This window comes from Micromonospora sp. NPDC048835 (assembly GCF_040649995.1).
GTDB lineage: Bacteria > Actinomycetota > Actinomycetes > Mycobacteriales > Micromonosporaceae > Micromonospora.
On record NZ_JBEZGM010000029.1, the window covers coordinates 1 to 57,366 of the forward strand.

The following is a 57,366-nucleotide window of genomic DNA, read 5'->3' on the forward strand; positions in this document are numbered from 1 at the left end:
CACCCGCTGCCTCAAGCGCTACATCGCCCGACAGCTCTACCGCACCATCACCACCCACCACCGCACCCCTTGACAACCTCACTCACAGATCGGCGAGGTGGGAGGCGCAGCGCGGGGCTCGGGCGCGGCTCGGGGCGCGGGGGGTGACTATGTCGCGACTCGCCGGGTTGGGGCGAGTGGGGCGGCGGTGGGGCGGGCACGACATGATTGGTGGCGCGGGGAACGGCCGTAGCCCGCATCATGGAGGTCGGCCGACGAACGACAGGAGTGAGGTAGCCGGTGGACCCGCTCGATCGCATCGACGAACTGATCGCCATCCTGGAGCAGGCCCGCTCCGTCCCGATGTCGCGCAACAACTGCATGGTCGACCGGGGCGAGATGATCGCCGCCCTCGATGAGATGCGCGCCGATCTGCCCGCGGACCTGCGGCGCGCCGCCGCGCTCCTGGAGGAGCGCGACAAGATCATGGACGCCGGCAAGCGCGAGGCGGACCGGATCATCAGCGAGGGTGAGGCAGAACACGCCCGCCTGGTCTCGGTGAACGAGATCACCGTGTCGGCCGAGCACGAGGGCGCCCGGATCATCGGCGAGGCCCGGGCCGAGGCGCAGCGCCTTCGTGAGGAGGTCGACGACTATGTCGACACCGCGCTCGCCAACTTCGAGCAGTTCCTCACCCGGGCGCTGGCCTCGATAGAGCGCGGCCGGGACAAGATGCACGCACTGCGGGAGATCGGCACCTTCGCTGGGGATGAGGCCGAACGCCCGCTACCCTTCTGAGCGGCACCTCACCAGCCGACTTCTCAGGCGGGCGTCGCCCCCGGTTCGACGGTCCGGCGGTCGCCCAGGTAACCTTTTTTGTCGGCCTCTCACCGGCCGGAGTCTAACTATGCCCAAGCACTCGCCATCGACACTCAACCCCAGGTCGCCGCTGGTCCTCGACACGAGGGAACTGCCGCGTCGTCCTGGCGCGTTGCGTGAGGTCCAGCGGGTCGTGTCGGCACCGGCGGACCTCGGTGTGGAGATGATCGGCGTGCCGGAGGGCGCAGACCTCGACCTCGATCTGAGGTTGCAGTCGGTGTCTGAGGGCGTGCTCGTCACCGGGACCATCACCGGTCCCGTCCGGGGCGAGTGCGGCCGCTGCCTGCGCGAGATCAACGACTCGATGGGCGTGACGATCCAGGAGCTGTACGCGTACGAGGACAGCACCACGGACGCCACGACCGACGAGGACGAGGTGGGCCGGATGCAGGGCGATCTGATCGACCTGGAGCCGGCGCTGCGGGACGCGTTGGTGCTCACGCTGCCGACCAACCCGCTCTGCCGGGAGGACTGCCCAGGACTGTGTCCCGAATGCGGGGCGCACTGGGACGATCTGCCGGCCGACCACAGTCACCAGCAGATCGACCCGCGTTGGGCGGGCCTGTCGCAACTGACCGTTACAGAGGAGTAAGAACCGTGGCCGTCCCGAAGCGCAAGATGTCGCGCAGCAACACCCGGTCCCGCCGGGCGAACTGGAAGGCGACCGTGGTCGCGACCGTTGCGTGCCCGCAGTGCAAGTCCCCGAAGCTGCCGCACGCCGCCTGCTCCGTCTGCGGCACCTACAACGGCCGCCAGGTTCTCGAGGTCTGACCTGGACGCCGAGTGACGCCCCCGACCTCGGGTCGGGCGGCACGCGCATCCTGGCATTCGCCCGGTGCCCCGGCTCCCTCCGACGCCGGCCGGCCCACTCCGGCCGGCGTTCCAGCGGAGCCGGGCACCGCGCGGATCGCCGTTGACCTCCTCGGCGGGGACGACGCTCCCGCCGTCGTGGTTGACGGCGCTCTGCGGGCCATGCGCGCCGACCCTGACCTGCATCTGCTGCTCGTCGGTCCGACCGAGGTCGCCGACGGGTTGATTGCCGCCCTCGATCCGGCGCAGCGTTCCCGGATCACGGTGCGGCCGGTCCGCGATGTCGTCGGCATGGCCGACCATCCCAGCGCCGCCCGCGCCGAGAGCACCGTCCGGGCCGCGGTCACCGCCGTCCGGGACGGCACGGCCGACGCCCTGGTCTCCGCCGGTGCCACCGGTGCCACCGTCACCGCCGCCGTGCTCGGCCTCGGCCGTTCACCGGAGATCCGCCAACCCGCCCTGGCCGCCACCCTGCCCGCCGTCGCCGGGCCGGTGGTGTTGCTCGACGTCGGCGGCTCCCTGGAACCCCGCCCGGCCACCCTCGCCCGGCACGCCGTGCTCGGTGCCGCGTACGCGGCGGTGGCCCACTCGATCGCCGCGCCGCGGGTCGGGCTGCTCTCGGTCGGCACCGAGGCCGGCAAGGGCGACCGGGTCCGCCGCGCCACCGACCCACTGCTCGCCGTCGAACCGCTGCCCGGCGGGGCACGCTACGTCGGTCTGGTCGAGGGGTACGACGTGGCCCTCGGCGCGCGCGCCGATGTGGTCGTCACCGACGGCTTCACCGGTAACGTGCTGCTCAAGGCCATTGAGGGCGCGTACGCGATGGCCGGCGGCCCACCTGCCCAGGGCGGCGCACCCCGCGCGGCCGCCCTGTTGGGCGTCGCGGGGACGGTGGTCGTCTGTCACGGGTCCGCCCGCGCCGACGACGTCGCCTCCGGCATAGCTCTCGCCGCTCACCTGTGGCGGCGGCGCGCCACCGATCTGGTCACCGCGTTGCTCGACCGCGGCGCCGCGACCGATCGCACCGATCGCTCCACCGACACCGAGGTACGCACATGAGCAACGACAAGCGGCGGCGGGTGTCCGTCGGCCATCTGGAAGCCGCCTTCGGAGTGAGCCTGGAGCCCGAACTGCTCCAGCGCGCGTTGACCCACCGCTCGTACGCGTACGAGAACGGCGGGCTGCCCACGAACGAACGGCTGGAGTTCCTCGGCGACTCGGTGCTCGGCGTGGTGATCACCACTGCGCTCTTCCACAACCACCCGGACCTGCCCGAGGGGCAGTTGGCCAAGTTGCGGGCCAGCGTGGTCAACATGCGGGCGCTCGCCGACGTGGCCCGCGGTCTGGGCCCGGACGGGCTCGGCGCGTACCTGCTGCTCGGTAAGGGTGAGGAGACCACCGGCGGCCGGGACAAGGCGAGCATCCTCGCCGACACGCTGGAGGCGCTGCTCGGCGCGATCTACCTCCAGTACGGCCTGGACACCACGGGGATCGTCATCCACCGGCTCTTCGACCCGCTGATGGCCGAGTCGGCCGGTCGCGGGGCCGCCCTGGACTGGAAGACCAGCCTCCAGGAGTTGACGGCGGCGCTCGGGCTCGGCGTGCCGGAGTACCGCATCGAGGGCACCGGCCCGGACCACCTCAAGACGTTCACCGCCTGGGTGGTGGTGGCCGGCAACCGGTACGGCGGCGCCGAGGGGCGCAGCAAGAAGGAGGCTGAGCAGCGGGCCGCCGAGGCCGCCTGGCGGACGCTCGCCGAGCAGGACGGTCGAAACGGCGACGACGGCCAGACCGGCGGGGCCAGCCAGAACAGCCAGGAGCAGCCGGTCGACCGGGACGCGGCCGACCCGGACGAGCCGTTCGGGCCGCTGGAGCGCGCCGAGCGGGCGGCCGAGGCCGAGCAGGCCGACCACCTGGCGCAGGCGTTGCCGGCCGGGGGTGCCGACGGTCACGAGACGGGGCGGCGGCGTGCCTGAGCTGCCCGAGGTGGAGACCGTCCGGCAGGGGTTGGCCCAGTGGGTCGTCGGCCGGCGGATCGCCTCGGTCGAGGTCCGCCACCCGCGAGCGGTCCGTCGGCATGTCCCAGGCGACGTGCACTTCGCCGACGTGCTGGCCGGCCGGACGGTGCTGGACGCCCGCCGCCGCGGCAAGTACCTGTGGCTGCCACTGGACAGCGGTGACGCGATCGTCGGGCACCTCGGCATGTCGGGTCAAATGCTGCTCCAGCCGATCGGCACGACTGACGAGACCCACCTTCGGGTCCGCTTCCGGTTCAGTGACGACGGTCCGGAGCTGCGCTTCGTCGACCAGCGCACGTTCGGCGGGCTGGCGGTGAGCGAGGGCGGCGCCGAGCTGCCCGACGAGATCGCGCACATCGCCCGCGACCCGATGGACCCGGAGTTCTCCGACGCGGCGTTCGTCGCGGCGCTGCGTCGCCGGCACACCGAGGTGAAGCGGGCACTGCTCGACCAGACCCTGATCTCCGGGGTGGGCAACATCTACGCCGACGAGGCGCTCTGGCGCGCCAAGCTGCACGGCGGACGACCCACCGACGCGCTGACCGGCCCGGCCGCGCAGCGCCTGCTCGGCCACGTCCGCGACGTGCTGGCCGAGGCGATCAGCGAGGGCGGCACCAGCTTCGACGCCCTCTACGTGAACGTCAACGGCGAGAGCGGCTACTTCGACCGGGCGCTCAACGCCTACGGCCGCGAGGGCGAGCCGTGCCGCCGGTGCGGCGCGGCGATCCGCCGGGAGGCGTTCATGAACCGGTCCTCGTACAGCTGCCCGCACTGTCAGCCGCGGCCCCGGGGTTCCCTTCGGGGATGACCCGGAGCCGGCTCGGGGGCGACGCCGGCGGGTCGCGGCCTGCCGGTCCGGGCGGAACCCCCGGTGTACGCCCGGAACGCGGCCGACCCCCGACGAAGGCACCCTCCTTGCGGGTCTGCTGGTTCCAGGGTGGGCACGGGTCGATCCCCGATGTGAGCGCCTCGTCACGCACCTAGCGTCAGCACCGTTGACAGGGGGTTGACGTGACAGGGGGACCCGAGATGGGCAGAAGACCGGTGACGGTGCGGCTGGCGCGGTGGAGCGCCGAGCACCCGTGGCGTGCGATCGCACTGTGGGCGGTGTTCGTCGCGGTGTGCTTCGTCGGCGGCAACGCCGCCGGACTCAACGAGGCCACCAGCGGCGACCAGGCGATCGGCGAGGCGGGGCGGGCCAGCCTGATCGTCAGCGCCGGCGACTTCGACGACCCGGCCGTGGACAACGTCCTCATCACCTCCCGGGCTGGCGCGCTGAACCAGACGGCGGCGAAGGTGGCGGCCGACGACGCGGCAGCCCGGTTGCGTACGGTCGCCGGGGTGGCCGGGGTGGGTCAGCCGATGCCCGCGCGGGACGGCTCGGCGCTGCTGCTGCCGATCACCATGTCGGGCGACCCGGAGACCGCCTCGGAGCGGGTGCAGCCGCTGCGGGACGCCACCGCCGCCGTGCAGGCCGCGCATCCCGAGCTGCGCGTCGAGCAGGTCGGCGGGCCGTCGATCGGTCAGGCCCTCGACGACACGCTCGGCAAGGACTTCAAGCGCGCCGAACTGCTCAGCCTGCCGGTCACCCTGGCGATCCTGATCATCGCGTTCGGCGCGCTGATCGCGGCGAGCGTGCCGGTGCTGCTGGCACTCTCCTCGGTTGCCGCCGCGATGGGTCTGTCCACCCTCGCCTCGCACCTGGTGCCGGCGACCGACACCACGGCGCCGGTGATCCTGCTGATCGGCATGGCGGTCGGCGTCGACTACTCGCTGTTCTACATCCGCCGGGAGCGGGAGGAACGCGCCAAGGGCCGGTCCGGTCTGGACGCGGTGGAGATCGCCGCGGAGACCTCCGGGCACGCCGTGGTGGTCTCCGGCTTCGCGGTGATCATCTCGATGGCCGGGCTGCTGCTCGCCGGCGACGTGGTCTTCTCGTCCCTCGCCATCGGCTCGATCCTCGTGGTGGCCGTCGCGGTGATCGGCTCGCTGACTGTCCTGCCCGCCCTGCTGGCCCGGCTCGGCCGCTGGGTGGACCGGCCCCGGGTGCCGTTGCTCTGGCGACTGACCGCACCGCGTACCGGTCGGCACGGCCAGCCCCGCGCACCCCGGCTGTGGCCGGCGGTGCTCCGGCCGGCGCTGCGCGCGCCGGTGGTGACGCTCGTCATCTCGGTCGGGCTGCTGCTCGCACTTGCCGCGCCGGCGCTCGGGATGAAGCTCAAGTTCCCCGGCATGGAGGACCTGCCCCGCACGACACCGGCGATGCAGGCGTACGACCGGCTCACCGCCGCCTTCCCGAGCGCGGGCACCAATCACGTGGTGGCCGTCCGGGCGCCCGCCGACCAGGCCGACCGGGTACGCGCCGCCCTCACCGACCTCTCCACCCGGGCGTCCGGCGATCCGCTGTTCGCCCCGGCCGAGGCGGACGGTCCGAAGATCGAGGTGTCGGCCGACCGGCGGGTCTCGGTACTTGACGTGCCCACCCCGTACGCCAGTCGGGACGACCGGTCGGTCCAGTCGTTGGAGAAGCTGCGTGGGGACCTGGTCCCGGCCGAGCTGCGCGACATCCCCGGCATCGAGTACGCGGTGGGCGGGGGCGTGGCCGACAGCGAGGACTACGCACAGCACGTGCGGGACAAGTTGCCACTGGTCATGGGCTTCGTGCTGGTGCTGACCTTCCTGGTCATGGCGTTCACCTTCCGGTCGGTGGTGATCGCGGCAAGCTCGATCGCGCTTAACCTGCTCTCCGCCGGTGCCGCGTACGGCCTGCTGGTGTTGATCTTCCAGGGCGAGTGGGCGCAGGGGCTGCTCGGCTTCACGTCGATGGGCGCCATCGTGTCCTGGCTGCCGCTGTTCCTGTTCGTGGTGCTGTTCGGCCTGTCGATGGACTACCACGTCTTCGTGGTCAGTCGGATCCGCGAGGGCGTCCGGTCCGGCATGGCCAACCGCGACGCAGTGTCGTACGGGATCACCTCGTCGGCCGGGGTGGTGACCAGCGCGGCGATCGTGATGGTCGGCGTCTTCTCGATCTTCGCCACGCTGAGCACGATCGACATGAAGCAGCTCGGCATCGGCCTGGCGGCGGCGATCCTCCTGGACGCCACGATCATCCGGGGAGTGGTGCTGCCGGCGTTGATGACCATGCTGGGCGACGCCAACTGGTGGACCCCGCGCTTCCTGCGCCCCCGCCCGGCCCCCGCCCCCACCGATCCGCCGGCCCCCACCCCCAACCTGGTCCCAGTGCCCTAACCCGGAAGTAGACCTACTTCCTCCCGATTAGGGCCGCATCGCGCAGCGGAGCGACAAGGACCAACCCGCGCCCCTGCCCCCGCCCTGAACCCCCGCCCCGCCCCGCCCCCGCCCCCGCCCCGCCCCCGCCCCGCCGATCTTGCACTTTCTGTCGCGACGAATCGGAATGAAACCGGCAAATCGAGGACAGGAAACGCAAGATCGCGGGGGCGAGGGGCGAGGGGCGAGGGGCGAGGGGCGGGGGTAGGAGCGAGGGCAGGGCGGGTCGGGGTGGGTCGTCAGGGGAGTGGGCAGGCTTCTCTTGACGCGTCCAGGGTGCGGTCTTTCCGGATCGACGCGAAGCCGTAGCCGACGGTGGTGACGCAGAAGTCGTCGGTCGAGCCGGTGTACTCGACGTGGAAGACCGGCTTGCCGGCGTCGCTGAACGGCAGCAGCTTGGCGCACTGGCCCAGGCGGACGCACTCCTCGTTGACCGCGAAGTCGAAGTCCGGTGCCAGCGCGGCGAGCTGCGGCACGTCGTTGACCAGCCCGGGGGAGAGGCTCAGCGAGCGGGCCAGCTCGGCCAACCGACGGTTGAACAGCAGTTGGTCGTCGAAGTCGAGTGGAAAGCCGCTGCGGGCCGCGTACCCGTCGGCGTCGAAGAGCGCCACCGCGCCGAAGCCCTTGCCCCGGCAGAGCCGGAACCGGTCGGCGAGCACCGGCCGGAGCGCGTCCCAACTCCGGACGTCGAGCCACCGGCTGTCGGGGAGGCGCCCGGGCGCGCCCCGGACGATCTCCGGAAACCGGCTGGCGTCCGGGTCCGTGGAGCGGACCGAGCCGACGTGCACCTGGCAGACCAACCGTCGGTCCCGGGAGCGCAGCTCGGCGGTCTGCGCGGCGGTGGTGGCCACCGGGTCGAGCAGGAAGACGTCGGCGTCCACCGCGGCGTCGAGCGGGCCGCTGAGCTGCCACTGCCACTGCCAGTGTCGAGCCTGGGCCGCCGGCCACGCGGTGGGCGCGCCGGGTGGGGTGAGCGCGGGTCGGCACCCGTACGCCGGTGCCACCAGCAGGAGCGCGACGCCGGCGGACAGGACGCGACACAGCGGGCGTACGGCGAGGCATCGCCGCGGCCGGATCCGCATCGGCAGCTCCCGGGTCCAGGGCGACCCGTCGCCGCCCGTGCCGGTACGCGGCCCCCACGCTCCGGCCCGACGTACCTCACCGGGTCAAACGAGCGCGGGGGCGGGAACGACGCGCGGTCAGCGGGGCGCCGCGAAGACCTGCGTCCAGTACGGTCCGTTGCTGTTGGCGATGCCGACGCCGATCTCGGTGAACGCGCAGTTCAGGATGTTCGCCTTGTGGCCGGAGCTGTTCATCCAGGCGTCCATCACCGCGGCCGGGGTCTGCTGGTTCCAGGCCACGTTCTCGCCGTACGTGCGCCAGGTGTAGCCGACCCGGTCCAGGCGGGTGCCGGCGTTGCTGCCGTCGCTGCCGGTGTGCGACATGTTCTTGTTGTCGGCCTGGTCCTGGCTGTGCCGCTGGGCGGCCGTCATCAGCTTGGTGTTGATGCTCAGCGCCTTGCAGCCAGCCTTCGCCCGTTCGGCGTTGACCAGGTCCACCACCTCGCGTGCCTGTGCGCTGACGGAACCGCTGGAACCGCCGGAGCCGGTGGAGCTGCCCCCGGTGCTGCTCGGCGCGCTGCTGCGGGGGACGCTGCGCCGCGAGGCGGCGGTGCTGCGCGACGCCGCCGGCGTGGGCTTGACGACCTTGCTCGGCGACGGGCTCGGAGACGCCGGGCTGGGGATGGTGGACGGGGAGGGCGCGACGAGGGTGTCCAGCGTCGGTTCCTCGGTCGGCGCGGCCGAGCTGGCGAAGGTGTCGTCGACGGCCGTCGGCTGGGCGGCCCCGTCGTCACCCCCGGGCAGCGTGAGCGCGCCGACGCCGAAGCTCACCACGAGGGTGGCCGCCGCGGCGGCGCCGCCGATCATCAGCGGCCGGCGCCACCGTCGGGGAGAGCGGTGCCGTCCCTCGCCGGGCCGCCCGGGTTCGGTCGCGCCGCGCCAACCGTCGGTGGTCTCCGGGTCTGTGTCGGTGTGCCAACCGCCGGGCGTCTCAGTGCGCCAGCCGTCGGGCGTCTCGGTGCGCCAGCCGTCGGGCGTCTCGGTGCGCCAGCCGTCGGGCGTCTCGGTGCGCCAGCCGTCGGGCGTCTCGGTGCGCCAGCCGTCGGTGGTGCCCTGCGGCGTGCGGCCGTCGTCCCAGCCGTCGGCCCCGCTCTCCGGCGTCTGGGCCGGCCAGGCGGCGGTGTGCGCGTCGGTCGGCCCGGCGGGGGCTGCCGGCTCCGACCGGGGGCCGCCGGTGGGCTGCTCGCGGTGCCACTCGTCCTGCGGCTGGCCGGGTTCGTCGCCGAACAGGTAGGCCGAGCGGGGCTCCGGGCGGTCGTGCAGCCAGGCCGGCTCGTCGGTCGGTCCCCCGGCGCGCCGGGGGGCGCCGTTCGGGTCCATCGGATCGGTCCAGCCGTACACGCCTATGCCTCCAGGGGTTGGTTGCGGGCCGGGCTGACGCTACGGCGCGCCTACGACCTGCGGCAACGTGGCTAAGAAAGAGTTAAGGGGAAGTCGGACGCCAGGGTGCGGACTTCCGCGTATCCGGGCGTACAGTAAAGGTGTCCGGACAGAGAGTGTCCGTGCCTTGCGGCAGCCCCCCCGACAAGTGGACAGGTCGACGTGGAGATGATCTACGGCCTGCGAGAACTTGACGAAGGAGGGGTTTGCGGCTCAATATATAGGTGTCGCCAGTCGCGCCCGGTCATGCCCAGATACAGCCTGGAATGACAGCCGCGTACAAATGGGCGCGCGTTTGGCCGGCCTTTCCGGCAGCGCATATCAAGGAGTCAGCATGGCGAAGGCCCTCTACGGCCACGTAGGTGCAGCGCCCGACCGGCGTCTGCTCGACGAGGTCACCCGACTGCGTTCCAGGGTTCAGGCGCTGGAGTTCGAGATCACGCGTCTGCGTGCCGACAATGATCGGCTCGCGGCGGCTGCGGCGGAGGCGGACGATCTGCTTCGTCTGGCCGAGCCGGCGCTGACCTGATCTTCACGTCGCACAAAACTGAATCGCACCACCGCAAAAATGCGCGCCGACACCTTCTGTGCCGGCGCGCAACACTGTCCGGCACCTTTTCGTCCCCGACGATTTATGATCTTGCGGTGGGTCGCCCGGGAAGCGCGCCTCGCAGTTAGCGAAAAGCGTGTCGGCGGATAAGCCGATCATGAAAGGCGCTTGTCTTTCTCGTGGCTGACGGAACAACGGCGCGCCCCCGGTCGACGCGACGCCGGGGCGGGTCGCGTGCCGGCCCGCTTCCACCGCCGGGTTAGTCTGCGAGTTCACCCAGGTCCCCACAGCCGGCGACGGTTCGGCGGCCACCGGACGAGGATCGAGTAGGTGTATCTCAAGAGCCTGACCGTGAAGGGCTTCAAGTCCTTCGCCTCCGCCACGACGTTGAAGCTGGAGCCCGGGATCACCTGTGTGGTGGGCCCGAACGGCTCGGGCAAGTCCAACGTCGTCGACGCCATCGCCTGGGTCCTTGGCGAGCAGGGCGCCAAGGCGCTGCGTGGCGGCAAGATGGAGGACGTCATCTTCGCCGGCACCGCCGGCCGGGCGCCCCTGGGCCGCGCCGAGGTCACCCTCACCATCGACAACACCGACGGCGCGCTGCCGATCGAGTACACCGAGGTCTCCATCACCCGCCGGATGTTCCGCTCGGGTGAGAGCGAGTACGAGATCAACGGCAACTCCTGCCGGTTGCTCGACATCCAGGAGCTGCTGTCGGACTCCGGCATCGGCCGGGAGATGCACATCATCGTCGGGCAGGGCCGACTCGACGGCATGCTGCACGCCAAGCCGGAGGACCGTCGCGCGTTCATCGAGGAGGCGGCCGGCGTCCTCAAGCACCGCAAGCGCAAGGAAAAGGCCCTACGCAAGCTCGACGCGATGCAGACCAACCTGAACCGCTTGACCGACCTCACCGCCGAACTGCGCCGTCAGCTCAAGCCGCTGGGCCGGCAGGCCGAGGTCGCCCGGCGTGCCGCCGCCATCCAGGCCAACCTGCGCGACGCCCGGTTGCGCCTGCTCGCCGACGACCTGGCGACCCTGCGGACCACCCTGGACCGGGAGATCGCCGACGAGACCGCGCTGCGCGAGCGGCGCGAGCAGATCGAGGGTGAGCACGCCGAGGTGCAGGGCCGGCTCGGTGAGTTGGAGGCCGCCCTCGCGGAGGACGCGCCGCTGCTCGCCGCCGCCCAGGACACCTGGTACAAGCTCTCCGCCCTGCAGGAACGCTTCCGCTCCATCGAGCAGTTGGCCCGGGAACGGCTGCGACACCTCAGTGCCACCGGCGACGACGAACGGCCCGGCCGCGACCCGGACCAACTGGAGGCCGAGGCGGAACGCGTCCGCGAGCAGGAGGAGGACCTGCGCGCGGCGCTCACCGACGACCAGATCCGGCTTGCCGAGGCGGTCGAGCACCGTCAGGAGCTGGAACGGCAGCTCGCCGCGGCTGAGCGCGAGCTGGTCGCCGCGGCCAAGGCCATCGCCGACCGGCGGGAGGGGATGGCCCGGCTGACCGGCCAGGTCAACTCGGCCCGGGCCCGGACCACGAGCGCCAGCGAGGAGATCGAGCGCCTCGCGATCGCGCACGCCGACGCGCTGGGCCGCGCCGAGCAGGCCCAGGCCGATCTGGACGCGGTGGCCGCCGAGTCCACCGAGGCCGACCGGGACAACGCGGACCTGGACGCCCGGCATGCCGAGGCGGTCGCCGTGCAGGAGCGGGCGCAGGCGAACGTCCGGTCGCTCAACGACGCCGAGCGGGCGGCGGAGAAGGACGCCGCCACCTGGAAGGCCCGGGAGGAGGCGCTCGCCCTGGGGCTGCGGCGCAAGGACGGCGCCGGGGCGCTGCTCGCCCGCGCCGGGGACGTGCCCGGCCTGCTCGGCAGCCTCGCCGGGCTGCTCACCGTCGCACCGGGCCACGAGGCCGCGCTTGCCGCCGCGCTCGGCGGCCTCGCCGACGCGGTCGCCGTCAGCGGGGTGGACGAGGCCGTCGAGGCGATGCGACTGCTGAAGATCTCCGACGCCGGCCGGGCCGGGCTGCTGGTCGGCAGCCCGGCGGGCCCGGGCATGACCGGTTCCGCCGACGCGCTACGCCCGAAACTGCCCGACGACGCCCGGTGGGCACCCGACCTGGTGGAGTGCAGCGCCGAGCTGCGACCGGCGGTGCACCGGGCCCTGCGGGACGTGGCGCTCGTCGACGATCTCGCCGCCGCCGCCGAGCTGGTCGCCAGCAACCCCGAACTGCGGGCGGTCACCCCGGACGGTGACGTGGTCGGGGCGTACGCGGCGGCCGGCGGGTCGGCCAAGGCCCCCAGCTACATCGAGGTGCAGGCCGCCGTCGAGGAGGCCCGGGCCAACCGGCTCACCGCCGAACGCGCCGGCCTGGAGCTTCGTGACCAGTTGGTCGAGGCGCGCGCCGAGGTGGCCACCGCCAAGGAGGCCGTGCAACACGCCGCGGCCGAGAAGCGCGAGGCGGAGAGCCACCGCAACGCCGCCGCTCGTCGCCTGGCCGAGCTGGGCGCGGCGGCCCGGTCGGCGAAGGCCGAGACCGACCGGCTCGGCGACTCCCGCTCCCGCGCCGAGGCGGCCCGGCAGCGGGACCTCACCGCCCTCGCCGAGTTGGAGGAGAGGCTGCGGCTGGCCGAGGAGACCCCGGTCGACGCCGAGCCCACCACCGAGGAGCGCGATCAACTGGCGGCCATGGTGCCGCAGGCCCGGCAGAACGAGATGGAGGTCCGGCTCGCCGTGCGTACCGCCGAGGAGCGGGTCTCCTCGATCGCCGGCCGGGCCGACTCGCTCGCCCGGCAGGCCACCGCGGAGCGGGCCGCCCGGGAGCGCGCGGCGGCCCGGCGGGCCGCCCGCGCCCGGGGCGCGGGCATCGCGAGGTCCGTCGCCGGTGGCGCCCGGGAGGCGTTGACCCGGCTGACCACCTCGATCGCGACCGCCGAGGAGCACCGCGACGCGGTCGCCCTGGAGCGCGCCGCGAGGGAGGCGGAGCTTCAGGAGGTACGCGGGGCGGCCAAGCGTCTCGGCTCGGAGCTGGAACGGCTGACCAGCCAGGTGCACCGCGACGAGGTGGCCCGCGCGGAGCAGCGGCTGCGCATCGAGCAGTTGGAGGCGAAGGCCGCCGAGGACTTCGGGCTGGACGTGGAGACGCTCGTCGCCGAGTACGGCCCCACCCAGCCGGTTCCGCCGACCGCTGTCGACGTGGCGGCGGCCGAACGCGACGGTCTGCCGGTGCCCGAGCCGGTGCGCTACGAGCGGCCGGTGCAGGAGAAGCGGGCCGCCAAGGCGGAACGCGAACTCGCCCTGCTCGGCAAGGTCAACCCGCTCGCGCTGGAGGAGTTCGCCGCGCTTGAGGAGCGTTTCAAGTTCCTCTCCGAGCAGTTGGAGGACCTGAAGGCCACGCGTCGGGACCTGCTCACCGTCGTCAAGGACGTGGACGAGCGGATCCTCGAGGTCTTCGCCAGTGCCTTCGAGGACACCGCCCGCGAGTTCGAGCAGGTGTTCACCGTGCTCTTCCCCGGCGGCGAGGGGCGGTTGATCCTCACCGAACCGGACGACCTGCTCACCACCGGCGTCGAGGTGGAGGCCCGCCCGCCGGGTAAGAAGATCAAACGGTTGTCGCTGCTCTCCGGTGGCGAGCGGTCGCTGACCGCGGTGGCCATGCTGGTGGCGATCTTCCGCGCCCGGCCCAGCCCGTTCTACATCATGGACGAGGTGGAGGCGGCCCTGGACGACGTGAACCTGGGCCGGTTGATCACGTTGATGGCACAGTTGCGGGAGAAGAGTCAGCTGATCGTCATCACCCACCAGAAGCGGACGATGGAGATCGCCGACGCGCTCTACGGCGTGACCATGCGCAGCGGGGTCACCCAGGTGATCAGCCAACGGCTCAACCGGGCCGACGAGGACGACAGGCGGCACGGCCGCGGCGAGGAGAACGGGTAGTGGCTCGGGAACGCGCGACGGCGCTCCTGCTGGATCTGGATGGCGTGCTGCGCCGGTTCGACCCGGCGGTCGCCGCCGGGGTGGAGCGGGAGTACGGCCTCGCCGACGGGGTGCTCACCGAGATCGCCATGCAGTGGGGTCGGCTTCAGCCGGTCCTCACCGGCCAGCTCAGCCACGCCGACTGGATGAGCAGTGTGGCGGACGCCCTCGCCGAGCCGGCCGGCGGCCCGGACCGGGCCCGTGCCGCGGTGGAGCAGTGGCAGCGCTACCGGGGTGAGGTGGACACCGAGGTGCTCGCCTTCGTCCGTGAGGTGCGCGCCGCCGGGGTCACCGTCGGCCTGGCCACCAACGCCACCGACCTGCTCGACTCCGACCTGGAAGCGCTCGGCCTGGTCGGCGAGCTGGACGCGGTCGTCAACTCGTCGGTCGTGGGTGTGCACAAGCCGGCCCCCGAGTACTTCCAGGCCGCCTGCGTGGCCCTGGCCACCCCACCGGCCCGGGTCCTCTTCGTCGACGACGAGGACTGGGCCGTGCGGGGTGCCCGCGCAGCCAAGCTGTCGGCGCACCGCTGGGGCGGCCACGCCGACCTGCGCTACCTGCGGGCGGCCCTGGACCACTGACCGCCTGTCACTCGCCGGTGACGCCGTCGATGCGTTCCCGGATCAGGTCCGCGTGGCCGTTGTGCCGGGCGTACTCCTCGATCATGTGCACGTACACCCAGCGCAGGTTGAAGGTGCGCTTCTTCGCGCTGACCTCGGTGAACGTCTCGTCGAGCGAGTGGCCGGCGGCGGCCTCCCGGGCCAACGCCACCTCGCGGTGGAAGATGGCGAAGTCGGCCGGCGCGTCGGCCGCGCTCACGTCGTGGTCGGCGTCCGGGTTCTCCGGGGTGAAGTACGGGTAGTCGACATGCTCGCCGGCGAAGTTCTCCCGGAACCACCAGGCCTCGACCTCGGCGAGGTGCCGGACCAGGCCGAGCAGCGTCAGCCCGGAGGGCTCCACGCTCGGGGTGCGCAACTGCTCCTCGGTCAGGCCGGAACACTTGAGCAGCAGTGTCTGTCGGTGGTAGTCGAGCCAGCCGTCGAGCATGGTGCGCTCGTCGCCGACGTACGGTTCGGGGGTCCGGGTGATCTCCGGTGCGGTCCAGGTCATGCGCGCATCCTGCCGGGCACCCCGGACACTTCGCGACGGGTTATCAGGGCACCACGACGACGGGCCAGCGGCCGGCGCGGACCAGCCGGGTGGCGACCGAGCCGACCAGGCGGTGCCCGGCCTGCTCGGACGCGCCGACCACGAGCATGTCGGCCTGGAACTCGTCGGCCGCCGCGCGCAGCTCGCCGTACGCGTCGCCGCGCCGCACCAGCAGGGTCACCGGGATGCCCCACTGCTCGGCCCCGCGCCGGCACTCCCGGCGCAGCTCGTCGGCCAGCTCGTCGTGGGTGCGCTGGACCGCGCCGGCGTCCATGCCGGGCACCAGGGAGGTCAGCCCGCTCGGCGAGCTGACGAAGACCACCACCAGGGCTGCGCCCTGGCGACGGGCCAGGCCGGCGGCGTAGGCACCGGCCCGCTCGGAGGTGCGGGTGCCGTCGACACCCGCCATGATCACCCGGGGCCCGTCCGTGCCGCGCTCGAAGGGCAGCGGTCGGGTTCGGGGGCCGTACTCCTCGCGGTCCGGTGCTCCCACGCCCATGGCTCTACCTCACCTCTGCTCGCCGGTACGGATCACGGGTGCGCCAGCGCCGGCGGCGACTGTCGATTCCCGCCCGACCTCGGCGGAAACCGGGCTGTCGTTGTGCTGACGCAGCGGCACCTCCTTGATGCAGAGCACCGCGATGAAGGCGATCAACGCGAACGGGGCGGCCACCAGGAAGATGTCACCGGCACCGTGGCCGTACGCGCTCTCGACGACAGCCCGCAGCGGGCCGGGCAGGGTGTGCACGTCGGGCAGGGTGCCGCCGCTGCCGGAGCTGGAGGCGGGGATGCCGAGCTGCGCCAGCCCGTCGGCGGTGTAGTCCTTGACCTTGTGGGCCAGCACCGCGCCGAGGGCGGAGACGCCGATCGCGCCTCCGAGGCTGCGGAAGAACGCGACCACCGAGCTGGCCGCGCCGAGCTCGTGGACGCTGACGGTGTTCTGCACGGCGAGGACCAGGTTCTGCATGGTCATGCCCAGGCCGAGGCCGATCAGCGCCATGTACACGCTGAGCAGGGTGAAGCTGGTGTCCGCGCGGAGCGTGCCCATCAGGGCGAAGCCGATGGTGAGCAGCGCTGTGCCGATCACCAGGTACCGCTTCCACCGGCCGGTCTTCGAGATGACCCGCCCGATCACCGTGGAGGCGAGCAGCAGGCCGAGGATCATCGGCAGGGTCATCAGGCCGGACATGGTCGGGCTCTGGCCACGGCTGATCTGGAAGTACTGACCGAGGAAGATCGACGCGCCGAACAGAGCCACACCAACCGCGACGCTGGCAACCACGGCGAGGGTGATCGTGCGGCTGCGGAACAGCCGCGGCGGGATCACCGGCTCGGCGGCCCGGGTCTCGACCCGGATTGCCAGCGCACCGAGGAGCACGGCACCGACGACCATCGCGGCGGTCTGCCAGGACGCCCAGGCGAACTGGTCGCCGGCGAGCGAGACCCAGATCAGCAGCAGCGAGACGGCCGCGGTGATCAGCGTGGCACCCCACCAGTCGATCTGCGCCTTCCGCTTGACCACGGGCAGGTGCAGGGTCTTCTGGAGCACGATCAGCGCGATGATGGCGAACGGAACGCCGACGTAGAAGCACCAGCGCCAGCCGAGCCAGGAGGTGTCCACGATCACGCCGCCGATCAGCGGGCCGCCGATGGTGCCGACGGCCATCACCGCGCCGAGGTAGCCGCTGTAGCGGCCCCGCTCGCGCGGCGCGATCATCGTGGCCATGATCACCTGGGCCAGTGCGGTGAGGCCGCCCGCGCCGACGCCCTGGAGCACCCGGCAGGCGATCAGCTCACCGGTGCCCTGGGCGAGGCCGGCAAGCACCGAGCCCAGCACGTAGATCCCCAGCGCGAGCTGGACGAGTGTCTTCTTGTTGGTCAGATCGGCCATTTTGCCCCAGATGGGGGTGGTCGCGGTGGTCGCGAGCAGGGCCGAGGTCACCACCCAGGTGTACGCGGACTGGCCGCCGTGCAGTTCGGTGATGATCCGCGGCAGCGCGTTCGAGATGACCGTGGACGAGAGGATCGCGACGAACAGGCCCAGCAGCAGGCCGGAGAGTGCTTCCAGGATCTGCCGGTGGGTCATGTCGACGGCGGCCGCCCGGGTGGGGACTGTGGCCTGGCTCATCGTGTCTTGCCTCCGAATGGAGTCGAGGTGGAACGGCGGCGGGCTGGTACGCACGGGCCGCCTGAGAGTTGCCTGAAGCAACCGTATGCCTGGTTGCCTGAAGCAACAACTTGTCGGACCGGCCCGCTATTCCCCGCCGCCGGGCGCTACTGCCAGGAGTCGTTGAACCGGCCGAGCAGCCGGGCGAACTCCTCGATGTCCCGCTCCGGCCAACCGTCCAGGGCACGCAGGAACTCGCCCGTTCGCGCCGAACGGGCAACGTCGAACCGACGCTGCCCCTCCTCGGTGAGGCTGATCTGGGCGGCCCGCCGGTCACTCGGATCGGGGTCGCGGTGGACCAGGCCGAGGACCTCCAACGCGTTGATCTGCCGGCTCAGCGTCCCCTTGCCCACGCCCAGCCGCGCCGCCAACTCGGTCAACCGGATCGACCCGCTGCGCCGCAACCAGAGCAGCAACCCGTAGGTGTTCGGCTCCAGATTCGGGTGCACCTCCCGGGCGATCTCCCAGGAGACCGCCCGGCCACGACGCAGCAGAGCGGTCAACTCGTGCTCGACCGCCCGGATCGGCTCCGGCAGGTGCTCGTCCACGGCGTAGAGACTACGGCGCGGCCGGCTCGTTGCCGCCGGAGAGTCGACGCCGCATCACCGGGCGTAGGTGCCCGTCCTTCGTGGTGCCCTCGATGACCACGTCGGCCCCGCGCCCGTGATGGGTCAGGGTGGCCACCGCGTTACCGAAGTACGGGCCGGCCAGCTTGCGCCAGCGCACCCCCGGTCGCCGGACGCCCGCCGAACGGGCAAGTGCCCGGGTGGCGCCGGCCGGACCGGCCGACCAGCCCATCTTCATCAGCGGGCGGATGCCCGCCGGCACCTGGTTGTGGATCGGTGAACAGGTGAGCTGGTGCACCGGAGTGACCACCGCCGGGTCGGCGAAGCGGGCCCGCGCCACGTACGAGTGGTGCACGTCACCGGAGAGCACGCTTATCGACGCCGGTGGGGCGTACGCCGGGCCGGCCCCGATCCGGGCACCGGACTGCCGCGGCGTGCCGGTGCCGATCCGGGCGAACGTCTCCGCGAGGGCCTCGAACGAGCGCCGGAACGCCGCCCAGTGCTCCAGGTCCAGGGCGCGGCGCAGCTTCTCCGCCCCGCGCGCCACCCACGGTCGGCGCGAGTCCGCGAGCTTCTCGTTCCACGCCTCGATGTGGTGGATGCCCTGCGGCAGCAGCCAGGGCAGCGAGGCGCCCACCACCAGGTGGTCGTAGACCCCGTGCGCCTGGTCGAGGAACCAGGACCACTCGCCGGGCGGCAGCATCGCCCGGCTGCTGGGCTCGAGCACCCGGCTGCACCGGTTGTCCAGCATGACCAGCCGGGTCCGGCCCAGATCCAGGGCGTAACTCCACTGGTACTGCACGGCGCGCCAGCGCTCGGTGTCGTGCGCCAGGTCGGACTCCTGGTCGACCCGGTGGCCGAACTCGCGCAGCACACTCGTGGCGTCCTCGGCGGCGGCGACCTTCGCGAAGACCGGATCGGCGAGGATCTCGTCCGGGGAGAGGTTGCCCAGGTGCTGGTAGACCCAGTACGAGGCGAGCCCGCTGCCGATCCGCTCCTGCCACCACGGCTGCTCGCGCACCTCGGCACGCCAGGCCGCCGAGGTGTTCCAGTCGTCGATGATCTCGTGATCGTCGAAGATCATCACACTCGGCACGGTGGAGAGCAGCCAGCGGATCTCCGGATCACGCCAGGACTCCAGGTAGAGCTTCGTGTACTCGTCGAAGCTGACCACCTGGTCGGCCGGCGCGCCCTTCGGCCGCCGCCGCCGTCGACGCAGCAGCCGGCGCACCGTGGGCGAGGTGACATCGGCGTAGACCTGATCACCGAGCAGCACCAGCAGGTCGGGCAGCGGGTTCGACTCCGGGTCCGCCATCAACCGTCGGGCGTACGCGTCAAGCGCGTCCGGGGGCAGCTTGCGGGTGGTGGCGTGCTGGGTCGTCTCCCGGCACGAACCGAAGATCAGATTGACCGGCTGGTCCTTGTCGTCGGCGGCCCGGGTGCGGATCACGCTCGGCGGGAACCCGCTGCTCGGCACCGGCCAGACCAACTCGTCGCCGACGAGCACCTCGTAGGTGGTCTCGCTGTCCGGAGTGAGCCCCTCCACCACCACGAGGGCGTAGTGGTGGTCGTACGCCGAGAAGGTGGGCGCGCTGCCGGTGGCGCCGCCGGCGGTGCGGACGGTGACCACGGCGGGCCCGGCGGTCTCCACCCAGATCGTGGCCCGGGTGTCCACCACTCGTCGCAGGAGTGGGCCGATGAGGAGGTGTGCGGCGGACATGGCGCGAGCCTACCGCCGGTTTCCGGGCACCTGCCGGGTGCGGTGCGGAGACTCCGGGCACCGCTCGGGGTGCGGTGGCTGGGACGCCGTCGCCGGCATCTGACAGGATTCCGGCATGGCCGAATATCTCGTCCTCGCTCTGGTCCTGCTCGGTGTGCTGATCGCCGGCACAGTCGGGCTGGTCGTGCCGCGCTTGCGGCGGCGGCCCGAGCCCCCGCTACCGCGCACCGAGGTCGACACCAGGGCCGAGGAGGATCTCGCCGGCCCGCCGGTCGAGGCCCCGGAGTCCGATCTGTCCACCGGCGTCCTGGTCGAGCCGCCGCCGGTGCTCGAACCGCAGGTGGAGGTCCCCGAGCCGACCGCCGGGCGGCTGGTCCGGCTCCGCTCGCGGCTGTCCCGATCACAGAACGTGTTCGGTAAGGGGCTGCTCGGCCTGCTCGCCCGCGACCACCTCGACGAGGACGTCTGGGAGGAGATCGAGGACAGCCTGATCACCGCCGACGTCGGCGTCGACGCCACCCGCGACATCGTCGACCGGCTCCGCGAGCGCACCCGGGTGCTCGGCACCCGGTCCGCCGCCGAACTGCGGGCACTGCTCGCCGCCGAGCTGGTCAACGCGCTCGACCCGAGCCTGGACCGCTCGCTGCGGACCGCCCCCAAGGACGGCGCGCCCGCAGTGGTCCTGGTCGTCGGCGTCAACGGCGCCGGCAAGACCACCACCTGCGGCAAGATCGCCCGGGTGCTGGTGGCCGACGGGCGCAGTGTGCTGCTCGGCGCGGCGGACACCTTCCGGGCCGCGGCGGCCGACCAACTGGAGACCTGGGGCTCGCGCGTCGGTGCGGAGACCGTCCGGGGGCCGGAGGCCGCCGACCCGGCAAGCGTCGCCTTCGACGCGGTCAAGCGTGGCATCGACACCGGCGTGGACACCGTGCTCATCGACACCGCCGGCCGCCTGCAGAACAAGATCGGCCTGATGGACGAGCTGGGCAAGGTCAAGCGTGTGGTGGAGAAGCAGGGCCCGATCGACGAGACGCTGCTCATCCTGGACGCCACCACCGGGCAGAACGGCCTGGAGCAGGCCCGGGTCTTCACCGAGGTGGTCAACGTGACAGGCGTGGTGCTGACCAAGCTCGACGGCACCGCCAAGGGCGGCATCGTGATCGCCGTGCAGCGCAAGCTCGGCATCCCGGTGAAGCTGATCGGGCTCGGCGAAGGCAAGGACGACCTGGCCCCGTTCGACCCGGCGCAGTTCGTCGACGCGTTGCTCGGGACCGAGGCCACCGGCCGGGACGCGTAGTCTCGGGTGACCACTGACGATCGCGCGTACGCGGGCTGGCGCGACCCCGGCCATGCCTCGCAGCGCCTCGGGAGACCGTACGTGACTTCGCAGGAGATCCCGCTGCACGGCGGCAACGTGAGCACCGTTGTCCGCGTGGGTGACACGGTCCGGCGCAACGCCGGACCCTGGACCCCGTCCGTGCACGCGCTGCTGCGCCACCTGGAGTACGTGGGGTTCACCGGCGCGCCCCGGGCACTGGGCATGGACGAACGCAACCGTGAGGTGCTGTCGTACCTGGAGGGGGAGTGCGGGGAGTACCCGCTCGCCCCGCACTGGGTCACCGACGAGGCCCTGGTCACAGTCGCCACCATGCTGCGGATGTTCCACGACGCGCAGTACGGCTTCACCCCTCCGCAGGCGGCGGTCTGGCGTTCGTTCGGGCCGCCACCGCCGGACACCGAGGTGATCTGTCACCACGACGCCGCGCCACACAACGTGATCTGGCGTCCGGACGGCACCCTCGGGCTGATCGACTTCGACCTCGCCTCGCCCGGAGCACGGATCTACGACGTGGCGTACGCGGCCTGGACCTGGGTGCCGATCTTCGCGGACCGCGACTCGATCACGCTCGGCTGGAAGCACCCGGACCGGCCCCGCCGCCTCCGGCTCTTCGCCGACGCGTACGGGCTGATCCCCCGGGACCGGCACCGGCTGATCCGGACCATCCGCAAGCGGATCGTGGACCACGTGGAGGGCATCCGCCGGATGGCCGCCGCCGGTGAGCCGGCGTTCGTCCGGATCGTGCACAAGGGCCACCTGCGTCGCCCGATGCGCGATCTGCGGCTGCTCGACTACGAGCGGCACACTCTGGAGAACGCCCTCCGCTGAGCGTCCGTCGGTCGATGCCCGGTCAGGCCCGTCCGGCGCACCGGTCGATGCGTCTGGCCGGTCAGCCATCGACGTTCGCCGTCCGGTCGATCCACAATCGTCCATGCTGCTGACTGTGCGGAGTTCGTGACACGTCCGAAACAACCCGTCACGAAACGGAAACCCGCACGGGACCCAAAGTGAAACAGCCGGCCGCGAAGCTTCCGCGCAACCGGCCTACGGGCGACGCTGCCCCGGAAAGCCGCGAAGGAGGACTTCACCCTTTAGGAGGCCAGCGTGCCTGAAGCACCGACGATCGACGGCGCCAATACCACGTGGCTGCTGGTTTCGACCGCGCTCGTGCTGCTCATGACCCCCGGACTGGCGCTGTTCTACGGCGGCCTCAACCGGGCCAAGGGCGTACTCAACATGATGATGATGAGCTTCTCGGCTATCGGGCTCATCTCTATTCTGTGGTGGTTCTACGGATTCAGCGTCGCCTTCGGGACCGACGTGAACGGCTTCTGGGGCGACCCGGGCGCGTACCTCGGCACCAAGACCTTCCTCGCCGAAACCGACCTGTGGGGTGCCACCGCGGAGAACCCCAGCGGCATCGGGGTCCCGCTCTACGTGTTCATGGCCTTCCAGATGGTCTTCGCGGTGATCACCGTCGCGCTGATCAGCGGTGCCATCGCCGACCGGGCCAAGTTCGCCGGTTGGCTGCTGTTCGCCTTCGGCTGGGCCACCCTGGTCTACTTCCCGGTCGCGCACTGGGTGTGGGGCGGCGGCATCATCGGCGCCGACATCCACGCGCTGGACTTCGCCGGTGGCACCGCGGTGCACATCAACGCCGGTGCGGCGGCGCTGGCCGTGGCGCTGGTGCTCGGCAAGCGGCTCGGTTGGCCGCGCGAGGGCATGAAGCCGCACAACATTCCGCTCGTCGCGCTCGGTGCGGGTCTGCTGTGGTTCGGCTGGTTCGGTTTCAACGCCGGCTCCGAGCTGACCGTCGACTCGGTCGCCGGCCTCGCCTTCATCAACACCCAGCTCGCCACGGCGGCCGCGGTGCTCGGCTGGATCGCTGTCGAGTGGGTCAAGGACCGTAAGCCGACGATGGTCGGTGCCTCGTCCGGCGCCGTCGCCGGCCTGGTCGCCATCACCCCGGCCTGTGGCTTCATCGCCCCGTGGGCGTCCGTCCTGCTCGGCCTCGTCGCCGGCGCCGTCTGCGCGCTTGCCGTCAGCCTCAAGTACAAGCTCGGCTACGACGACTCGCTCGACGTCGTCGGCGTGCACTTCGTCGGTGGTTGGATCGGGTCGCTCTGGCTCGGCCTGTTCGCCACCAACTCGGTCAACGCCGCCATCAGCGACGTGGTGGGTGCCTCCGACGGGCTCTTCTACGGCGGCGGCGTGACCCAGCTCGGTCGGCAGGCGCTCGCCGGCCTGATCGTCACCGCCTGGTCGTTCGGCATCGCCTGGGTGCTCGCCTTCGTCATCGAGAAGACGATCGGCTTCCGGGTCAAGGCCGAGGCGGAGGTCGAGGGCATCGACATCGGCGAGCACGCCGAGAGCAGCTACGACCTGTCCCCGGCCGGCGGTGGCACGGGCAGCGCGTTCGCGATGGCCGGCATCGGCACCCCCGGTGGCGGCGCGACGAGTGGTGCCAAGCCGGAGGCGGAGCCCGCCGAGCCGGTAAGCGAAAAGGTCGCCGGTTAACGTTCCTGGGATGGAGGGGTTGGACATGAAGCTGGTGACCGCAGTCATCAAGCCGTACCAACTGGACGCGGTGAAGGAGGCCCTGCACGCCCTCGGGGTGGCCGGGCTCACCGTCAGCGAGGTTCAGGGGTACGGGCGGCAGAAGGGGCACACCGAGGTCTACCGGGGTGCCGAGTACACGGTCGAGTTCCTGCCCAAGATCCGGGTCGAGGTGCTCACCGACGAGATCGACGTCGACAAGGTGGTGGACGCCATCGTCGGAGCGGCCCGCACGGGCAAGATCGGTGACGGGAAGGTCTGGGTCACCGGTGTCGAAGAGGTCGTCCGGGTACGTACCGGCGAACGCGGCCTCGACGCGCTCTGACCACGACGACATGACCTCGTTGATCAAGAAGGACGCGTCAGGGCACGGCGACGACGGTGGCGCGAAGCTCTTGATCAACGAGGTCGTCGGGGTTCCGGGGGGAATCGGGGAGGCGGCCCGGCAGGAACGGGCAGCCGCGTACGACACCTTCCTGCGCGGGCTGTTGCCGGCCCGGGAGGGCGTGGCGCTGCTGGCCGTCGGAGGGCTGGGTCGGCGGCAGTGCGCTCCGTACAGCGACCTCGACCTGGTGCTGGTGCACGCCGGGGTGCCCGGCACCGACGAGCTGGCCGCCTCGGTCTGGTACCCGGTCTGGGACGCGGGCCTTCGGCTCGACCATTCGGTACGCACCGTCGCCGAGGCGCTGTCGGTGGCCCAGGACGACGTCAAGGTGGCCCTCGGGTTGCTCGACGCCCGGCTGGTCGTGGGGGACCAGGCCCTTGCCGACGCGCTGATCCGCACCGCCGCCGACCACTGGCGGCGCACCGCCGTCCGACACCTGACCGGCCTGCGGGAGGTCACCGAAGCCCGCTGGCAGGCCCACGGTGAGCTGGCGTTCCTGCTGGAGGGCGACCTCAAGGAGGCCGCCGGTGGTCTGCGCGACGTGGGGCTGCTGCGAGCGATCTCCGCCGCCGGCATCACCGACGCGCTGCGTCCCGCCGTACGCGCCGCCCACCTGCGCCTGCTGGACACCCGCGACGCCCTGCACCAGCAGGTCGGCCGACGGGTCGACCGGCTGGTCGCCCAGGAACGTGACGGAGTGGCGGCCCTCCTCGGGCTGCGGCAACCCCAACCCGGTGCGTCGGAGGCCGCGCGGCGTCCCGGCACCGTCGTGGAGGACGGCGACGCGCTGCTGCGCCGGGTCGCCGGTGACGCCCGCACGGTGAGCCACGCCCTGCACGACGCCTTCCGGGCCGCCGACCGGCTGCGCTCCGGCCGTTCCCGGGTCGGGAACGGCCGCCCGGCTCGCCGCCCGGTCGCCCGTGACGTGGTGGAGCACGACGGCGAGCTGGTGCTCGCCCGCACGGCGATCGGGGCGCGCCCCGACCCGAGCCTCTCGTTGCGGGTGGCCGCCGCGTCGGCCACCACCCGAATTCCCATCGCGCGGGCCACCTGCGAGTGGCTCGCGGCGTACTGCCCGCCGCTGCCCGCCCCCTGGCCGGCCGAGGCCCGGGCCGCGTTGGTCACCCTGCTCGGCGCCGGCCCCGGTCTGGTGCCGGCCTGGGAGACCTGCGACAGGTACGGGCTGGTGGACGGCTGGCTGCCCGAGTGGACCCGGCTGCGCAGCCTGCCCCAGCACAACCCGGTGCACCGCTTCACCCTCGACCGACACCTCGTGCAGACCGCCCACGAGGCCAGCCGGCACGCCCGCGAGGTGGAACGGCCGGACCTGCTCCTCCTCGGCGCGCTCCTGCACGACATCGGCAAGGGTCTCCCCGGCGACCACAGCACCGTCGGTGTGCCGGTCGCCCAGGCGGTGGCCACCAGGGCCGGTCTGCCCGCCCCGGAGGTCGAGCTGATCGGCAAGCTGGTCCGGCTGCACCTGCTGCTGCCCGACGTGGCCACCCGCCGGGACCTGGCCGACCCGGTCACCATCGCCTCGGTGGCCGAGGCGGTCGGTGACACCGGCACCCTCGACCTGTTGCACGCGCTGGTCCGCGCCGACGCGGCGGCGACCGGCCCGGCGGCCTGGTCGGACTGGAAGGGCCGACTCGTCGCCGAGTTGGTCGCCCGGGTTCGCACCGCGCTGGACACCGGCGTACTCCCCGAACCGCCCGCCCCGGACCCGGCACTGCTGGCCGGGCCGCTGCCGGTCGTCCACCTGACCGGCGACCGGGTGTCGGTCGCGGCCGCCGACCGGCGTGGTCTGCTCGCCACGGTGGCCGGCTGCCTGGCGCTGCACCGGCTGGAGGTGATCTCCGCGGACGCCTCCGCCGTCGACGGCCGGGCCCTCGTCGAGTGCCGGGTGCAGCCCCGCTACGGACTACCGGCGGACCCGGTCCCGCTCCGCGCCGACCTGCGTCGGGCGGTCGCCGGCGACGTGTCGGTCAACCAACGGCTGCGCGGCCGTGCGCTCGCCAGCCGTGCCGCCGGCGCGGCGCCACGAGTGGTCTGGCACCGCGAGGCAGCCACCGACGCCGTCCTGCTGGAACTGCGCGCCGCCGACGCTGCCGGGTTGCTCTACCGGGTGGCCTGTGCGCTCGACGAGGCCGGCGCCCTGGTCCGCGCGGCCCGCATCTCCACCCTCGGCGCCGACGTGGTCGACGCCTTCTATCTGGTCGGCGGCTGGCCGGACGACGCCACCCGGGCCCGCCTCGAAGCAGCGGTCCTAGCCGCCGTCTAACCCCTACCTCCCGCCCCGCCCGCCCTCTCCGGCCCCCTCCCGCACTCTCCCGCCCTCTCCGGCCCCCTCCCGCCCTCCCCGCCCTCCCCGCCCTCCCGCCCTTCCGCGCCCTCTCCACGCGCCCCCGCCCCACAACCGCGTCGATCTTGCACTTTGTGTCCCTGCATACCGCGCAAAAGCCGTATCTCGACAACACAAAGTGCAAGATCGACGAGGCTCGGCGGGGCGGGGGTACGTCTGGGGGCGTATGGGCGGTGTCGCTCGTGGGCGCACGTCGGGCGGCGTCGGCGCGGGCAGAATGACGGCCATGCGACGAGGCGGGCAGTGGCGGTGGCCGGAGGTGGCGGCGAATGCCGCGCTCGCCCTGGTGCTGCTCGGGTTCGGGCTGCTCGCCACGGGTCTGGCCGGGGAGAACCAGCCGGGGTCGAGGCCGGTGGACGCGGCCAGTCGGGTGCTGATCGCCGTCGCCGCGCTGGCCCTGCTGGTCCGGCGGCGTGTCCCGGTCGTCACCCTCGCCGTGGTCACCGTGGCCACCTCGACGTACCTGCTGGCCGGCTACCCGTACGGGCCGATTCTGGTCACGTTCCTGATCTCGGTGTACACCGTCGCGGTGTGGCTGCCGGTGCGCCCGGCGGCGGTCGCCACAGGTGTGGCGTTCGTCGTGTTGTCGGCGCATGTCTTCTTCGGTCGGGGGCCCGCGCCGGGTTGGACCGGAGTGCTGCCCGCGTCGGCCTGGGTGGTCGTACCGTTCGCGGTGGGTGTGGTGGCACGGGTGAGTCGGGAGGCCGCCGCCCGTACCCGTGCCGAAGAGGCCCGCAGCCGTGCGGAGCAGGCGCGGCGGCAGGCCGACGAGGAGCGGCTGCGCATCGCTCAGGAGGTGCACGACGTGGTGGGGCACGGGCTCGCCGCGATCAGCATGCAGGCGGAGATCGCCCTGCACCTGCTGCCGAAGCGGCCGGAGCAGGCGGAGGTGGCGCTCACCGCGATCAGCCGGACCAGCCGCGAGGCGCTGGACGAGCTGCGGGTCACCCTGGGGGCGGTGCGGCGGGGCGCCGAGCGTGAGCCGGTACCCGGCCTGGCCCGGCTCCCCGCCCTGCGTGACCGGCTCGCCGGGGCGGGGCTCACGGTCGAGGTGCGCGTGGTCGGTGAGCCCCGGGAGTTGCCCGCCGCGGTGGATCTGGCCGGGTACCGGGTGGTGCAGGAGGCGTTGACGAACGTGTTGCGTCACGCGGGGGTGGCGAGCGCTGAGGTGACCGTGGGTTACCGGGCGGACGAGGTGACCGTCGAGATCACCGACCGGGGGGTGGCCGTGGCACACACCGGGACGGGGCAGGCGGGCGACGAGGGCGGGCACGGTCTGGCCGGGATGCGGGAGCGGGTCGCCGCGCTTGGCGGCCGGTTGACCACCGGGCCGCGCACCGGCGGCGGGTTCCGGGTGTACGCCGGGCTGCCCGTGGAGCCGACGTCGTGATCCGGGTGCTGATCGCCGACGACCAGGACCTGGTCCGACTTGGGCTGCGCGCGCTCGTGGAGAGCGAGGACGATCTGGCGCTCGCCGGCGAGGCGTCCGACGGGCTGCGGGCGGTCGAGTTGGCCCGTCGGGAGCGGCCGGACGTGGTGTTGATGGACATCCGGATGCCCGGTATCGACGGCATCGAGGCGACCCGCCGTATCGTCGCCGACCCCGACCTGACCGGTACGCGGGTCGTGGTGCTGACGACCTTCGAGCTGGACGAGTACGTCTTCGACGCGCTGCGGCACGGGGCGAGCGGGTTCCTCACCAAGGACACCAGGCCGGCCGAACTGCTGCGGGCGATCCGGCTGGTCGCCGAGGGGGAGGCGCTGCTGTCGCCCTCGGTGACCCGACGGGTGGTGCGGGAGTTCGCCACCCGGCCGTCCCGGGTGCTCCGCCCGCACCCCCGGCTGGACGCGCTGACCGACCGGGAGCGCCAGGTCGTCGGGCTGGTCGGCGAGGGCCTGAACAACGAGGAGATCGCCGCGCAGCTCGTGGTGAGCCCGGCGACCGCGCGGACCCACGTCAGCCGGGCGATGGGCAAGCTGGGAGCCCGGGACCGGGCCCAGCTCGTCGTCTTCGCGTACCAATCAGGGTTGGTTGCGGGGTGAGGCCGGGCCGCCAGCGGCCCTGCGGCCGGGCGGCTACCCTAGCGGTGGCCGGACTCCGCAGTGCCGGCCGCGTTGTGCCCGCCGGAACACTGACAAACGGGATGTTCGCGTGTTTGACACCTTGAGTGACCGCCTGTCCGGGATCTTCACCAAGCTCCGCGGCAAGGGGCGGCTCACCGACGCCGACATCGACGCCACCGCGCGCGAGATCCGCCTCGCGCTGCTGGAGGCGGACGTCGCGCTGCCGGTGGTCAAGGGCTTCATCGCGGCCGTTAAGGAGCGGGCGCGCAGCTCCGAGGTCTCCCAGGCGCTGAACCCGGCCCAGCAGATCATCAAGATCGTCAACGAAGAGCTGATCAACGTGCTCGGCGGCGAGGGGCGACGGCTCCAGTTCGCCAAGCAGCCGCCCACGGTGATCATGCTGGCCGGCCTCCAGGGTTCCGGTAAGACGACCCTCGCCGGCAAGCTGGCCCGCTGGCTCAAGGGCCAGGGGCACCAGCCGCTGCTTGTCGCCGCCGACCTCCAGCGCCCCAACGCCGTCGGGCAGCTCCAGGTGCTCGGTGGTCGGGCCGGCGTCGAGGTGTACGCCCCGGAGCCCGGCAACGGCACCGGCGACCCGGTGCAGGTGGCCCGCGCGTCGATCGAGCACGCCAAGCGCGCCGCCCGCGACATCGTCATCGTCGACACCGCCGGCCGGCTCGGCATTGACACCGAGATGATGCAGCAGGCCGCCGACATCCGCGACGCCGTCTCGCCGGACGAGGTCATCTTCGTCATCGACGCGATGGTCGGTCAGGACGCTGTCCGCACCGCCGAGGCGTTCCGCGACGGCGTCGGCATCACCGGTGTGGTGCTCTCCAAGCTCGACGGCGACGCCCGTGGTGGTGCCGCGCTGTCGGTCCGCGAGGTCACCGGGCAGCCGATCCTGTTCGCCTCCACCGGTGAGAAGTTGGAGGACTTCGACGTCTTCCACCCCGACCGGATGGCCAGCCGGATCCTCGGCATGGGCGACGTCCTCACTCTGATCGAGCAGGCCGAGCAGGCCTTCGACTCCGATCAGAAGGAGAAGATGACCGCCAAGCTGATGGGCGGCGAGCAGTTCACGCTCGACGACTTCCTCGATCAGCTCATCGCGGTGCGGCGGATGGGTCCGATCGCCAACGTGCTGGCCATGATGCCCGGCATGGGGCAGATGAAGGACCAGCTCGCCGAGCTTGACGACAGCCACTTCGACCGGGTCACCGCGATCATCCGGTCGATGACCCCGGGCGAGCGGACCAACCCGAAGATCATCAACGGCTCCCGCCGGGCGCGCATCGCCAACGGCTCCGGGGTCACCGTGATGGACGTCAACCAACTGCTCAACCGCTTCGCCGACGCGCAGAAGATGATGAAGCAGATGGGCGGCATGATGGGCCTGCCCGGCGGCGGCCGGCGCAAGGCGACCAAGTCGCCGAAGAACAAGCGCAAGGGCACCAAGGGCGGCGGTCGGCCGCGTACCGGAGCCGGGATGCCTGCCGGTTTCCCCGGTGGCATGCCGCAGCTCCCGCCGGGGATGGACCCGAACGACCTCGCTGCCGGCCAGGGCCTGCCGCCCGGCTTCAAGCTTCCGAAGATCGACTTCAACAAGCTCGGCAAGGGCGGCGACAAGGGCCCGCGCTGACGTGTGTCGGTGACGGTGGGCGACTGATCCGGCGCTTAGGGTGATGTCGCCCCCTGAAGGAGATGTCATGACCGCAACCCCGATCGTGCCCGAACGGCACGAGTGGACGGTCGACGACCTCGGTGACCTGCCGAAGGGCCTTCCGTACGAGCTGATCAACGGAAGGTTGATCGTGCCGTCGCCCACTCTGTTGCACCAGGACATGTGTGTCGAGCTGCTGCTCGCGCTTCGGATCAACTGCCCGCGGGAGTTTCAGGTCGGGATCGACCTGTCGATGCGGGTCGACCGGCGCAATGAGCCTCGCCCCGACGTGGTGGTGGTCCGGCGGGGACACGCCGACCGGAGCCCGCTGCCGGTCGAGGACGCTCTGCTCGCCGTTGAGGTGGTCTCGCCGACCTCGAACTTCCGCGACATGTACGACAAGGCGAAGGTCTACGCACATGCCGGGATCCGGTCCTACTGGGTGGTGGACCCGTCGCAGGAGCGCGTCACGCTGACCGAGTACACCCTCGGCGCGGAGCGCGAGTACGAGCAGGTCGCGCACACCGAGGACCTTTTCGTCACCGAGCACCCGTGGAAGGTCTCCGTGGACCTGCCCGCCCTGACCGCTCGGAACAACGACCTGCTCGCCCCCGACGGGGAGTGATCGGGTAGGACTGTGCGCATGGCTCTTCATGTGCGCGGCGTGCTGCTCCCCGACGACGAGGTCCGGGACCTCTGGCTGGTCGGCGACCGGGTGACCTTCACCCCGGTGCCGGGCGCGGAGACCGTCGTCGACGGCGGTTTCCTGCTGCCGGGGCTCGTCGACGCGCACTGCCACATCGGCATCGCCCGAGGTGGCGCCCCGATCACCGCACTCGACCAGGCCCGCGAACTGGCCCACACCGACCGGGACGCCGGGGTGCTGGCGATCCGCGACGCCGGCTCGCCGTACCCGTACCCCGAACTCGACGACGAGCCGGACCTGCCCCGACTTGCCCGCGCGGGCCGGCACGTCGCCCCGCCGAAGCGCTACCTGCGCGACATCGGCGTGGAGGTCGACGCCACCGACGTGGCCGCGACGGTGGCCGCCCAGGCGCGAGCCGGCAACGGCTGGGTCAAGCTGGTCGGCGACTGGATCGACCGGGGCGTCGGCGACCTGGCGCCGGCCTGGGACGCGGACACCCTCACCGCCGCCGTGCGAGCGGCACACGACGCCGGGGTACGCGCCGCCGTGCACACCTTCTCCGAGGCGGCAGTCGAGATCATGGTGCGGGCCGGCGTCGACTCGGTGGAGCACGGCACCGGGCTCAGCCTCGACCTCATCGACGAGATGGCCCGCCAGGGCACCGCGCTGATCCCCACAATGATTAACATTGCCACCTTTGGGGGCATCGCCGAACAGGCGCGCGGCAAGTTCCCCGGGTACGCCGACCACATGCTCGCGTTGCGCGACGGCTTCCCCGAGGTGGTGCGCGCCGCGCACGAGGCCGGCGTACCGATCTACGTGGGCACCGACGCCGGCGGCGGCATCGACCACGGGCTCGCCGCCGAGGAGATGCTGCTGCTGCACGAACAGGCCGGCATGGCACCCATCGACGTACTTGCCGCCGCCTCCTGGGGCGCCCGCGAGTGGCTGGGCTTCCCCGGCCTGGTCGAGGGTGGCCTCGCCGACCTGACCGTCTACCCCGAAGACCCCCGCAGCGACCTGCGCGTCGTCCGCGCCCCGTCCCGCACGATCCTCCGCGGCCGCGTCATCCGCTGACCCCCGGGGGAGTTCCGCGCCGGCGTGCGTTGTGCTGCGCCGCGTGCGCTGGGCCGTGCCGTCGGGGTGCTTGTGCCGTTTCGGTGGCCCAAGATCGTGCTCGAACCAGGATGCAGTGGCATTGGCGTTGAGGGACACCACTACATCCGGGATCGAGCGCGATCTTGGGGTGGGTCGTGATCATGGCCCGCCCAATGAGGAAGTGGTCTGGTGCTGGCGCGGAGGGCGGCACGGTACGGGGTGGCGACTCCCGGACGCGGTGTCCGCCCGCGTGGCGCATAGGATGTGCGGTCATGGCACGCGTGCTCACTCCCCGTGCGGAGGATTTCCCCCGCTGGTACCAGGACCTGATCGCCAAGGCGAAGCTGGCCGACAACGGCCCGGTTCGCGGCACCATGGTCATTCGCCCGGCCGGCTACGCGATCTGGGAGCGTATGCAGGCGGAGATGGACGCCCGGATCAAGGCGGCGGGTGCGGAGAACGCGTACTTCCCGCTCTTCATCCCGGAGAGCTACCTCAAGCGCGAGGCCGAGCACGTCGAGGGCTTCTCGCCGGAGCTGGCGGTCGTCACCCACGGTGGTGGCAAGCCGCTGGCCGAGCCGGTGGTGGTGCGTCCGACCAGCGAGACGGTCATCGGCGAGTTCATGGCCAAGTGGATCGACTCGTACCGGGACCTGCCGCTGCTGCTCAACCAGTGGGCGAACGTGGTCCGGTGGGAGCTTCGCCCGCGGATCTTCCTGCGTACCAGCGAGTTCCTCTGGCAGGAGGGGCACACCGCGCACGCCACCCGTGAGGACGCCCGGGCGTACGCGCGGCGGATCCTGCACGAGGCGTACGAGGACCTGATGGTCAACGTGATCGGCATTCCGGTGGTGGTGGGCCTGAAGACGGCGCGTGAGCGCTTCGCCGGCGCGACGGCCACGTACACCTGCGAAGGCATGATGGGTGACGGCAAGGCGTTGCAGCTGGGCACCAGCCACGAGTTGGGTCAGAACTTCGCCAAGGCGTTCGACATCAGCTACTCCTCCAAGGAGGGCGGCCGGGAGCACGCCTGGACCACCTCCTGGGGCACGTCCACCCGGATGCTCGGCGGCCTGATCATGGCGCACGGCGACGACAACGGCCTGCGCGTGCCGCCGAGGCTGGCGCCGATCCAGGCGTACGTCATGATCGTCAAGGATGGCGAGGGCGTCGGCGAGGCGGCGGCCAAGCTGCATGACGGCCTGCGCGACGCCGGTGTCCGGGTCGCGCTCGACGACCGGACCGACACCGCGTTCGGCCGCCGGGCCGTCGACGCCGAGCTGCGCGGTTATCCGGTACGCGTCGAGGTCGGCCCCCGTGACCTGGCTGTCGGTAACGCCACGGTGGTGCGTCGGGCCGACGGTTCGAAGTCTCCGACGCCGGTGGCCGACGTGGTCGCCGCGGTGCTGGCCGCCCTCGAGGCCGACCAGCAGTTGCTGCACGACCAGGCGCTGGCCAACCGCGAGTCGCGCACGGTGGAGGTGGCCACCCTGGCCGAGGCGATCGAGGCCGCCGCGAACGGCTGGGCACGGGTGCCGTGGTCGGCCGTCGGCGTTGCCGGCGAGGCGGAGGCGAACGGTCAGGGCGTCACGGTGCGCTGCCTGCTGCGGGCCGACGGTTCGGTGCCGGACTCGGAGGACGAGCCCGATCTGGTCGCCATCCTCGCCCGCGCCTACTGAGGCGTAGGACGGTGGTGCGCTTCGCACCAGGCCGGCTGATCATGCACCGGAACGTGCGGCACGGCCGGATCGGGTGGGTCCGGCCGGCCCGTGTGGTCAGCGACGACGATCGCGGGCTGCTGGTGTGGATCGCCCAGGATTCGCCGGTGGCCCACGAGGTGAACGAGGCGGGCGTGACCATGCGCGCGGTGCCGTTCGCCGACTGGGTCACCCCGACGTACCGGTTGGCGCAGGGCCGCTGGAACGGTCCGCCGCTGCTGAAGTTCCTGCCCACCGGTGCGGCGCACTCCGTCTGGTGGTTCCGTGACGCGCAGGGCCGGTTCACCCACTGGTACGTCAACCTCGAGGAGCCGGGTGTCCGCTGGGACGACGGCCCGGTGGCCGGCGTCGACATGGTGGACCAGGATCTCGACGTGGTGGTACGCCCGGACCTGAGCTGGGAGTGGAAGGACGAGGACGAGTTCGTCGAGCGTCTCGCCTTTCCGGAGCACTACTGGGTGACCGACGAGAAGGCGGTCCGCGCCGAGGGGGAGCGGGTGATCGCGCTCGCCGAGGCCGGTGAGTTCCCGTTCGACGGCACCTGGTGCGACTTCACTCCACCCCCAGATTGGGGCGTACCGGACCAATTGCCCCCGGGGTGGGATCGTCCGCCGGTGCGCTGAGCGGTGTTCCAGGTCACCGACGCCGCGCTGTCCGGGTCCGATGCGGAAGATCGGCAGCGGATCTGGCAGAATGGGTCGCTGGTATCCGGCGCGCGTCCGGCGCCCTCTAACCCGGGCACGTCGCCAGTCCACCGAGTAGTCTCCGGCCCAACCCCACGGGTCCGGTCGGCGCTCACCCATGCACACCGCCCGCCTGGGCCGGTGAGATCGCAACAGGAGCGAAACAACTGTGGCCGTAAAGATCCGGCTCCTGCGGATGGGCAAGATCCGCAACCCGCAGTACCGCATCGTCATCGCCGACTCGCGCACCAAGCGTGACGGTCGGGCGATCGAGTTCGTCGGGGTTTACCAGCCCAAGGAAGACCCCTCGATCATCGAGGTCAAGTCGGAGCGGGTCCAGTACTGGCTGTCCGTCGGCGCTCAGCCGAGCGAGGCGGTGCAGCGTCTGCTGGAGCTGACCGGTGACTGGCAGAAGTACAAGGGCCTGCCGGCCCCGCCGCCGCTGAAGGTCGCCGCGGAGCGGACCGACCGCAAGGCGGCGTACGAGGCCGAGGCGAAGGCCGCCGCCGGGCTCGCCCCGGAGACCCCGGCGAAGCCGGCCAAGAAGGCCGCCAAGGCTGCCGAGGCCCCGAAGGCCGAGGCTCCGGCCGAGACCGACGCGCCGAAGACCGAGGCTCCGGCCGAGGCCCCGGCCGCTGCCGACGCCGGTGAGCAGGCCTGACATGCCACTGCGTCCGGCGTTGGAGCACCTGGTCAAGGGCATCGTCGACCACCCGGATGACGTCCGGGTGCGGATGGTCGATTCCCGTCGGGGCAAGCGGCTCGAAGTCCGCGTGCACCCCGAGGACCTCGGCACCGTGATCGGGCGGTCCGGCCGGACCGCCAAGGCGCTGCGCCAGGTGATCGGCTCCATCGGCGGCCGCGGGGTTCGCGTCGACATCGTCGACTCGTACTGATGCAGCTCGTCGTCGGCAGGATCGGCAAGCCGCACGGTGTCCGTGGTGAGGTCACCGTGGAGGTGCGGACCGACGAGCCCGAGGCACGGTTCGCCCCCGGTACGGTGCTGCGCACCGTACCGGGGGCGACGCCCCCGACTGCGGCCCCGAGTAACGCCGTGCTGCGCACCGAACCGGGGGCGACGCCCCCTCCTCCCGCCGATCAGCCCGGGGCGCCGTTCCAGGTGCCCGCGGAGCTGACCATCGAGGAAGCCCGCTTCCACCAGGGCCGGGTGCTCATCGCATTCGACGGCATCCTGGACCGCAACACCGCCGAGGCGCTGCGCGGGACGCTGCTCGTGGTGGACAGCGCCGACGTGGCCCCGCCGGACGACCCGGAGGAGTTCCACGACCACCAGTTGGTCGGGTTGGCCGTGGTGACCCCGGCCGGCGAACGCCTCGGCGAAGTCGCCCGCATCGACCACGCGCCCTCGTCCGACCTGCTGGTGTTGCGGCGGCCCGAGGGGCGTACCGCGTTGATCCCGTTCGTCCGGGCGATCGTCCCGGAGGTCGACCTGGCCGGCGGACGTGTGATCGTCGACCCGCCAGCCGGACTGCTCGACCTCTAGGACCAGCCCGTATGCGCGTCGACGTCGTGTCGATCTTTCCGGAGTACTTCGCCCCGCTGGACCTGTCGCTGATCGGACGGGCGCGGGCCAACGGCGTACTCCAACTCGCCGTGCACGACCTGCGGACCTGGACGCACGACGTGCACCGCACCGTCGACGACACCCCCTACGGTGGCGGGCCGGGCATGGTGATGCGCCCGGAGCCCTGGGGTGAGGCACTCGACGCCCTCGCGCCTGTCGACGCCCCGCCGCCCCGGCTGCTGGTGCCGTCGCCCGCCGGTGCCCCGTTCACCCAGGCGATGGCGCACGAGTTGGCCGCCGAGTCGCACCTGCTCTTCGCCTGCGGCCGCTACGAGGGGATCGACCAGCGGGTCCTGGCGCACGCCGCCACCCGGATGCCGGTCACCGAGGTCTCGCTCGGTGACTACGTGCTCTTCGGCGGCGAGGTCGCCGTCCTGGTGCTGCTCGAGGCGGTCACCCGGCTGCTGCCCGGGGTGCTGGGCAACGCGGGTTCGCTCGACGAGGAGTCGCACGCGCACGGGCTGCTGGAGGCGCCGATCTACACCAAGCCGCCGAGTTGGCGTGGGCACGACGTGCCGGAGGTGCTCCGCTCCGGTGACCACGGCAGGATCGCCCGCTGGCGGCGCGAGGAGGGTCTGCTGCGGACCGCCGCCCGCCGTCCGGACCTGTTGGCGGCGCTGCCCCCCGATCGGCTCGACAAACGGGACATCGCGGCCCTGGACCAGGCCGGATTTCAACCTCCGCCGAGGGATGTGGCAAAGTAGGGGGGTTGCCGCATCCGTCCGCGCCCGCGGTCGGCTGCGAGGATCCCCGACCGGGGTCGGTCCGCCGATCACCACCCGGGAATCAGAATCACCCACCCGCGCACCGAGTGACGGTGCGCCGTGAGCCTTACGAGGACGCAGCGATGAACATCCTGGACGCCCTTGACGCCCAGTCGAAGCGGACCGACCTTCCCGACTTCCGAGCCGGTGACACCGTCAAGGTGCACGCCCGCGTCGTCGAGGGCAACCGGTCCCGTGTCCAGATCTTCCAGGGCGTCGTGATCCGCCGCCAGGGTGACGGTCTGCGCGAGACCTTCTCGGTCCGCAAGGTCAGCTTCGGCGTCGGCGTCGAGCGGACCTACCCGCTCAACGGCCCGGGCATCGACCGGATCGAGGTCGTGACCCGCGGTGACGTGCGTCGCGCCAAGCTCTACTACCTGCGCGAGCTGCGCGGCAAGAAGGCCAAGATCAAGGAGAAGCGGGAGAAGCAGCCCAGCTGACTTCCCGCTCGCCACGCCGCCCGAGCTGCGCGTATGCCGTACCGACCAGATCGCACTACCCTGGTCGGTACGGGCGCAGCGAGGCGGCGGTCCCGCCCACGTGGCGGGCAGTTGTCCACTACCGCCCGTGGAGCCTCGACGAGGCTCCCGGGCGGTGGTGTTTCTGCGGACCGGGGAGTGGCGTGGTGCAGACGCTTGACGAGGACGGCACCGTCGATCCGTGGCGCCGGCGGGCTCGCCGCACCCGGCGGCAGATGCCCCTCTGGCAGGAGTTGCCGCTGCTGCTTGTGGTCGCGTTCTGCCTCGCGGTGCTGATCCGCACCTTCCTGCTCCAGGCGTTCTTCATCCCGTCCGGCTCGATGGAGGACACCCTCCTCGTCGGTGACCGGGTGCTCGTCAACAAGGTCGTCTACGACGTTCGTGACCCGCTGCGCGGCGAGGTGGTGGTGTTCCGGGGCACCGACCGCTGGGCGCCGCAGGTCGACGAGCAGCCGAAGCCCGGCGTCGGCGGTCGGCTCGCCCGCACGGTCGGCGATCTGGTCGGGGTGAGTCGTCCCGGTGAGAAGGACTTCATCAAGCGGGTGATCGGCCTCCCCGGTGACCGGGTCAAGTGCTGCGACAGCCAGGGTCGGGTGACGGTCAACGGCACCCCGCTCAACGAGCCGTACGTCCTGCGGGACTCACCACTGGATCTGCCGCCCAACCCGGCGGAGTGTCGCTCCCGACGCTTCGACGAGGTCGTCGTGCCGCCCGGCCAGATCTTCGTGATGGGCGACCACCGTGAGGTCTCCCAGGACGCGCGGTGCCAGGGGCCGGTGCCGATCGACAACGTGGTCGGCCGGGCCTTCATGGTGGTCTGGCCCTCGTCACGGTGGAGTTCGCTGTCGGTGCCGTCGACGTTCGAGGACGTCTCCGGGCCGGCCACGGCGTCCTCGAGCACGCCTCCGGCACGGCCGACCCCGCAGGGCGGTGTGCTGCTGATGCTTCCGTTGGCTGCCGCGCTCCGTGGTTCCCGCGCGTTCCGGACGGTGACGTCCAGCCGGGCAACGTAGGCTCCTTGGCGTGATTGACGAGCAGACCGACAAGCCGCGCAGCTCCTTCTGGAAGGAGCTGCCGATCCTGCTGGGTGTGGCGATCCTGGTCGCGGTGCTGGTCCGCGCCTTCGTGCTGCAGACCTTCTTCATCCCCTCCCCGTCCATGGAGAACACTCTCAAGATCGATGACCGGGTGTTGGTCAACAAGCTGGTCTACGACTTCCGGTCGCCGCACCGCGGCGAGGTGATCGTGTTCAAGGCGCCGACCGCGTGGAGTGGCAACCCGGACGGTGAGGACTTCATCAAGCGGGTCATCGGCACCCCCGGCGACCACGTGGTCTGCTGCGACCCGGAAGAACGGCTGATGATCAACGGCAAGTCGCTCGACGAGCCGTACATCTTCTCCATGGACGGCATCCGCGACAAGCCCGCCGACCAGGAGTTCGACATCACCGTGCCGGAGGGGCGGCTGTGGGTGATGGGTGACCACCGTTCGGCCTCCGGCGACTCGCTGGAGCACTGGCAGCAGTCCGGGCAGAACATCACCGAGGCGACGATCCCCGAGAAGGATGTGGTGGGGCGGGCGTTCACCGTCTTCTGGCCGGTCAACCGGGCCACCTGGTTGACAGTGCCCGACGGGTTCGACGGCATTCCCAAGCCGTAGGCCGACGGGGCGTGGGCGATCCGTCCTCGGTCTGGCAGGCTGGTGCGGTGACCGTGAGCGCGAGGAGTGAGGGTGCGAGCCCCGCAGTCGCGAACAGCGACGACCGTGCCTGCACCCCTCGACGCGCGGCCCGGGTGCTGCTCGTCGACGCGGCCGGCCGGGTCCTGCTGTTCGAGGGCTTCGACCCGGCCCGGCCCGGGCACCGATACTGGTTCACTCCCGGCGGCGGGCTCGACCCGCTGGAGTCCCCGGCGGCCGGCGCGGCCCGTGAGCTGGCCGAGGAGACGGGCCTGCGGGTCGACCCGGCCGAGCTGGGTGAGCCGGTCTGGGCCGACACGACCGAGTTCTCCTTCGACGGCACCTGGTACCGCCAGGAACAGGACTTCTTCCTCCTCCGGGTGGCCTCCTGGCGGGTGGACACCAACGGCTTCAACGACATCGAGCGACGCAGCATCGCCGACCACCGCTGGTGGGTCCCCGACGAGTTGGCGGCAAGCGGTGACCGCTTCTACCCGCCCGAGCTGCCCGACCTGCTGACCCGGCTGACGCGGTCGGGCACCGCCGGCCCGGACGAGGCGTCGTGCTGACCCCGCCGCGCACCGTGGTGCGCCGTGAGGCCGGCCTGTACGCCCTGGAGCGGGCGTTGCAGCGACGTGGCTTCCGGCACGTCGCCGGCGCCGACGAGGCGGGCCGGGGGGCGTGTGCAGGTCCGCTCGTCGCCGCCGCCGCGGTGCTGCCCGAGGGGCGGCGCGGCGAGATCGAGGGGCTGGCCGACTCGAAGCTGCTCACCCCGGCCAGCCGGGAACGGGTGTACGCGGAGGTCGTGGAGCGCGCCCTCGCGTACGCCGTGGTGGTCATCCCGGCCGAGGAGGTCGACGCCCGGGGTCTGCACGTGTGCAACCTGGCCGCGATGCGCCGCGCGCTCGCCTCGCTCACCACCCGCCCGGAGTACGTGCTGACCGACGGTTTCGGCGTGGACGGCCTGGGGGTGCCCGGGTTGGCGGTGTGGAAGGGCGATCGGGTGGCCGCGTGCGTCGCGGCGGCGAGCGTGCTCGCCAAGGTCACCCGGGACCGGCTGATGGTGGAACTGGACGGGGTGTTCCCGGCGTACGGCTTCGCCGAGCACAAGGGCTACATCACCCCGGAGCATTCGGCGGCGCTGCGGGAGCACGGGCCGTGCCGGGAGCACCGCTTCTCGTACGTCAACGTCGCCGCGGTCTCCGGCCGCGACGGCCGGCCGCCGCGCGCCCGACGGCCCGGCGGCCACGGCCCGGTTGAGCCGATGGAGCGCGCACGGGCGTCAGGGGGTACCGTCGGCGTGGCGTTGGGCGAGCAGCCTCGGCCTCAGACGCCGGTGGGGGAAGATGTGGCCATGGAAGGCGGAGTGCGATGAGCGCGGAAGATCTCGAGAAGTACGAGACCGAGATGGAGCTGCAGCTCTACCGGGAGTACCGCGACATTGTCCGCCAATTCTCCTACGTGGTGGAGACGGAGCGCCGGTTCTACCTGGCCAACCAGGTCGACCTGCACGTGCGCAACTCCGACGGTGAGGTCTACTTCGAGGTCGAGATGCACGACGCCTGGGTGTGGGACATGTATCGTCCTGCCCGCTTCGTGAAGAACGTCCGGGTGATGACCTTCAAGGACGTCAACGTCGAGGAGCTGGAGAAGCCCGACATCTCGCTGCCCGCCGACTCCGGCTTCGGCGGCTGACCGCACCCGAGCCCCCGGCAAGCGCCACGGGCCCCCCACCCGTGGCGTGACCCGCCGCCGATCACTCGGCCGGCACCACGACCTCGACCCGCTGCGTCATGTTGTTGGCGAAGCCACCACGGTTCCACGGTTGCTCGACCGGCTGGGTCCGCCCGGACGCATCGGTCGCCCGCGCGCCGAGCACGTACCGGCCGGGCGTGGCGACCCACTCGTGCCGCCACCGACGCCAGGCGAAATCCCCCGCGTCCGCCGGGTCCAACTCGGCAGGTGCCCAGCTCTGCCCACCGTCGGTGGTCACCTCCACGCCCACTACCGGCGCGTGCCCCGACCAGGCCCGACCGTCCAGGGTGCACGGCCCGGGGCGCAGCACCCGACGGCGGGACATGAAGTCGGGGAAACCGGGTGGGCGGACCAGCGCCCGCGGCTCGATCCGGGTGACCGGCACGCCCGGGTCGTCGGCGTCACGGCGCACCCGGTAGGCCACCGCGTTCTGGTACCCCTCGAACGGCTCGGTCCGCAGCTCGATGGAGTGCAGCCACTTGACGTGCGCCATGCCGTACCAGCCCGGCACGATCAGCCGCAGCGGCGCGCCGTGCTGCGGCAGCAGGGGAGCACCGTTCATCTCGTACGCCAGCAGCACCTCCTCGCGCAGCGCGTCGGCGACCGGAAGCGCCCGCTGGTAGTCCTGCTCGATCCCGCGCTCCACGCCGTGGTCGGCGCCGGTGAAGACCACGTCCACCGCGTCCGGGTCGATGCCCGCCTCGCGCAGCAGCGGAGCGAGCGGGGTGCCGGTCCACTCGGCGTTGCCGACCGCCTCGACCAGCCAGGGCTGACTGACCGGCCGGGGGTGCAGCAGGGCCCGACCGTTGCCGGCGCACTCCAGGGTCACCTGCCGGGTCACCCGGGGCCGCTCGCGCAGGTCGGCGAGGCTGACCGACAGCGGCAGGTCGACAGCCCCACCGACGGTCAGCGTGTGCGTCGCCGGGTCGACCGCCGGGATGTCGTAGTGGATCAGCAGGTAGTGCAGCCCGGCCGGGGTGACGTCGTAGCGCAGCGCCTCCAACGGGATGCCGTGGTTGCGGGCCGCGAGCTGCAACTCCTCGGCGCTAATCGCCTCGTCCGGCTCCGCGAGCCGGGACGGGCCGCTCACATCGGCTACCGCCGGCCCGGTGGAGGACGACGTCAGGTCATCGAGAGTGGTCATGCGGGCCTCCCCGGTGCAGACGGCGGCACCCGCCGTACGCGGCCCAGCCTAGGCCCTGGGGGGCGGCGTCGCGCATAGCAGATCACCGAGAGCATCGGGTGGTCGTCCACAGCGCCGTCGGTTGTCCACAGGTCCGGCGGCCGGGCTGGCGTACCGCCCGGCCGTGGTCGGACGCTGCCGTCATGCGACAACCATCGGTCCGTTCGATCCGCCGTACCGTGCTGCTCTGCGCCGCGCTCCCGCTTGCGCTCACCGTCCAGCTCTGCGGCCTGGCGGTGCTCGTCGCGGCGGTGCGCGGCCAACTACCGACGCCGACCGTGCCCACAGCGTTCCAGGGATCCGCTCCCGCGCCCGCTCCCGCCGCGCGGTTCCGCTGGCCGGTCGACGGGCCACCCCGCCCGGTGCGCCGCTTCGACCCGCCACCCCAACCGTGGCTCCCTGGCCATCGTGGCGTCGACCTGGCCGCCCCGGCCGGCACTGTGGTCCGCAGCGCCGGGCCGGGCACTGTCCTCTTCGCCGGCCCGGTGGCCGGCCGGCCGGTGGTCACCGTGGGCCACGCGGACGGGCTGCGCACCACCCACGAGCCCGTGCGACCCGCCGTCCGCCCCGGTCAGACGGTCGCCACCGGCGCTCCGCTCGGCGAGCTGCTGCCCGGCCATCCAGGTTGCCCGGCGGACGCGTGCCTGCACTGGGGCCTGCGCCGGGGCGAGGAGTACCTCGACCCGCTCGCCCTGCTCGGCCTCGGCCCGGTGCGTCTGCTCCCGGTCGACCCGGTGCGCCTGCGCCCGGTGACCCGGTCCCGGTTTCCGCTCCCGGCCGTCCGGTCAGCGCTGGGCGAGCAGCGCCGGCAGCCGCGCGCCGAGCCGTTCGTACTCGCCGGCGGCGTTGTAGACCTGCCCGGTGAGCCGCAGCCACCCCCGACCGTCCCAGCTCATCACCGCCACCTCGGCGGCGAGCCGTTCACCGATGCGCGCCTGCAACGCCCGCGCGGCGTCGATCGTGGTGCCCGTGCCGGCCGGCAGCGGGATGAGGCGCAGAGCCACCCCCGGCCCGCCCGGGTCGGGCAGGTCGGCGGGGGCCACCCCCAGAGCGTCCCCCACCACCCGCTGGCCATACGCGGCGAGCGCGGCGTTGTGCGCGCGCACCCGGTCGACACCGAGGCTGCGCATCGCGAACAGGCCGGCCGGGGCGGCCAGCCAGGACGTGTAGTCGAGCGTCGCCTGCCACTCGAGCCGGGCCGGGAAACCCGACTCCTGCTCCCACGAGACCACGAGCGGCTCGATCCGGTCCCGCCACTGCGGGGCCACCGTCAGCAGGGCGGTCCCGCGCGGGGCGTACGCCCACTTGTGCAGGTTGCCCACCCAGAAGTCCGCGCCGATGCCGGCCACCGGGGTGGGCAGCATGCCCGGGGCGTGCGCGGCGTCCACCAGGACCGGCACGTCGTGTTCGTGGGCCACCCCGACGATGGCGGCGGTCGGGAAGAGCTTCGCGGTGGCCGAGGTGAGCTGGTCGACGACGAGCAGTCGGGTCCGCCCCGGGCGCAGGCCGGCGCGGACGATCTGCACGATCTGCTCGTCGGTGGCGGCCAGCGGGATCGGCAGGACCCGACCGACCGCGCCGGTGCGTCGGCACTCGCGCTGAATGGCCAGGCTCACCGCGCCGTACCCGTGATCGGTGCTCAGCACCTCGTCACCGGCGCGCAGCCCCATCGACTGGAGCACCACGGCGACGCCGGTGGTGGTGTTGCCCACCAGGGCGCTCCCGTCCGGGTCGGCACCGAGGAACCCGGCGAGGTGCCGGCGGGTGTGCGCGATCCGGTCCACCAGGCCCTGGGTGAAGAAGCGCAGCGGGTTGCCCTCCATCTCGTCGCGCAGCCGTTGCTGGGCGCGCTGCACGCTTATCGGCACCGCCCCGAACGAGCCGTGGTTGAGGTGGCTGACCGCCGGGTCGAGGGAGAAGAGCAGGCGGGCGCCCGGGATCGGCTCGGGGGGCTGCGGGTCGCTCACGTGATGATCGTAGTCAGGCGCGGGGGTGAGCCTGCCGGTACGCGGCCCGCAACCGCTCGACCGAGACGTGGGTGTAGATCTGCGTGCTCGCCAACGACGAGTGGCCGAGCAGCTCCTGCACGGCACGTAGGTCGGCGCCGCCCTCCAGGAGGTGGGTGGCGGCGGAGTGGCGTAGATCGTGCGGACTGGTCCGGGGCAGACCGGCGGCCTCGGCGTACGCACCGACGATCTGACGCGCTGTCGTCGGGTTGAGCCGACCGCCCCGGGCACCCAGCAGCAGCGCGTCACCGGAGTGAGGTCCCGCCATCGCCGGTCTGCCCCGGCGCAGCCAGTCGTCCAACGCCCGCTGGGCGGGCACCCCGTACGGCACCGAGCGCTCCCGCCCGCCCTTGCCGAACACCCGGATCACCCGCCGTCCGTGGTCGACGTCGCCGACGTCCAACCCGCACGCCTCGCTGACCCGTACGCCGGTGGCGTAGAGCAGTTCCAGCACCACCCGGTCCCGCAGCGGCACCGCTTCGGTCTCGCCGGTCGTGCTTGAGGCCGGCCCGGCGGCCGGATCCGTGAATTCCGCGTTCGTGCGCTCTGCCGGGTTGGTGGGCGGTTCCAGCCGGGTCGGTGCCTCGACCAGGGCTGCGGCCTGGTCTGCGCGCAGCACGGTGGGCAGCTCCCGGTGGGCGCGGGGGCTGGCCAGCGCGGCACCGACGTCGGCGGGGAGCATCCCGGCCCGGTGCGCCCAGGCGCTGAACGCCCTCGCCGACGCGGCCCGGCGGGCCAAGGACGTGCGGGCCGCACCCATGGTGCGCTGGCGTGCCAGCCAACTGCGCAGCACCGACAGGTCCAGTTCGGCGAGGTCGACGCAGCCCATCCGGACCGCGTGGTCGAGCAGCGAGACCAGATCGGTGACGTACGCGCGGACGGTGTGCGCCGAGCGGTTGCGGACCCGCGACAGGTGCTCGGCGAAGTCGTCGACCGCGTCGCGTAACTCCGGCGGCAACGCCTGGTGCATGGCCCGGGTGCCCCGATCCTGCCGGCTCACCGTGGCCGCGCCCGCGTGTCGGCCGCTGCAACGGCTCCGGCACCCTCACACACAGCTGGCACGGCACCAGCCTACGGCCGGTCGAGGTGCGCCACCGGGCACGACGGTGCCGGTTGGTCGACCGGACTATCCGCGGTTGTTCTTCTTGACCAGGAACACGACCAGGCCGACAGCGAGCACGGCGGTCACGACGAGACAGCAGAGCACGCTGATGTGCCACGGCTTGATTGCACCCATGACCGGGCAGGGTACCGGTGCCGAGGGTTGAGCGGCGCCCCGAGCGGCGTCGACCGGCCGGTCGAAGACCGTCGCTGCCGGGAAAGTTCACCGAGATTGAGGGAGCAGCGGAATGAACCTGGTCGACCGGTAACAGGAAGGAAGCCCAGCAGCCGCTTGGCTCGGCCGCCGAAGAGGCTCAAGCAGTCGCCCGATGGCGACTTACCAACGGGCACCCGGACCCGCTGGAGCCGGTCGCCTCTTGGCGCTGGGTGCCGAAGGTCGCGATGAACCTGTTGGAGGTTCGCTGTGCGGGCTGGCTGTCGGAGGCGGCTAACGCCGATGAACTGAGCGACCGGCAGGCCCGATTTACATGGCGGTTTGGGAGGTCGCCGGGACGGCCGGCGACGTGATGGCCGAGGCCGAACTTCCCGATTGATTCACGGGAGCCCCGACGACCCCGCTCCGGTGTACACGCCGGGCGTGGCTCTCGCGTGTCACGGAGGGGCCTCCGGGCGGGCAGGCGGGGCTACTCGTCCTCGTCTGCCGGGCGGGGGCGGCGGTGCTCCCGGATGTATCGCTCAACGTCAACCTTGAGCCAGATCGCCCCGACACTCAGCACCTGGTAGGGCTCGGGGAAGGCGGGGTGCTCCCGGATCTGGCGAAACCGCGACCGGCCCACTCCGAGCATGGCGAGGATTTCGCCCGCTGCGACGAGTTCTCCCGGTCCCTGGCCCATGCCAAGGAAGGTAGACCGACACGATCGGGCCAACGTGAGCGCGCGTGCATTGTCACGCATACGTGTGCGCGTCAATATTGACAGGGGGCAAGGGTCGGGATGGGATCGGGGCAGGCCCCCCGCCTGGTAGCGGGTTACGCGGCAGGCGGGGGTGCCGCTCTCACCCCGACTCGGGAGGCCCGATGAGCAGCCAACGCCACGCCCCCGTTCGACCGTTCTGGTTCTGCGCCGCCGACGCCCAGCCCTGGCCGTGTGGCCAAGCCCGGATCGAGCTGGCCGCCGAGTACGCCGACGAACCCCGCCTACTCGCCGTCGACATGGCAGATTGCCTCGGTGAGGCGACCCGTGACCTGTGCGGGCTCTACCCCCGCCCTCCGGAGCCGGCCGCGATGTACGGGCGGTTTCTCGGCTGGGTCCGACACCTGGCGGTGAACAGATTCCGCAACTCAGGCCACTGGCCGCGGTAGAACAGCCCCATTGAGCCCTCGGGCCCTTCCGGTCGGGGTCTGTCGTCGCCTACTAGACCAGCCGGGGCACCTCCGTCGCCGCCGGGGGGCGCTTTCCCCGCTGAGTTGTGGCGGGCGGGGCGAGGGCGTAGCCGTCATCGCGACGGACCACCATGGACAGCTCCTCCAGCAGCGACAGCTTGCGCAACGCCGTCCGTACGTCGACACCCGCCCGGGAGCACAGCCGGTCCACGCCCATCGCGCCTCGGCGGGGCAGCGCCTCCAACAGGGACCGCGCGTCGTCGTCCAGGGCGTCGGAGGCCCGCTGCGGTCCACGCGTCAGCGGAGCCAGGTCCGCGCCGATCCGGCCCACCTCCTCAAGCACGTGCGCCACCCCGGTGACCAGCCGGGCCTTGGCGTGCTCGCGCAGGAACTCGTGGGCACCGACGGACATCGCCGAGGTCACCGGCCCCGGCACCACCATGGCCATCCGATTGGCGTAGATGGCACGCCGCGCGGTCTGCGTCGCGCCACTGCGCGCCGACGCCTCCACCACCACGGTGCCCCGGGTGCCCGCGGCGATCACCCGGTTGCGGATCAGGAACCGGGGTCGCAACGGCTCGGCGCCCGGCGGCCACTCGCTGACCAGCAACCCCGTCTCGGCGATCCGGTCGAAGAGCGCGGCGTTGCCCATCGGGTACGGGCGGTCGAGCCCGCAGGCGAGCACCGCGACGGTCAGACCACCAGCGGTGAGGGCGCCCCGGTGCGCGGCGGCGTCGATGCCGAACGCACCACCGGACACGACGGTCCAGTCCCGTTCCGCGAGCCCGTACCCCAGCTCTGTCGCGACGTGCTGCCCGTAGCCGGTGGCCGCCCGCGCCCCCACCACGGCCACCGAACGGTCCAGAGCCTCACCGAGGGGCCAGCCCCCGCGTACCCAGAAGCAGAGCGGCGGGGCGGTCTCACCGTCCACCCGGCGGCTGACATCCGGCAGGCGCAACGCGGCCAGGCTGGCAACCTGGGTCGGCCACTCCTCGTCGTCGGGCGTGACAAGTCGGGCGCCGAGTCGGGCCGCCCGCTCCAGGGCCTCAACCGCCACCGTCCGCGCGTCACCGGCCGCCGACCGTGCGGCGACAGTGTTGTGTAGTCGGCTGTCCGGGCTGCCGCCGTCGAGCAGCAGGTCCAGGGTCGCCACCGGGCCGTGCTGTTCGACCAGGTGATGCACCGCGCGGGTGCCCGGCTCCGCCAGCCAGGTCAGCGCGACCCGGGCCAGCCTGCTGTCGTCCTCGGTGCTCACGCCGTCTCCCCCGTCCGTAGTTGAAGCGCCTCCCGAACGTCGTCGCAGTCCGGCCGGTCGCGACCGTCCAGATCGGCGATGGTCCAGGCCATCCGGATCACCCGGTCGAAGCCGCGCGCCGACAGCGAGCCCGAGTCGAGTCGGCCACGCAGCTCGACGGTGACCCGGGCCGGCAGTCGCCACGGCGGCCGGCGCAGGTGTGGACCCTCCACCTCGGCGTTGAGCCGCCGGCCGAGGTCGGCCCAGCGGGTGGCCGCCGCCTGCCGGGCCGCCGCCACCCGGGCGGCGACCGTCGCCGAGGTCTCGACGTCGCCGTCGGTCGCCATCAGCTCGGCCGCCCGTACCGGCATCAGCCGCACCTGAACGTCGATCCGGTCGAGTAGCGGCCCGGAGAGCCTCCCCAGGTAGCGTCGGCGAACCAGCGGGCTGCACTCGCAGTGCGCGTCACCCGCCGGCTTCGCGCACGGACACGGATTGGCCGCCAACACCAACTGGGTACGGGCCGGGTAGACGGTGCCGCCCCCGCTGCGACTCAGCTGGATGTGGCCGTGTTCCAGTGGCTGGCGCAGCGCCTCGAGCGCACCCTTGCTGAATTCGGGGGCCTCGTCCAGGAACAGCACCCCCCGGTGAGCCAGCGAGACCGCGCCGGGTCGGGCCAGCCCGGTGCCGCCACCGACCAACGACGGCACGCTCGCGGTGTGGTGCGGCGCCTGGAACGGCGGACGGCGCAGCAACCGACCGCCCGGCGGCAACAGCCCGGCGACCGAGTGCAGCGCGGTGACCTCCAGCGCCGCGTCGTCGTCCAACTCGGGCAGGATCGACGGCAGCCGTTCGGCGAGCATCGTCTTGCCGGCACCCGGTGGGCCCAGCAGTGCGACGTGGTGCCCGCCGGCCGCAGCGACCTCCAGGGCACGCCGACCCATCCGCTGCCCGGCGACCTCGGCGAGATCCGGGCCGCCGAACACCGGCGTCGGGACGTCCGTCGGAGGTTCGATCAGCGGGGTTCCGTCCCGGACGAAGGCGACCAGCCGGTGCAGGGTGTCCACCGCTCGTACCCGTATGCCGGGGATGACGGCGGCCTCGGCGGCGTTGCCGACCGGGACGATCACCCGCGCGACACCGGCCTGAGCTGCGGCGGCGACCATCGGGAGCACCCCGCGCACCGGCCGGACCGTCCCGTCGAGCCCCAACTCGCCGAGGACCACCACCCCCTCCAGGGGGAGCAGCGGCAGCTCGCCCGAGCCACCGAGCAGCGCCGCGGCGATGGCCAGGTCGAAGGCCGACCCGAACTTCGGCAGTGTGGCCGGCAGCAGGTTGAGGGTGATCCGCCGATTTGGCCAACGCTGGCCGGAGTTGACGACCGCGGCCCGGACCCGGTCGCGGGCCTCGTGCAGGGCGGTGTCCGGCAGGCCGGAGATCACCACCGCCGGCAGCCCGGCGGCCAGGTCGGCCTCCACCTCGACGAGGTGGCCGGTCACCCCGACCAGCCCCACGCAGAGCACCTTCGCGTAGCTCACCGCGCGTCACCGATCCTTCGGGTGCGCATGTCAGAACGCGCCCTTGAGATGGTCGACCTGCGCCGGGCCGCTGTCGGGCAGCAGCACCGACAGCACGTCGAAGCGCACCTCCTCGGCGCTCGTACCGGTCTCGGTCAGCCACCGGGCGGCGAGCCCGCGCAGCCGGCGGGCCTTCGCCGGCACGACAGCCTCGGCCGGGGTGCCGAACTCCGTACCCCGGCGGGTCTTCACCTCGCAGAAGGCGAGCACAGGCCCGTCCCACGCGATGATGTCGATCTCTCCGGCCGGGCAGCGCCAGTTCGTGGCGATCGGGCGCAGCCCCGCCTCGGTCAGGTGCCGGGCCGCGCACCGCTCGCCGTACGCGCCAACCGCCTGGTTCCGCTTCGTCATGGACGGCACGGTGCCCGCCGCAACGTGATCGCCGCGACCCGGCGACAGCCCAGCTGTGGACAACGGGGGTGCTGTGGACAACGCAACGATCATGCCCGCGCTGTGCTAGCGGCGCTGCGCCCGTCTGGAGCGCGGCTCGCCGGGCTCAACGTGGTGTCTGTCCCGTGACACCATCCGGGAGCGCTTCGTGCCGGCGTCGCGGCCCGGTCGACGGGGCTGAAATGGCGCGGGCGTGGCCGGTCGCATACGGTGCCTGACGTGGACGGACGACGGAGTTTTCCGGAAGATCAGGAGTCGCGCTGGTACCCCGACGAGCGGGGTCGCGGTTACGGCGAGTCGGAGTGGCGCGGCGCGGGCGAACCGCGGTACCGGGACACCGAGATCCCCGAGCAGCGTGGCGCGGAGGACGACCGCTCCGTCACGGACACCGGCGTCGGCCGCCGCCGTGAGTCGGACTCGGGCCGCTTCGGTGCCGTCGACGCGAGCCGGTTCGGTGGTGCGCCGGAGCCGGACTCGGGTCGCTTCGGGGCCGTGGATGACCAGAACCCTCGGTTCGGCGTCGGTGAGGCTGATTCGGGGCGTTTCGGCGCGGTGGACCCGTTGGGTGCCGCCAGGCCGGAGGTGGACGGTTACCGGGCCACCCGCTCGCGGCGGGCGGACCGGGACCCCTCCGAGACCTCCGGTGAGCTGCCCGGTCGCCGGGCCGCCCGCGAGGCGACCGTGGCGGGGTCCCCGCTGACCGACGCCACGCCGGAGACTGCCCGCGACGCCGCACCGGCACCCCTCGCGCCGGCCGGTGTGCTCGCTGACCAGGCTCGTCCCGCTCCGCTCGGTGGGTACCCCATCGTCGAGCCGACCCGCGGCGGCGACACGCCGCACCCGCTGGAGATGCCGACCGGCCCGATGCCGGGGATCGGGCCTCGCCCCGACCTGCCCACCGGCGAACCGGCGGTGTACCCGCCGGCCGCGGACGGCGTCTATCGGACCCGTCGACCGGTGCTGGCCGTACTCTTCGCTCTGCTGGTTCTGATCTTCGAGGTTCCCGCCCTGCGAGTGCTGCTCGCGGGCGTGACCGGCGACCCGGTGGACGCCGGGAACGTGGTGGTGGGCATCGCCCTGGTCGCCGGGCTGCCGATCTTCGCGATCGGGCTGTACGGGCTCCGGACCGGGGGTCTGTCGCTCGCCGACAACGGTCGGGGCTGGCTGCGCCCGCCGACGGCCTACCTGACCGTCGGCCTGGTGCTCTTCGTGGCCGCCGCGCTCGCCGCCGGCTGACCCGGCCTGACCAGGGCGCACCACCAGTCGGCCACGCCGACCGTACCGCCCCCGACCTGGGCTGGCGCGGGCCGACGATCGGGCAGTAACCAGGAAATAGTGGTCTCCGGGGACGCGGAGGCCACTGTTTCCATGAACGAGCGCGATCTTTCCCGCAACAACTGTGGAAGCGGCGCAGCGGCATCCCGCGCGCACCCCGGGGCGGGTGAACGGGTGAGGGGCGTACACTGGCCAACTGGCGACCGCCTCGTGCGGTCGACCTCGCGTGCCCTCTTCACGAATCGTCGTGGAGCGACGGCCTCCCTGGTCCCGATCTTGGTCGGGTCCACCATGGGTCGGCGACCAGGCACCAGGACGCCCGGCCACCGGCCGGGCGTGACAACCAGGGACCTTGAGGAGTACCCCAACCATGGCCGTCGTGACCATGCGTCAGCTGCTGGAGAGCGGTGTCCACTTCGGGCACCAGACCCGGCGCTGGAACCCGAAGATGAAGCGCTTCATCATGACCGAGCGCAACGGCATCTACATCATCGACCTGCGCCAGACCCTCGAGTACATCGAGAAGGCGTACGAGTTCGTGCGTGGGACCGTCGCCGAGGGTGGCAGCATCCTGTTCGTCGGCACCAAGAAGCAGGCCCAGGAGGCTATCGCCGAGCAGGCGACCCGGGTCGGCCAGCCGTACGTCAACCACCGCTGGCTCGGTGGCATGCTGACCAACTTCCAGACCGTGTACAAGCGGCTCCAGCGGATGAAGGAGCTGGAGGGCCTGGGTGACCTCAGCGGCACCGCCGCCGGTTACACCAAGAAGGAGACCCTGCAGCTCTCCCGCGAGAAGATCAAGCTGACCCGCACCCTCGGTGGTCTGCGGGACATGCAGAAGCTTCCCGCCGCGGTCTGGATCGTCGACACCAAGAAGGAGCACATCGCCGTCGACGAGGCCCGCAAGCTGGGCATCCCGGTGATCGCGGTGCTGGACACCAACTGCGACCCGGACGAGGTCGACTTCCCGATCCCGGGTAACGACGACGCGATCCGCTCGGCCGAGCTGCTGACCAAGGTCGTCGCCGCCGCCGTCGCGGACGGTCTGATCGCGCGTTCCGGCCGTCGCCGGGGCAACGACGAGAAGCCCGAGGGTGTCGCGACCGACGAGCCGCTGACCGAGTGGGAGCGCGAGCTGCTCGAGCCGAAGAAGGCCGACGAGTCGGCCGCCCCGGCCGAGCAGCCGGCCGCCGCCGCCGAGCAGCCCGCCACCACCCCGGAGCAGCCGGCGCAGGCCACCACCGAGCAGCCGGCGGCCGCCACCGCGGAGTGATCGCACCGCCGCTGCCCGCCGTCCGTTTTCGCGAGCGGTGGGCAGCGGCGGTACGCCGGGCACGATCCGCCCGGATCCGGGTAACCGGCACCTCTGACCATCCACACGCCGTCTCAACACCGAAGAGAGAGCCATGTCCCAAATCACCGCCGCGGACGTCAAGAAGCTCCGCGACCTCACCGGCGCCGGCATGATGGACAGCAAGAAGGCGCTGACCGAGGCCGAGGGCGACTTCGACAAGGCCGTCGAGATCCTGCGCGTCAAGGGCGCCAAGGACGTCGGCAAGCGGGCCGGCCGCACCGCCGCGAACGGTCTGGTCGCCCACTCCGGCAAGTCGCTGCTGGAGCTGAACTGCGAGACCGACTTCGTCGCCAAGACCGACTCGTTCATCGCGCTGGCCCAGCAGCTGGTCGAGCACGGTGACCGCTCCGGCGTCAACTCCGCAGAGGAGCTGCTCGCCACCGAGCTCGACGGCAAGGTCGTCGCGGACCTGATCCAGGAGCAGTCCGCCAAGATCGGCGAGAAGCTGGTGCTCAACCGGTTCGCCCGGGTCGAGGGCACCATCGCCATCTACCTGCACCGCAAGGCCCAGGACCTGCCTCCGGCCGTCGGCGTGCTGGTGTCGTACACCGGCAAGAGCGACGAGGCCGGCGACGCCGACGCCCGTGGTGTGGCCATGCAGATCGCCGCGATGCGGCCGAAGTACCTCACCCGGGACGAGGTTCCGGCCGAGGTCGTCGAGTCCGAGCGGCGTATCGCCGAGCAGACCGCCCGCGAGGAGAACAAGCCCGAGGCGGCCCTGCCGAAGATCGTCGAGGGCCGGGTGAACTCCTTCTTCAAGGACTTCGTCCTGATCGAGCAGTCGTCGGTGGCCGACAACAAGAAGTCGGTGAAGCAGCTGCTGGCCGAGGCCGGCATCGAGGTCACCCGCTTCGTGCGGTTCGAGGTCGGCCAGGCCTGAGCCGCCATCGGGCGCCAGGCGCGTCCGTGGGCAGAAGACGTCAACGAGGAGGCCGCCGGTGTACGTGACAGGCACCGCGGCCTCCTCGTCACATAGGGTCAGCAGCGGCAGGTTCGCGGTACGCGCCGCACGGGGCGTGCGCGTGGGGAAGGGCGGGGCGGATGACGCAGGTTGTGAGTGACCGGACGCTGGAGCTGGACGATCCGACGGCACCGCCGCCGGGGCGTGCCCGCCGGGTGGTGCTGAAGCTCTCCGGTGAGGTCTTCGGTGGCGGCGCGATCGGCGTCGACCCGGACGTCGTCCAGGCCATCGCCCGGCAGATCGCCACCGTGGTCCGCCGCGGCGTGCAGGTCTCCGTGGTGGTCGGCGGCGGCAACTTCTTCCGTGGCGCGGAGTTGCAGAAGCGTGGGATGGACCGGGCCCGCGCCGACTACATGGGCATGCTCGGCACCGTGATGAACTGCCTCGCGCTCCAGGACTTCCTGGAGAAGGAGGGCATCGAGACCCGGGTGCAGAGCGCCATCACGATGGCCCAGGTCGCCGAACCGTACATCCCGCTGCGCGCGATCCGGCACCTGGAGAAGGGCCGCGTGGTCATCTTCGGCGCCGGTGCGGGAATGCCGTACTTCTCCACCGACACGGTGGCCGCCCAGCGGGCGCTGGAGATCCGGGCCGACGTGGTGTTGATGAGCAAGAACGGCGTGGACGGCGTCTACACCGCCGACCCGCGGATCGACCCCACCGCCAGCAAGCTCGACTCGATCACCTTCTCCGAGGTGCTGCGCCGCAACCTGCGGGTGGCCGACGCGGCGGCGTTCAGCCTCTGCATGGAGAACGGCCTGCCGATGCTGGTCTTTGGCGCGCAGGGTGACGACACCATCATCCGCGCGGTGGGTGGCGACAAGATCGGCACCCTGATCACCGCCTGAGCCCCGCCGACGGCGACGGCAGCAGCGCGGTCTGACGACTTTCAGCAGAGCCCACGACGAGCACAGAAGGAGGCGAGGAGACCGGTGATCGACGACACCCTCCTCGAGGCCGAGGAGAAGATGGAGCGTGCGGTCGAGCACGCCAAGGAGGAGTTCGGCGCCATCCGTACCGGGCGCGCCAACCCCGCCATGTTCTCCAAGGTCATCATTGACTACTACGGCACGCCGACGCCGCTGACGCAGATGGCGTCCATCGCGATTCCCGAGCCGCGGATGGCCATCATCAAGCCGTACGACAACTCGCAGATCAACGCCATGGAGAAGGCGATCCGCGACTCGGACCTCGGGGTGAACCCGAACAACGAGGGCACCCAGCTGCGCATCCTGCTCCCGCAGATGACCGAGGAACGCCGCCGCGACATGATCAAGGTGGCGCGGCACAAGGGCGAGGAGGCCAAGGTGGCGGTCCGCAACGTCCGCCGCCGTGGCAAGGAGGAGCTGGACCGGATCGTCAAGGACGGCGAGGCCGGCGAGGACGACGGCCGCCGCGCCGAGAAGGAACTCGACGACCTGACCCAGCGGTACGTGGGCAGCATCGACGATCTGGTGAAGCACAAGGAAACCGAGCTGCTCGAGGTGTGATCGTCCGCCACGGGCGGGTGAGCTGCTCCGAGGCCCGTTCCCGACGTGGGGGACGGGCCTCGTGCCGTATCCCCGGTCGGGCCGGTGGTGGGGGTGCCGTCCGTCGGCGTGCCTCGTCCGCCGTGCCGGTGCGGTGTGTGCAGTAGGCTCGGCAGGATTCCCGGCCACCTGGTGGTGAACACCGGGGATCGACCGACCGTCGGGGCGGTCAATCGGAGGAACATCGCACGTGTAGGGGATGCTTGTGGTCTTGCGTCATGTGGTGGTTCTCGTGCCGCGTCGCGGTGCGTGATGTCCCACCCCGACCCCTACGGCAGTGAGCCTCGCAACTGGGACCGGCCGGAGCGCCCGGTGGCGCTGCCCTGGCCGGATCAGGAGCTGGAGGCGGGCCGTTGGAGCCGCCGTCCGGCCGCCGGCCCCGAGTTGTACGCCGACCCGCAGGCCCGGCCGTACGCGGACCCGCACTCCGTGGACCCGTACGACGACCGCGACCGGCATGACCGTTTCGACGACCGTGACCGGCACGTGGACGACCGCAATCAGCCCGACAGGTACGACGACCGGGGTCGCGGTGACCGCTTCGGTGACCGCTCGCCGGCTGGTCCGGACGGTGCCCCGCCTCCCTACGGCAGCCGCCCGCGTCTCGACGGGCCCGGCCGGTACGACGGTCCAGGGCCGTTCGACGGGCCGGTACGCCACGACGACGTCGACTACCCGACCGCGCAGTTGGCGCCCATCGGGGCCGAGATCGGGCCGGAGCCGATGGGCGAGCCGGAGCCCGAGCCGGAGCCGACGGCCGGTCGACGGCCGAAGGGGCGACGTCGGGCCAGCCTCGACCGACCGGCCACCCAGCAGGTGGGCACCGGGCGGGCCGGGCGCAACCTTCCGGCGGCGATCGGGGTGGGGCTCGGCCTCGGCGCGCTGATCGTGGTGCCGCTTGTCGTCTACCCGTTGGCGTTCCTGCCGGTGATCGCCGCCGCGGTGGCCGTCGGCATCTGGGAGATGGCCCGCGCGGTGCGGCGCAGTGGGGCGCACCCGCCGCTGGTGCCGTTGATCGCCGGTGGCGTGTTGACCGTGGGCCTGGCCTGGTTCGCCGGCCCGGACGCGCTCAGCCTGGGGCTGCTCGTGACGGTGCTGGGCACCATGATCTGGCGGTTGGGTGACGGGCCGGCGGGCTTCCAGCGGGATCTCACCGCGGCCACCCTGATCGCCGTCTACGTGCCGTTCCTCGCCGGGTTCGCGGCGTTGTTGGCGGCGGCCCCCGACGATGGGCCGCTGCGCATCCTGGCCACCCTGGTCGGGGTGGTCCTCTCCGACACCGGCGGGTACGCGGCCGGCGTCTCGTTCGGCAAGCATCCGATGGCCCCGTCGATCAGCCCGAAGAAGTCCTGGGAGGGCTTCGCCGGTTCGGTCACCGCGGCGGCCCTGGGCAGTGCGTTGCTGCTGTGGCTGATGTTCGAGGTGGCCCCCTGGTGGGGTGCGCTGTTCGGGGTTGCTGTCTCCTGCGCGGCGGTCCTCGGCGACCTGGCCGAGTCGATGATCAAGCGGGACCTCGGCGTGAAGGACATGAGCAACCTGCTGCCCGGCCACGGCGGTCTGATGGACCGACTGGACTCGATCCTGTTCGCGGTGCCGACGGCCTACCTGCTGTTGGCGGTCCTCGTGCCGGTGGTGAGCTGAGGTATGAATCACGCCGACCTGGCGGTCCAGCTCCGGCGGTCGCGGCCCGTTCGACACCTCCGGAGCGGCACCCGACGCCGGCGGCGTGACACACTGGACCAGCCATGACGAGCCTGCCCCTGATCCCCGCCATCTCGGTCGCCCCCGCCGCGCGCCGGGCCTCCATGCCCCCTCAGCACCTCGCTGACCTGGACCTGGCCGGCCGCCAGGCGTTGGTCACCGGGTTGGGGGAGCCGGCCTTCCGCGCCAAGCAGATCTCCAACCACTACTTCGGGCGGTTGGTGCGCGACCCGCAGGCGATGACCGATCTGCCCGCGGCGGCCCGGGAGCGACTGGCTGACCAGTTGCTGCCGACGTTGCTCCACCCGGTGCGCGAGTTGACCTGCGACGACGGTGCTACCCGCAAGGCGCTCTGGCGGCTGCACGACGGCGCGCTCGTGGAGAGCGTGCTGATGGGCTACCCGGACCGGGTGACCGTCTGCATCTCCAGCCAGGCGGGTTGTGGCATGGCCTGTCCGTTCTGCGCGACCGGCCAGGCCGGGTTGACCCGCAACCTGTCGACGGCGGAGATCGTCGACCAGGCGGTGTACATGGCCGGGGTGGCGGCGTCCGGCGTGGTCGCGGGTTCCCCGCCGCGGCTGTCGCGCGTCGTCTTCATGGGCATGGGCGAGCCGCTGGCCAACTACAACCGGGTGATCGCGGCGATCCGTCGGCTGGTCAGCCCGGCCCCGGAGGGGCTCGGCCTGTCCCAGCGGCACATCACCGTTTCCACGGTCGGCCTGGTTCCGGCCATCCACCGACTGGCCAGCGAAGACCTCTCAGTGACCCTTGCGCTGTCGTTGCACGCGCCCGATGATGATCTGCGCGACGAACTCGTGCCGGTAAACCAGCGCTGGAAGGTAGCCGAGGTGCTGGACGCAGCGTGGGACTACGCCGCCCGGACGGGCCGTCGCGTGTCTATCGAGTACGCGATGATCAAGGACGTGAACGACCAGCCGTGGCGAGCCGACCTGCTCGGGCGGCTGCTGGCCGGCAAATTGGCCCACGTGAACCTCATTCCGCTCAATCCGACGCCGGGCAGCCGCTGGGACGCGAGCCCGAAGCCGGTCGAGCGGGAGTTCGTCCGGCGGTTGCGCGACGCCGGGGTGTCCACCACAGTTCGGGACACCCGAGGTCGCGAGATCGACGGCGCGTGTGGCCAGCTCGCCGCCGCCGAGGACAACGACACCAACACCGACCGCGCCGGAGAGGCACCGGCGTGACCGGGCGTGGCGAACGAGACCAGGAGACATAGTGGCGAGTCAGGGTCAGCGTTTCCGGCGCAAGGCGCTCCGCCGGGGATACAAGGTCGACGAGGTGGATGCCTTCCTCGACCGGGTCGAGGCGAC

Annotated in this window: 54 protein-coding genes and 2 pseudogenes (1 of these 56 only partly in view); 42 read left to right on the forward strand and 14 right to left on the reverse strand. The window is 72.0% G+C overall.

What is annotated here, in order from left to right:
• Window positions 1–279 precede the first annotated feature (279 nt).
• From AB0C15_RS26870 to AB0C15_RS26900, 7 genes are all read left to right on the forward strand, one after another.
• Window positions 280–777: a hypothetical protein gene (locus AB0C15_RS26870; protein WP_196921503.1), complete on the forward strand. Its 498-nt coding sequence runs from the start codon at window positions 280–282 to the stop codon at window positions 775–777.
• 109 nt (window positions 778–886) lie between these two features.
• Window positions 887–1,450, forward strand: coding sequence for a YceD family protein (locus tag AB0C15_RS26875; protein WP_357356434.1), 564 nt, complete (start codon window positions 887–889; stop codon window positions 1,448–1,450).
• 5 nt (window positions 1,451–1,455) lie between these two features.
• Window positions 1,456–1,629 (forward strand): 50S ribosomal protein L32, encoded by a 174-nt coding sequence (gene rpmF / locus AB0C15_RS26880; RefSeq protein WP_030335284.1) that lies wholly within the window; start codon window positions 1,456–1,458, stop codon window positions 1,627–1,629.
• A 135-nt stretch (window positions 1,630–1,764) separates the two neighbouring features.
• On the forward strand, window positions 1,765–2,727 hold the full coding sequence (locus AB0C15_RS26885; RefSeq protein ID WP_357356545.1) for a phosphate acyltransferase PlsX: 963 nt from the start codon (window positions 1,765–1,767) through the stop codon (window positions 2,725–2,727).
• Window positions 2,724–3,644, forward strand: a complete 921-nt coding sequence (gene rnc / locus AB0C15_RS26890; RefSeq protein WP_357356436.1) for a ribonuclease III — start codon at window positions 2,724–2,726, stop codon at window positions 3,642–3,644. Before AB0C15_RS26885 ends, rnc begins: the two co-directional genes overlap by 4 nt.
• Window positions 3,637–4,494 (forward strand): bifunctional DNA-formamidopyrimidine glycosylase/DNA-(apurinic or apyrimidinic site) lyase, encoded by an 858-nt coding sequence (gene mutM, locus AB0C15_RS26895; RefSeq protein WP_357356438.1) that lies wholly within the window; start codon window positions 3,637–3,639, stop codon window positions 4,492–4,494. The genes rnc and mutM overlap by 8 nt, the downstream gene beginning before the upstream one ends.
• Before the next feature lie 221 nt (window positions 4,495–4,715).
• Complete coding sequence (locus AB0C15_RS26900) at window positions 4,716–6,935, forward strand: MMPL family transporter (protein ID WP_357356440.1); 2,220 nt, start codon at window positions 4,716–4,718, stop codon at window positions 6,933–6,935.
• Between the two features lie 278 nt (window positions 6,936–7,213).
• Here the strand turns inward: AB0C15_RS26900 and AB0C15_RS26905 are convergent, their stop codons facing one another.
• Together AB0C15_RS26905 and AB0C15_RS26910 are read right to left on the reverse strand one after the other, a co-directional pair.
• Window positions 7,214–8,056 (reverse strand): endo alpha-1,4 polygalactosaminidase, encoded by an 843-nt coding sequence (locus AB0C15_RS26905; RefSeq protein WP_357356442.1) that lies wholly within the window; start codon window positions 8,054–8,056, stop codon window positions 7,214–7,216.
• 117 nt (window positions 8,057–8,173) lie between these two features.
• Entirely contained in the window at window positions 8,174–9,436 is a 1,263-nt protein-coding gene (locus tag AB0C15_RS26910; protein WP_357356443.1) for a CAP domain-containing protein, read from the reverse strand.
• Between the two features lie 373 nt (window positions 9,437–9,809).
• Here AB0C15_RS26910 and AB0C15_RS26915 point away from each other — a divergent pair, with 373 nt between their 5' ends.
• The 3 genes from AB0C15_RS26915 to AB0C15_RS26925 all read left to right on the forward strand — a co-directional run bounded on the left by AB0C15_RS26915 (window position 9,810) and on the right by AB0C15_RS26925 (window position 14,590).
• Window positions 9,810–10,004, forward strand: coding sequence for a hypothetical protein (locus tag AB0C15_RS26915; protein WP_030487463.1), 195 nt, complete (start codon window positions 9,810–9,812; stop codon window positions 10,002–10,004).
• A 351-nt stretch (window positions 10,005–10,355) separates the two neighbouring features.
• Window positions 10,356–13,970, forward strand: coding sequence for a chromosome segregation protein SMC (gene smc, locus AB0C15_RS26920; protein WP_357356445.1), 3,615 nt, complete (start codon window positions 10,356–10,358; stop codon window positions 13,968–13,970).
• A complete protein-coding gene (locus tag AB0C15_RS26925; RefSeq protein ID WP_357356447.1) occupies window positions 13,970–14,590 on the forward strand; it encodes an HAD-IA family hydrolase in 621 nt (206 codons plus the stop codon). The genes smc and AB0C15_RS26925 overlap by 1 nt, the downstream gene beginning before the upstream one ends.
• 7 nt (window positions 14,591–14,597) lie before the next feature.
• On the opposite strand, the gene AB0C15_RS26930 is transcribed toward AB0C15_RS26925, so the two are convergent.
• From AB0C15_RS26930 to AB0C15_RS26950, 5 genes are all read right to left on the reverse strand, one after another.
• Window positions 14,598–15,119 (reverse strand): DinB family protein, encoded by a 522-nt coding sequence (locus tag AB0C15_RS26930; RefSeq protein WP_357356449.1) that lies wholly within the window; start codon window positions 15,117–15,119, stop codon window positions 14,598–14,600.
• 43 nt (window positions 15,120–15,162) lie between these two features.
• On the reverse strand, window positions 15,163–15,657 hold the full coding sequence (locus tag AB0C15_RS26935) for a universal stress protein (RefSeq protein ID WP_357356452.1): 495 nt from the start codon (window positions 15,655–15,657) through the stop codon (window positions 15,163–15,165).
• Between the two features lie 9 nt (window positions 15,658–15,666).
• On the reverse strand, window positions 15,667–17,286 hold the full coding sequence (locus AB0C15_RS26940; RefSeq protein ID WP_357356454.1) for an MDR family MFS transporter: 1,620 nt from the start codon (window positions 17,284–17,286) through the stop codon (window positions 15,667–15,669).
• A 146-nt stretch (window positions 17,287–17,432) separates the two neighbouring features.
• Window positions 17,433–17,873, reverse strand: coding sequence for a MarR family transcriptional regulator (locus AB0C15_RS26945; RefSeq protein ID WP_357356456.1), 441 nt, complete (start codon window positions 17,871–17,873; stop codon window positions 17,433–17,435).
• 10 nt (window positions 17,874–17,883) lie between these two features.
• A complete protein-coding gene (locus tag AB0C15_RS26950; protein ID WP_357356458.1) occupies window positions 17,884–19,611 on the reverse strand; it encodes an alkaline phosphatase D family protein in 1,728 nt (575 codons plus the stop codon).
• Window positions 19,612–19,726: 115 nt separating this feature from the next.
• Here AB0C15_RS26950 and ftsY point away from each other — a divergent pair, with 115 nt between their 5' ends.
• The 22 genes from ftsY to AB0C15_RS27060 all read left to right on the forward strand — a co-directional run bounded on the left by ftsY (window position 19,727) and on the right by AB0C15_RS27060 (window position 40,325).
• On the forward strand, window positions 19,727–20,908 hold the full coding sequence (ftsY, locus tag AB0C15_RS26955) for a signal recognition particle-docking protein FtsY (RefSeq protein ID WP_357356460.1): 1,182 nt from the start codon (window positions 19,727–19,729) through the stop codon (window positions 20,906–20,908).
• A gap of 6 nt (window positions 20,909–20,914) precedes the next feature.
• A complete protein-coding gene (locus AB0C15_RS26960; RefSeq protein WP_354943395.1) occupies window positions 20,915–21,778 on the forward strand; it encodes an aminoglycoside phosphotransferase family protein in 864 nt (287 codons plus the stop codon).
• A gap of 276 nt (window positions 21,779–22,054) precedes the next feature.
• Complete coding sequence (locus AB0C15_RS26965) at window positions 22,055–23,467, forward strand: ammonium transporter (RefSeq protein WP_357356463.1); 1,413 nt, start codon at window positions 22,055–22,057, stop codon at window positions 23,465–23,467.
• A 25-nt stretch (window positions 23,468–23,492) separates the two neighbouring features.
• On the forward strand, window positions 23,493–23,831 hold the full coding sequence (locus tag AB0C15_RS26970; RefSeq protein ID WP_172862163.1) for a P-II family nitrogen regulator: 339 nt from the start codon (window positions 23,493–23,495) through the stop codon (window positions 23,829–23,831).
• Between the two features lie 10 nt (window positions 23,832–23,841).
• Window positions 23,842–26,172, forward strand: coding sequence for a [protein-PII] uridylyltransferase (locus AB0C15_RS26975; protein WP_357356465.1), 2,331 nt, complete (start codon window positions 23,842–23,844; stop codon window positions 26,170–26,172).
• Window positions 26,173–26,479: 307 nt separating this feature from the next.
• Window positions 26,480–27,643 carry a sensor histidine kinase gene (locus AB0C15_RS26980; RefSeq protein ID WP_357356467.1) on the forward strand — a complete coding sequence of 388 codons (1,164 nt, stop codon included), beginning with the start codon at window positions 26,480–26,482 and terminating at the stop codon, window positions 27,641–27,643.
• A complete protein-coding gene (locus tag AB0C15_RS26985) occupies window positions 27,640–28,296 on the forward strand; it encodes a response regulator transcription factor (protein ID WP_357356469.1) in 657 nt (218 codons plus the stop codon). Before AB0C15_RS26980 ends, AB0C15_RS26985 begins: the two co-directional genes overlap by 4 nt.
• A gap of 109 nt (window positions 28,297–28,405) precedes the next feature.
• On the forward strand, window positions 28,406–29,959 hold the full coding sequence (ffh, locus tag AB0C15_RS26990; RefSeq protein WP_357356471.1) for a signal recognition particle protein: 1,554 nt from the start codon (window positions 28,406–28,408) through the stop codon (window positions 29,957–29,959).
• Window positions 29,960–30,026: 67 nt separating this feature from the next.
• Entirely contained in the window at window positions 30,027–30,605 is a 579-nt protein-coding gene (locus AB0C15_RS26995; protein WP_357356473.1) for a Uma2 family endonuclease, read from the forward strand.
• Window positions 30,606–30,623: 18 nt separating this feature from the next.
• Window positions 30,624–31,703: an amidohydrolase family protein gene (locus AB0C15_RS27000; RefSeq protein WP_357356475.1), complete on the forward strand. Its 1,080-nt coding sequence runs from the start codon at window positions 30,624–30,626 to the stop codon at window positions 31,701–31,703.
• Window positions 31,704–31,996: 293 nt separating this feature from the next.
• Window positions 31,997–33,403 (forward strand): proline--tRNA ligase, encoded by a 1,407-nt coding sequence (gene proS, locus AB0C15_RS27005; protein ID WP_357356477.1) that lies wholly within the window; start codon window positions 31,997–31,999, stop codon window positions 33,401–33,403.
• 14 nt (window positions 33,404–33,417) lie between these two features.
• Window positions 33,418–34,065 carry a DUF402 domain-containing protein gene (locus AB0C15_RS27010; protein WP_357356479.1) on the forward strand — a complete coding sequence of 216 codons (648 nt, stop codon included), beginning with the start codon at window positions 33,418–33,420 and terminating at the stop codon, window positions 34,063–34,065.
• 229 nt (window positions 34,066–34,294) lie between these two features.
• Window positions 34,295–34,786 (forward strand): 30S ribosomal protein S16, encoded by a 492-nt coding sequence (rpsP, locus tag AB0C15_RS27015; RefSeq protein WP_357356481.1) that lies wholly within the window; start codon window positions 34,295–34,297, stop codon window positions 34,784–34,786.
• A complete protein-coding gene (locus AB0C15_RS27020) occupies window positions 34,761–35,021 on the forward strand; it encodes an RNA-binding protein (RefSeq protein WP_172862164.1) in 261 nt (86 codons plus the stop codon). The genes rpsP and AB0C15_RS27020 overlap by 26 nt, the downstream gene beginning before the upstream one ends.
• Window positions 35,021–35,629 (forward strand): ribosome maturation factor RimM, encoded by a 609-nt coding sequence (gene rimM, locus AB0C15_RS27025; RefSeq protein WP_357356483.1) that lies wholly within the window; start codon window positions 35,021–35,023, stop codon window positions 35,627–35,629. Before AB0C15_RS27020 ends, rimM begins: the two co-directional genes overlap by 1 nt.
• An 11-nt stretch (window positions 35,630–35,640) precedes the next feature.
• Window positions 35,641–36,414, forward strand: a complete 774-nt coding sequence (trmD, locus tag AB0C15_RS27030; RefSeq protein WP_357356485.1) for a tRNA (guanosine(37)-N1)-methyltransferase TrmD — start codon at window positions 35,641–35,643, stop codon at window positions 36,412–36,414.
• Window positions 36,415–36,557: 143 nt separating this feature from the next.
• On the forward strand, window positions 36,558–36,914 hold the full coding sequence (gene rplS, locus AB0C15_RS27035) for a 50S ribosomal protein L19 (protein ID WP_030335223.1): 357 nt from the start codon (window positions 36,558–36,560) through the stop codon (window positions 36,912–36,914).
• Between the two features lie 182 nt (window positions 36,915–37,096).
• Window positions 37,097–37,966, forward strand: coding sequence for a signal peptidase I (gene lepB, locus AB0C15_RS27040; RefSeq protein ID WP_357356487.1), 870 nt, complete (start codon window positions 37,097–37,099; stop codon window positions 37,964–37,966).
• Window positions 37,967–37,976: 10 nt separating this feature from the next.
• Complete coding sequence (gene lepB, locus AB0C15_RS27045; RefSeq protein WP_357356489.1) at window positions 37,977–38,612, forward strand: signal peptidase I; 636 nt, start codon at window positions 37,977–37,979, stop codon at window positions 38,610–38,612.
• A 53-nt stretch (window positions 38,613–38,665) separates the two neighbouring features.
• Window positions 38,666–39,199 carry an NUDIX domain-containing protein gene (locus AB0C15_RS27050; protein ID WP_357356547.1) on the forward strand — a complete coding sequence of 178 codons (534 nt, stop codon included), beginning with the start codon at window positions 38,666–38,668 and terminating at the stop codon, window positions 39,197–39,199.
• Window positions 39,193–40,005, forward strand: coding sequence for a ribonuclease HII (locus AB0C15_RS27055; RefSeq protein WP_357356491.1), 813 nt, complete (start codon window positions 39,193–39,195; stop codon window positions 40,003–40,005). Before AB0C15_RS27050 ends, AB0C15_RS27055 begins: the two co-directional genes overlap by 7 nt.
• A complete protein-coding gene (locus AB0C15_RS27060) occupies window positions 40,002–40,325 on the forward strand; it encodes a DUF2469 domain-containing protein (protein WP_007075222.1) in 324 nt (107 codons plus the stop codon). The genes AB0C15_RS27055 and AB0C15_RS27060 overlap by 4 nt, the downstream gene beginning before the upstream one ends.
• A 61-nt stretch (window positions 40,326–40,386) precedes the next feature.
• On the opposite strand, the gene AB0C15_RS27065 is transcribed toward AB0C15_RS27060, so the two are convergent.
• Complete coding sequence (locus AB0C15_RS27065; protein ID WP_357356493.1) at window positions 40,387–41,529, reverse strand: sulfite oxidase; 1,143 nt, start codon at window positions 41,527–41,529, stop codon at window positions 40,387–40,389.
• A 218-nt stretch (window positions 41,530–41,747) separates the two neighbouring features.
• On the opposite strand from AB0C15_RS27065, the pseudogene AB0C15_RS27070 reads away from it, so the two are divergent.
• Window positions 41,748–42,299, forward strand: a pseudogene (locus AB0C15_RS27070) (M23 family metallopeptidase); the annotation flags it as partial.
• A gap of 54 nt (window positions 42,300–42,353) precedes the next feature.
• On the opposite strand, the gene AB0C15_RS27075 reads toward AB0C15_RS27070, so the two are convergent.
• From AB0C15_RS27075 to AB0C15_RS27085, 3 genes are all read right to left on the reverse strand, one after another.
• The gene (locus AB0C15_RS27075; RefSeq protein ID WP_357356495.1) at window positions 42,354–43,535 is read right to left on the reverse strand and encodes an aminotransferase class V-fold PLP-dependent enzyme; all 1,182 of its coding nucleotides are present in this window, start codon (window positions 43,533–43,535) and stop codon (window positions 42,354–42,356) included.
• A 13-nt stretch (window positions 43,536–43,548) separates the two neighbouring features.
• A complete protein-coding gene (locus tag AB0C15_RS27080) occupies window positions 43,549–44,544 on the reverse strand; it encodes a tyrosine recombinase XerC (RefSeq protein WP_357356549.1) in 996 nt (331 codons plus the stop codon).
• Window positions 44,545–45,319: 775 nt separating this feature from the next.
• A complete protein-coding gene (locus tag AB0C15_RS27085; protein ID WP_357356497.1) occupies window positions 45,320–45,529 on the reverse strand; it encodes a hypothetical protein in 210 nt (69 codons plus the stop codon).
• A 182-nt stretch (window positions 45,530–45,711) separates the two neighbouring features.
• On the opposite strand from AB0C15_RS27085, the gene AB0C15_RS27090 reads away from it, so the two are divergent.
• A complete protein-coding gene (locus AB0C15_RS27090; RefSeq protein WP_357356499.1) occupies window positions 45,712–45,996 on the forward strand; it encodes a flavin reductase in 285 nt (94 codons plus the stop codon).
• Between the two features lie 52 nt (window positions 45,997–46,048).
• On the opposite strand, the gene dprA is transcribed toward AB0C15_RS27090, so the two are convergent.
• From dprA to AB0C15_RS27105, 3 genes are read right to left on the reverse strand one after another with little or no spacing between them, the layout of a single operon-like run.
• The gene (dprA, locus tag AB0C15_RS27095) at window positions 46,049–47,272 is read right to left on the reverse strand and encodes a DNA-processing protein DprA (protein ID WP_357356501.1); all 1,224 of its coding nucleotides are present in this window, start codon (window positions 47,270–47,272) and stop codon (window positions 46,049–46,051) included.
• Window positions 47,269–48,789, reverse strand: a complete 1,521-nt coding sequence (locus AB0C15_RS27100) for a YifB family Mg chelatase-like AAA ATPase (protein ID WP_357356503.1) — start codon at window positions 48,787–48,789, stop codon at window positions 47,269–47,271. The genes dprA and AB0C15_RS27100 overlap by 4 nt, the downstream gene beginning before the upstream one ends.
• 30 nt (window positions 48,790–48,819) lie before the next feature.
• Window positions 48,820–49,179 (reverse strand): YraN family protein, encoded by a 360-nt coding sequence (locus tag AB0C15_RS27105; RefSeq protein ID WP_357356505.1) that lies wholly within the window; start codon window positions 49,177–49,179, stop codon window positions 48,820–48,822.
• Window positions 49,180–49,400: 221 nt separating this feature from the next.
• Here AB0C15_RS27105 and AB0C15_RS27110 point away from each other — a divergent pair.
• The 8 genes and pseudogenes from AB0C15_RS27110 to AB0C15_RS27145 all read left to right on the forward strand — a co-directional run.
• Window positions 49,401–50,454: pseudogene (locus AB0C15_RS27110) on the forward strand (hypothetical protein).
• A gap of 409 nt (window positions 50,455–50,863) precedes the next feature.
• The gene (gene rpsB, locus AB0C15_RS27115) at window positions 50,864–51,766 is read left to right on the forward strand and encodes a 30S ribosomal protein S2 (protein ID WP_357356507.1); all 903 of its coding nucleotides are present in this window, start codon (window positions 50,864–50,866) and stop codon (window positions 51,764–51,766) included.
• Window positions 51,767–51,899: 133 nt separating this feature from the next.
• Entirely contained in the window at window positions 51,900–52,727 is an 828-nt protein-coding gene (tsf, locus tag AB0C15_RS27120; RefSeq protein WP_357356509.1) for a translation elongation factor Ts, read from the forward strand.
• 161 nt (window positions 52,728–52,888) lie between these two features.
• Window positions 52,889–53,656: a UMP kinase gene (gene pyrH / locus AB0C15_RS27125; RefSeq protein ID WP_030335195.1), complete on the forward strand. Its 768-nt coding sequence runs from the start codon at window positions 52,889–52,891 to the stop codon at window positions 53,654–53,656.
• Window positions 53,657–53,740: 84 nt separating this feature from the next.
• Window positions 53,741–54,298, forward strand: coding sequence for a ribosome recycling factor (gene frr / locus AB0C15_RS27130; RefSeq protein ID WP_357356511.1), 558 nt, complete (start codon window positions 53,741–53,743; stop codon window positions 54,296–54,298).
• Between the two features lie 291 nt (window positions 54,299–54,589).
• Window positions 54,590–55,978 (forward strand): phosphatidate cytidylyltransferase, encoded by a 1,389-nt coding sequence (locus AB0C15_RS27135; protein WP_357356513.1) that lies wholly within the window; start codon window positions 54,590–54,592, stop codon window positions 55,976–55,978.
• 104 nt (window positions 55,979–56,082) lie between these two features.
• Complete coding sequence (gene rlmN, locus AB0C15_RS27140; protein WP_357356515.1) at window positions 56,083–57,240, forward strand: 23S rRNA (adenine(2503)-C(2))-methyltransferase RlmN; 1,158 nt, start codon at window positions 56,083–56,085, stop codon at window positions 57,238–57,240.
• 31 nt (window positions 57,241–57,271) lie between these two features.
• Window positions 57,272–57,366, forward strand: the beginning of a protein-coding gene (locus AB0C15_RS27145) for a DivIVA domain-containing protein (RefSeq protein WP_357356517.1). The gene runs 1,129 nt beyond the window's last position; only the first 95 of its 1,224 coding nucleotides appear in the window; its start codon is at window positions 57,272–57,274; the stop codon falls past the right edge of the window.

Coding starts and splice junctions, on each gene's coding strand:
- AB0C15_RS26935 (WP_357356452.1), bottom strand. CDS start 15,657: ATGGGCGTGGGAGCACCGGACCGCGAGGAGTACGGCCCCCGAACCCGA.
- AB0C15_RS26930 (WP_357356449.1), bottom strand. CDS start 15,119: ATGACCTGGACCGCACCGGAGATCACCCGGACCCCCGAACCGTACGTC.
- AB0C15_RS27060 (WP_007075222.1), top strand. CDS start 40,002: ATGAGCGCGGAAGATCTCGAGAAGTACGAGACCGAGATGGAGCTGCAG.
- rimM (WP_357356483.1), top strand. CDS start 35,021: ATGCAGCTCGTCGTCGGCAGGATCGGCAAGCCGCACGGTGTCCGTGGT.
- AB0C15_RS27085 (WP_357356497.1), bottom strand. CDS start 45,529: ATGGGCCAGGGACCGGGAGAACTCGTCGCAGCGGGCGAAATCCTCGCC.
- pyrH (WP_030335195.1), top strand. CDS start 52,889: ATGACGCAGGTTGTGAGTGACCGGACGCTGGAGCTGGACGATCCGACG.
- ftsY (WP_357356460.1), top strand. CDS start 19,727: ATGGCCGAATATCTCGTCCTCGCTCTGGTCCTGCTCGGTGTGCTGATC.
- AB0C15_RS26875 (WP_357356434.1), top strand. CDS start 887: ATGCCCAAGCACTCGCCATCGACACTCAACCCCAGGTCGCCGCTGGTC.
- rlmN (WP_357356515.1), top strand. CDS start 56,083: ATGACGAGCCTGCCCCTGATCCCCGCCATCTCGGTCGCCCCCGCCGCG.
- AB0C15_RS26900 (WP_357356440.1), top strand. CDS start 4,716: ATGGGCAGAAGACCGGTGACGGTGCGGCTGGCGCGGTGGAGCGCCGAG.
- tsf (WP_357356509.1), top strand. CDS start 51,900: ATGTCCCAAATCACCGCCGCGGACGTCAAGAAGCTCCGCGACCTCACC.
- AB0C15_RS26970 (WP_172862163.1), top strand. CDS start 23,493: ATGAAGCTGGTGACCGCAGTCATCAAGCCGTACCAACTGGACGCGGTG.
- AB0C15_RS27090 (WP_357356499.1), top strand. CDS start 45,712: ATGAGCAGCCAACGCCACGCCCCCGTTCGACCGTTCTGGTTCTGCGCC.
- AB0C15_RS26905 (WP_357356442.1), bottom strand. CDS start 8,056: ATGCGGATCCGGCCGCGGCGATGCCTCGCCGTACGCCCGCTGTGTCGC.
- AB0C15_RS26915 (WP_030487463.1), top strand. CDS start 9,810: ATGGCGAAGGCCCTCTACGGCCACGTAGGTGCAGCGCCCGACCGGCGT.
- AB0C15_RS27105 (WP_357356505.1), bottom strand. CDS start 49,179: ATGACGAAGCGGAACCAGGCGGTTGGCGCGTACGGCGAGCGGTGCGCG.
- trmD (WP_357356485.1), top strand. CDS start 35,641: ATGCGCGTCGACGTCGTGTCGATCTTTCCGGAGTACTTCGCCCCGCTG.
- AB0C15_RS26940 (WP_357356454.1), bottom strand. CDS start 17,286: ATGAGCCAGGCCACAGTCCCCACCCGGGCGGCCGCCGTCGACATGACC.
- AB0C15_RS27065 (WP_357356493.1), bottom strand. CDS start 41,529: ATGACCACTCTCGATGACCTGACGTCGTCCTCCACCGGGCCGGCGGTA.
- AB0C15_RS26995 (WP_357356473.1), top strand. CDS start 30,027: ATGACCGCAACCCCGATCGTGCCCGAACGGCACGAGTGGACGGTCGAC.
- AB0C15_RS26950 (WP_357356458.1), bottom strand. CDS start 19,611: ATGTCCGCCGCACACCTCCTCATCGGCCCACTCCTGCGACGAGTGGTG.
- rnc (WP_357356436.1), top strand. CDS start 2,724: ATGAGCAACGACAAGCGGCGGCGGGTGTCCGTCGGCCATCTGGAAGCC.
- rplS (WP_030335223.1), top strand. CDS start 36,558: ATGAACATCCTGGACGCCCTTGACGCCCAGTCGAAGCGGACCGACCTT.
- AB0C15_RS27000 (WP_357356475.1), top strand. CDS start 30,624: ATGGCTCTTCATGTGCGCGGCGTGCTGCTCCCCGACGACGAGGTCCGG.
- AB0C15_RS27135 (WP_357356513.1), top strand. CDS start 54,590: ATGTCCCACCCCGACCCCTACGGCAGTGAGCCTCGCAACTGGGACCGG.
- AB0C15_RS26980 (WP_357356467.1), top strand. CDS start 26,480: ATGCGACGAGGCGGGCAGTGGCGGTGGCCGGAGGTGGCGGCGAATGCC.
- AB0C15_RS26975 (WP_357356465.1), top strand. CDS start 23,842: ATGACCTCGTTGATCAAGAAGGACGCGTCAGGGCACGGCGACGACGGT.
- AB0C15_RS27080 (WP_357356549.1), bottom strand. CDS start 44,544: ATGCACCAGGCGTTGCCGCCGGAGTTACGCGACGCGGTCGACGACTTC.
- proS (WP_357356477.1), top strand. CDS start 31,997: ATGGCACGCGTGCTCACTCCCCGTGCGGAGGATTTCCCCCGCTGGTAC.
- rpsB (WP_357356507.1), top strand. CDS start 50,864: ATGGCCGTCGTGACCATGCGTCAGCTGCTGGAGAGCGGTGTCCACTTC.